Annotated in this window: 60 protein-coding genes and 1 pseudogene (2 of these 61 only partly in view); 36 read left to right on the top strand and 25 right to left on the bottom strand. The window is 58.7% G+C overall.

Annotated elements, in window-relative coordinates:
- Positions 1-898 carry the 5' portion of a CaiB/BaiF CoA transferase family protein gene (locus tag ABTV22_RS00565; protein ID WP_433738066.1) on the bottom strand. The gene continues 323 nt to the left of window position 1, outside the view, so only the first 898 of its 1,221 coding nucleotides appear in the window; the start codon lies at positions 896-898; the stop codon falls past the left edge of the window.
- 12 nt (positions 899-910) lie between these two features.
- Positions 911-2,092 (bottom strand): acyl-CoA dehydrogenase, encoded by a 1,182-nt coding sequence (locus tag ABTV22_RS00560; RefSeq protein ID WP_175375562.1) that lies wholly within the window; start codon positions 2,090-2,092, stop codon positions 911-913.
- Between the two features lie 158 nt (positions 2,093-2,250).
- Between ABTV22_RS00560 and ABTV22_RS00555 the strand changes: the two genes are divergently transcribed.
- The 12 genes from ABTV22_RS00555 (at position 2,251) to ABTV22_RS00500 (ending at position 14,580) form a co-directional block, all read left to right on the top strand.
- Complete coding sequence (locus ABTV22_RS00555; RefSeq protein WP_433738065.1) at positions 2,251-3,150, top strand: LysR family transcriptional regulator; 900 nt, start codon at positions 2,251-2,253, stop codon at positions 3,148-3,150.
- 435 nt (positions 3,151-3,585) lie between these two features.
- Positions 3,586-4,707, top strand: coding sequence for a Re/Si-specific NAD(P)(+) transhydrogenase subunit alpha (locus ABTV22_RS00550; protein ID WP_433738064.1), 1,122 nt, complete (start codon positions 3,586-3,588; stop codon positions 4,705-4,707).
- 11 nt (positions 4,708-4,718) lie between these two features.
- Complete coding sequence (locus ABTV22_RS00545; RefSeq protein WP_096514028.1) at positions 4,719-5,075, top strand: NAD(P) transhydrogenase subunit alpha; 357 nt, start codon at positions 4,719-4,721, stop codon at positions 5,073-5,075.
- Positions 5,072-6,508 (top strand): NAD(P)(+) transhydrogenase (Re/Si-specific) subunit beta, encoded by a 1,437-nt coding sequence (locus ABTV22_RS00540; protein WP_433738063.1) that lies wholly within the window; start codon positions 5,072-5,074, stop codon positions 6,506-6,508. The genes ABTV22_RS00545 and ABTV22_RS00540 overlap by 4 nt, the downstream gene beginning before the upstream one ends.
- A 215-nt stretch (positions 6,509-6,723) precedes the next feature.
- Positions 6,724-8,217, top strand: coding sequence for an acetyl-CoA hydrolase/transferase family protein (locus tag ABTV22_RS00535; protein ID WP_433738062.1), 1,494 nt, complete (start codon positions 6,724-6,726; stop codon positions 8,215-8,217).
- A 382-nt stretch (positions 8,218-8,599) separates the two neighbouring features.
- Positions 8,600-8,752, top strand: a complete 153-nt coding sequence (locus tag ABTV22_RS00530; protein ID WP_433741544.1) for a DUF1127 domain-containing protein — start codon at positions 8,600-8,602, stop codon at positions 8,750-8,752.
- 322 nt (positions 8,753-9,074) lie between these two features.
- Positions 9,075-9,395 carry a DUF2388 domain-containing protein gene (locus ABTV22_RS00525; protein ID WP_433738061.1) on the top strand — a complete coding sequence of 107 codons (321 nt, stop codon included), beginning with the start codon at positions 9,075-9,077 and terminating at the stop codon, positions 9,393-9,395.
- 106 nt (positions 9,396-9,501) lie between these two features.
- Entirely contained in the window at positions 9,502-9,819 is a 318-nt protein-coding gene (locus ABTV22_RS00520; protein WP_433738060.1) for a DUF2388 domain-containing protein, read from the top strand.
- A gap of 28 nt (positions 9,820-9,847) precedes the next feature.
- Positions 9,848-10,168, top strand: a complete 321-nt coding sequence (locus tag ABTV22_RS00515; RefSeq protein ID WP_433738059.1) for a DUF2388 domain-containing protein — start codon at positions 9,848-9,850, stop codon at positions 10,166-10,168.
- Positions 10,165-12,126: a DUF4105 domain-containing protein gene (locus tag ABTV22_RS00510; RefSeq protein WP_433738058.1), complete on the top strand. Its 1,962-nt coding sequence runs from the start codon at positions 10,165-10,167 to the stop codon at positions 12,124-12,126. The genes ABTV22_RS00515 and ABTV22_RS00510 overlap by 4 nt, the downstream gene beginning before the upstream one ends.
- A 373-nt stretch (positions 12,127-12,499) precedes the next feature.
- Positions 12,500-13,969 (top strand): PAAR domain-containing protein, encoded by a 1,470-nt coding sequence (locus ABTV22_RS00505; RefSeq protein WP_433738057.1) that lies wholly within the window; start codon positions 12,500-12,502, stop codon positions 13,967-13,969.
- Positions 13,966-14,580, top strand: a complete 615-nt coding sequence (locus tag ABTV22_RS00500; RefSeq protein ID WP_433738056.1) for a hypothetical protein — start codon at positions 13,966-13,968, stop codon at positions 14,578-14,580. The genes ABTV22_RS00505 and ABTV22_RS00500 overlap by 4 nt, the downstream gene beginning before the upstream one ends.
- A gap of 86 nt (positions 14,581-14,666) precedes the next feature.
- Here ABTV22_RS00500 and ABTV22_RS00495 read toward each other — a convergent pair whose 3' ends face one another.
- From ABTV22_RS00495 to trpB, 3 genes are all read right to left on the bottom strand, one after another.
- Positions 14,667-15,101, bottom strand: coding sequence for an anti-virulence regulator CigR family protein (locus ABTV22_RS00495; RefSeq protein ID WP_433738055.1), 435 nt, complete (start codon positions 15,099-15,101; stop codon positions 14,667-14,669).
- A gap of 121 nt (positions 15,102-15,222) precedes the next feature.
- Positions 15,223-16,035 (bottom strand): tryptophan synthase subunit alpha, encoded by an 813-nt coding sequence (gene trpA, locus ABTV22_RS00490; protein WP_433738054.1) that lies wholly within the window; start codon positions 16,033-16,035, stop codon positions 15,223-15,225.
- Positions 16,035-17,270: a tryptophan synthase subunit beta gene (gene trpB / locus ABTV22_RS00485; protein WP_433738053.1), complete on the bottom strand. Its 1,236-nt coding sequence runs from the start codon at positions 17,268-17,270 to the stop codon at positions 16,035-16,037. Before trpB ends, trpA begins: the two co-directional genes overlap by 1 nt.
- A gap of 112 nt (positions 17,271-17,382) precedes the next feature.
- Between trpB and ABTV22_RS00480 the strand changes: the two genes are divergently transcribed.
- The gene (locus tag ABTV22_RS00480; RefSeq protein WP_433738051.1) at positions 17,383-18,276 is read left to right on the top strand and encodes a LysR family transcriptional regulator; all 894 of its coding nucleotides are present in this window, start codon (positions 17,383-17,385) and stop codon (positions 18,274-18,276) included.
- Here ABTV22_RS00480 and ABTV22_RS00475 read toward each other — a convergent pair.
- Positions 18,273-18,599: a DUF883 family protein gene (locus tag ABTV22_RS00475; RefSeq protein WP_433738050.1), complete on the bottom strand. Its 327-nt coding sequence runs from the start codon at positions 18,597-18,599 to the stop codon at positions 18,273-18,275. The two genes, ABTV22_RS00480 and ABTV22_RS00475, sit on opposite strands and share 4 nt — an antisense overlap.
- Before the next feature lie 157 nt (positions 18,600-18,756).
- On the opposite strand from ABTV22_RS00475, the gene ABTV22_RS00470 reads away from it, so the two are divergent.
- Complete coding sequence (locus ABTV22_RS00470) at positions 18,757-18,972, top strand: dodecin (protein ID WP_090327193.1); 216 nt, start codon at positions 18,757-18,759, stop codon at positions 18,970-18,972.
- Positions 18,973-19,095: 123 nt separating this feature from the next.
- Positions 19,096-19,317: a DUF1161 domain-containing protein gene (locus ABTV22_RS00465; RefSeq protein WP_433738048.1), complete on the top strand. Its 222-nt coding sequence runs from the start codon at positions 19,096-19,098 to the stop codon at positions 19,315-19,317.
- Positions 19,318-19,406: 89 nt separating this feature from the next.
- Here the strand turns inward: ABTV22_RS00465 and ABTV22_RS00460 are convergent, their stop codons facing one another.
- Complete coding sequence (locus ABTV22_RS00460; RefSeq protein WP_433738046.1) at positions 19,407-20,408, bottom strand: LLM class flavin-dependent oxidoreductase; 1,002 nt, start codon at positions 20,406-20,408, stop codon at positions 19,407-19,409.
- A gap of 229 nt (positions 20,409-20,637) precedes the next feature.
- Between ABTV22_RS00460 and ABTV22_RS00455 the strand changes: the two genes are divergently transcribed.
- Both ABTV22_RS00455 and ABTV22_RS00450 read left to right on the top strand, forming a co-directional pair.
- Positions 20,638-21,069: an OsmC family protein gene (locus ABTV22_RS00455; RefSeq protein ID WP_433738045.1), complete on the top strand. Its 432-nt coding sequence runs from the start codon at positions 20,638-20,640 to the stop codon at positions 21,067-21,069.
- A gap of 183 nt (positions 21,070-21,252) precedes the next feature.
- The gene (locus ABTV22_RS00450; protein ID WP_433738043.1) at positions 21,253-21,486 is read left to right on the top strand and encodes a DUF1161 domain-containing protein; all 234 of its coding nucleotides are present in this window, start codon (positions 21,253-21,255) and stop codon (positions 21,484-21,486) included.
- Between the two features lie 6 nt (positions 21,487-21,492).
- Here the strand turns inward: ABTV22_RS00450 and ABTV22_RS00445 are convergent, their stop codons facing one another.
- Together ABTV22_RS00445 and ABTV22_RS00440 are read right to left on the bottom strand one after the other, a co-directional pair.
- Positions 21,493-21,915, bottom strand: coding sequence for a hypothetical protein (locus tag ABTV22_RS00445; RefSeq protein ID WP_433738042.1), 423 nt, complete (start codon positions 21,913-21,915; stop codon positions 21,493-21,495).
- Between the two features lie 40 nt (positions 21,916-21,955).
- A complete protein-coding gene (locus ABTV22_RS00440; protein WP_433738041.1) occupies positions 21,956-22,378 on the bottom strand; it encodes a hypothetical protein in 423 nt (140 codons plus the stop codon).
- A 59-nt stretch (positions 22,379-22,437) separates the two neighbouring features.
- On the opposite strand from ABTV22_RS00440, the gene ABTV22_RS00435 reads away from it, so the two are divergent.
- Both ABTV22_RS00435 and ABTV22_RS00430 read left to right on the top strand, forming a co-directional pair.
- Positions 22,438-23,529, top strand: a complete 1,092-nt coding sequence (locus ABTV22_RS00435) for an aminopeptidase (protein WP_433738040.1) — start codon at positions 22,438-22,440, stop codon at positions 23,527-23,529.
- Positions 23,530-23,704: 175 nt separating this feature from the next.
- Complete coding sequence (locus tag ABTV22_RS00430) at positions 23,705-24,163, top strand: REP-associated tyrosine transposase (protein ID WP_433738038.1); 459 nt, start codon at positions 23,705-23,707, stop codon at positions 24,161-24,163.
- Positions 24,164-24,292: 129 nt separating this feature from the next.
- Here the strand turns inward: ABTV22_RS00430 and ABTV22_RS00425 are convergent, their stop codons facing one another.
- Together ABTV22_RS00425 and ABTV22_RS00420 are read right to left on the bottom strand one after the other, a co-directional pair.
- Positions 24,293-24,943: an HAD family hydrolase gene (locus ABTV22_RS00425; protein ID WP_433738037.1), complete on the bottom strand. Its 651-nt coding sequence runs from the start codon at positions 24,941-24,943 to the stop codon at positions 24,293-24,295.
- 28 nt (positions 24,944-24,971) lie between these two features.
- Entirely contained in the window at positions 24,972-25,517 is a 546-nt protein-coding gene (locus ABTV22_RS00420) for a gamma carbonic anhydrase family protein (protein WP_433738035.1), read from the bottom strand.
- An 89-nt stretch (positions 25,518-25,606) separates the two neighbouring features.
- Here ABTV22_RS00420 and prlC point away from each other — a divergent pair, with 89 nt between their 5' ends.
- Complete coding sequence (gene prlC / locus ABTV22_RS00415; RefSeq protein WP_433738034.1) at positions 25,607-27,658, top strand: oligopeptidase A; 2,052 nt, start codon at positions 25,607-25,609, stop codon at positions 27,656-27,658.
- Entirely contained in the window at positions 27,655-27,942 is a 288-nt protein-coding gene (locus ABTV22_RS00410; protein WP_433738032.1) for a YheV family putative zinc ribbon protein, read from the top strand. The genes prlC and ABTV22_RS00410 overlap by 4 nt, the downstream gene beginning before the upstream one ends.
- 45 nt (positions 27,943-27,987) lie before the next feature.
- On the opposite strand, the gene ABTV22_RS00405 is transcribed toward ABTV22_RS00410, so the two are convergent.
- Together ABTV22_RS00405 and ABTV22_RS00400 are read right to left on the bottom strand one after the other, a co-directional pair.
- Entirely contained in the window at positions 27,988-28,629 is a 642-nt protein-coding gene (locus ABTV22_RS00405) for a phosphatase domain-containing protein (RefSeq protein ID WP_433738031.1), read from the bottom strand.
- Between the two features lie 226 nt (positions 28,630-28,855).
- Entirely contained in the window at positions 28,856-29,158 is a 303-nt protein-coding gene (locus ABTV22_RS00400; RefSeq protein WP_433738030.1) for a hypothetical protein, read from the bottom strand.
- A gap of 208 nt (positions 29,159-29,366) precedes the next feature.
- On the opposite strand from ABTV22_RS00400, the gene ABTV22_RS00395 reads away from it, so the two are divergent.
- The 3 genes from ABTV22_RS00395 to ABTV22_RS00385 all read left to right on the top strand — a co-directional run bounded on the left by ABTV22_RS00395 (position 29,367) and on the right by ABTV22_RS00385 (position 33,017).
- A complete protein-coding gene (locus ABTV22_RS00395; protein ID WP_433738029.1) occupies positions 29,367-30,425 on the top strand; it encodes a PA0069 family radical SAM protein in 1,059 nt (352 codons plus the stop codon).
- A 243-nt stretch (positions 30,426-30,668) separates the two neighbouring features.
- Positions 30,669-31,400, top strand: coding sequence for a carbonic anhydrase (locus tag ABTV22_RS00390; protein WP_433738028.1), 732 nt, complete (start codon positions 30,669-30,671; stop codon positions 31,398-31,400).
- Positions 31,401-31,490: 90 nt separating this feature from the next.
- The gene (locus tag ABTV22_RS00385) at positions 31,491-33,017 is read left to right on the top strand and encodes a SulP family inorganic anion transporter (protein ID WP_433738027.1); all 1,527 of its coding nucleotides are present in this window, start codon (positions 31,491-31,493) and stop codon (positions 33,015-33,017) included.
- A gap of 116 nt (positions 33,018-33,133) precedes the next feature.
- Here ABTV22_RS00385 and ABTV22_RS00380 read toward each other — a convergent pair whose 3' ends face one another.
- On the bottom strand, positions 33,134-33,775 hold the full coding sequence (locus ABTV22_RS00380) for a hypothetical protein (RefSeq protein WP_433738025.1): 642 nt from the start codon (positions 33,773-33,775) through the stop codon (positions 33,134-33,136).
- 370 nt (positions 33,776-34,145) lie between these two features.
- On the opposite strand from ABTV22_RS00380, the gene coxB reads away from it, so the two are divergent.
- The 4 genes from coxB to ABTV22_RS00360 all read left to right on the top strand — a co-directional run bounded on the left by coxB (position 34,146) and on the right by ABTV22_RS00360 (position 38,578).
- Positions 34,146-35,273, top strand: a complete 1,128-nt coding sequence (gene coxB / locus ABTV22_RS00375) for a cytochrome c oxidase subunit II (RefSeq protein WP_433738024.1) — start codon at positions 34,146-34,148, stop codon at positions 35,271-35,273.
- An 82-nt stretch (positions 35,274-35,355) separates the two neighbouring features.
- Complete coding sequence (ctaD, locus tag ABTV22_RS00370; RefSeq protein WP_433738023.1) at positions 35,356-36,948, top strand: cytochrome c oxidase subunit I; 1,593 nt, start codon at positions 35,356-35,358, stop codon at positions 36,946-36,948.
- A gap of 165 nt (positions 36,949-37,113) precedes the next feature.
- A complete protein-coding gene (locus ABTV22_RS00365) occupies positions 37,114-37,665 on the top strand; it encodes a cytochrome c oxidase assembly protein (protein ID WP_433738022.1) in 552 nt (183 codons plus the stop codon).
- A gap of 25 nt (positions 37,666-37,690) precedes the next feature.
- The gene (locus ABTV22_RS00360) at positions 37,691-38,578 is read left to right on the top strand and encodes a cytochrome c oxidase subunit 3 (protein WP_433738021.1); all 888 of its coding nucleotides are present in this window, start codon (positions 37,691-37,693) and stop codon (positions 38,576-38,578) included.
- A gap of 96 nt (positions 38,579-38,674) precedes the next feature.
- On the opposite strand, the gene ABTV22_RS00355 is transcribed toward ABTV22_RS00360, so the two are convergent.
- Positions 38,675-38,878, bottom strand: coding sequence for a twin transmembrane helix small protein (locus ABTV22_RS00355; protein WP_110965572.1), 204 nt, complete (start codon positions 38,876-38,878; stop codon positions 38,675-38,677).
- 71 nt (positions 38,879-38,949) lie between these two features.
- Between ABTV22_RS00355 and ABTV22_RS00350 the strand changes: the two genes are divergently transcribed.
- From ABTV22_RS00350 to ABTV22_RS00330, 5 genes are read left to right on the top strand one after another with little or no spacing between them, the layout of a single operon-like run.
- Entirely contained in the window at positions 38,950-39,690 is a 741-nt protein-coding gene (locus ABTV22_RS00350) for an SURF1 family protein (RefSeq protein ID WP_433738019.1), read from the top strand.
- Positions 39,656-40,264 (top strand): hypothetical protein, encoded by a 609-nt coding sequence (locus ABTV22_RS00345; RefSeq protein ID WP_433738018.1) that lies wholly within the window; start codon positions 39,656-39,658, stop codon positions 40,262-40,264. The genes ABTV22_RS00350 and ABTV22_RS00345 overlap by 35 nt, the downstream gene beginning before the upstream one ends.
- Before the next feature lie 10 nt (positions 40,265-40,274).
- Positions 40,275-41,348 carry a COX15/CtaA family protein gene (locus ABTV22_RS00340; protein WP_433738017.1) on the top strand — a complete coding sequence of 358 codons (1,074 nt, stop codon included), beginning with the start codon at positions 40,275-40,277 and terminating at the stop codon, positions 41,346-41,348.
- Entirely contained in the window at positions 41,336-42,235 is a 900-nt protein-coding gene (cyoE, locus tag ABTV22_RS00335) for a heme o synthase (protein ID WP_433738016.1), read from the top strand. The genes ABTV22_RS00340 and cyoE overlap by 13 nt, the downstream gene beginning before the upstream one ends.
- Positions 42,232-42,867, top strand: a complete 636-nt coding sequence (locus ABTV22_RS00330; protein ID WP_433738014.1) for an SCO family protein — start codon at positions 42,232-42,234, stop codon at positions 42,865-42,867. Before cyoE ends, ABTV22_RS00330 begins: the two co-directional genes overlap by 4 nt.
- 147 nt (positions 42,868-43,014) lie before the next feature.
- Here ABTV22_RS00330 and ABTV22_RS00325 read toward each other — a convergent pair whose 3' ends face one another.
- The 3 genes from ABTV22_RS00325 to ABTV22_RS00315 form a co-directional block, all read right to left on the bottom strand.
- On the bottom strand, positions 43,015-43,785 hold the full coding sequence (locus ABTV22_RS00325; RefSeq protein ID WP_433738013.1) for a MetQ/NlpA family ABC transporter substrate-binding protein: 771 nt from the start codon (positions 43,783-43,785) through the stop codon (positions 43,015-43,017).
- Positions 43,786-43,846: 61 nt separating this feature from the next.
- Positions 43,847-44,521: a methionine ABC transporter permease gene (locus ABTV22_RS00320; protein WP_433738012.1), complete on the bottom strand. Its 675-nt coding sequence runs from the start codon at positions 44,519-44,521 to the stop codon at positions 43,847-43,849.
- A complete protein-coding gene (locus ABTV22_RS00315) occupies positions 44,521-45,528 on the bottom strand; it encodes a methionine ABC transporter ATP-binding protein (protein ID WP_433738011.1) in 1,008 nt (335 codons plus the stop codon). The genes ABTV22_RS00320 and ABTV22_RS00315 overlap by 1 nt, the downstream gene beginning before the upstream one ends.
- Before the next feature lie 242 nt (positions 45,529-45,770).
- Here ABTV22_RS00315 and ABTV22_RS00310 point away from each other — a divergent pair.
- A pseudogene (locus ABTV22_RS00310) lies at positions 45,771-45,991 on the top strand (catalase); the annotation flags it as partial.
- A gap of 235 nt (positions 45,992-46,226) precedes the next feature.
- On the opposite strand, the gene ABTV22_RS00305 reads toward ABTV22_RS00310, so the two are convergent.
- The 4 genes from ABTV22_RS00305 to zur are packed head-to-tail and all read right to left on the bottom strand — an operon-like array spanning position 46,227 to position 49,032.
- Positions 46,227-46,946, bottom strand: a complete 720-nt coding sequence (locus ABTV22_RS00305; RefSeq protein WP_433738009.1) for a PA5502 family lipoprotein — start codon at positions 46,944-46,946, stop codon at positions 46,227-46,229.
- Between the two features lie 37 nt (positions 46,947-46,983).
- Positions 46,984-47,772, bottom strand: a complete 789-nt coding sequence (znuB, locus tag ABTV22_RS00300) for a zinc ABC transporter permease subunit ZnuB (protein ID WP_095194472.1) — start codon at positions 47,770-47,772, stop codon at positions 46,984-46,986.
- Positions 47,765-48,550 (bottom strand): zinc ABC transporter ATP-binding protein ZnuC, encoded by a 786-nt coding sequence (gene znuC / locus ABTV22_RS00295; protein WP_433738008.1) that lies wholly within the window; start codon positions 48,548-48,550, stop codon positions 47,765-47,767. The genes znuB and znuC overlap by 8 nt, the downstream gene beginning before the upstream one ends.
- Positions 48,550-49,032: a zinc uptake transcriptional repressor Zur gene (zur, locus tag ABTV22_RS00290; protein ID WP_433738006.1), complete on the bottom strand. Its 483-nt coding sequence runs from the start codon at positions 49,030-49,032 to the stop codon at positions 48,550-48,552. The genes znuC and zur overlap by 1 nt, the downstream gene beginning before the upstream one ends.
- A 66-nt stretch (positions 49,033-49,098) precedes the next feature.
- Here zur and ABTV22_RS00285 point away from each other — a divergent pair, with 66 nt between their 5' ends.
- Positions 49,099-50,019: a zinc ABC transporter substrate-binding protein gene (locus ABTV22_RS00285; protein ID WP_433738004.1), complete on the top strand. Its 921-nt coding sequence runs from the start codon at positions 49,099-49,101 to the stop codon at positions 50,017-50,019.
- An 88-nt stretch (positions 50,020-50,107) separates the two neighbouring features.
- Here ABTV22_RS00285 and ABTV22_RS00280 read toward each other — a convergent pair whose 3' ends face one another.
- Positions 50,108-51,061 carry a homoserine kinase gene (locus tag ABTV22_RS00280; protein ID WP_433738002.1) on the bottom strand — a complete coding sequence of 318 codons (954 nt, stop codon included), beginning with the start codon at positions 51,059-51,061 and terminating at the stop codon, positions 50,108-50,110.
- A 57-nt stretch (positions 51,062-51,118) separates the two neighbouring features.
- Complete coding sequence (locus tag ABTV22_RS00275) at positions 51,119-51,409, bottom strand: DUF2782 domain-containing protein (RefSeq protein WP_433738001.1); 291 nt, start codon at positions 51,407-51,409, stop codon at positions 51,119-51,121.
- A 74-nt stretch (positions 51,410-51,483) separates the two neighbouring features.
- Between ABTV22_RS00275 and polA the strand changes: the two genes are divergently transcribed.
- Complete coding sequence (gene polA / locus ABTV22_RS00270; protein ID WP_433738000.1) at positions 51,484-54,288, top strand: DNA polymerase I; 2,805 nt, start codon at positions 51,484-51,486, stop codon at positions 54,286-54,288.
- Positions 54,289-54,586: 298 nt separating this feature from the next.
- On the opposite strand, the gene yihA is transcribed toward polA, so the two are convergent.
- Positions 54,587-54,829, bottom strand: partial view of a ribosome biogenesis GTP-binding protein YihA/YsxC gene (gene yihA / locus ABTV22_RS00265; protein WP_433737999.1) — the 3' end only. It continues 399 nt past the right edge of the window; only the last 243 of its 642 coding nucleotides appear in the window; its start codon lies beyond the right edge, outside the window — the gene reads right to left on this strand; its stop codon occupies positions 54,587-54,589.

The raw sequence follows: 54,829 nt of genomic DNA, 5'->3' as shown, positions 1-54,829 counted from the left end.
TCAGCGGAATAAGCACCGCCCGATTCGTCACTCGCAGTTTGTTGGTAGCAAACCGCGGATCGTCCGCCCACTGAGGCTGCCCGGCGACTTCCGCGAACTTGCGGAACTGCCCGTCATTACCCACGGTAAGGATGAAGTCGCCATCCGCTGTAGGAAAATCCTGATAAGGCACGATGTTCGGATGAGCATTACCCAGACGCTTGGGAGCATTGCCTGTCGTCAGGTAGTTCATCGCCTGGTTCGCCAGGCACGCCACCTGAACATCCAGCAACGCCATATCAATATGCTGACCACCACCGTCATGGTCCCGATGAGCAAGCGCCGCCAGGATTGCCACCGTCGAGTAGAGACCCGTCAAGATATCGGTCAGCGCCACCCCAACCTTCACCGGGCCCGCACCCTCATCGCCTTCAGGTCGCCCAGTCAGACTCATGAGGCCACCCAGCCCCTGGATCATGAAGTCATAACCCGCGCGCTTGGCATAAGGACCGGTCTGACCAAACCCGGTAATCGAGCAATAAATCAGCTCCGGATTGATCGCCTTCAACGACTCGTAGTCCAGTCCATAAGCTGCCAGACCGCCAACCTTGAAGTTTTCGATCAGAATGTCCGACTTCGCCGCCAGGTCACGCACCAACTTCTGCCCCTCAGGACGGGTGAAGTCGATGGTCACCGATTGCTTGTTGCGATTGGCCGACAAGTAATAGGCGGCCTCGCTGGTGTTCTCACCATAGGCGTCTTTAAGGAAAGGCGGACCCCAGGCGCGCGTATCATCACCATTGCCCGGACGCTCGACCTTGATCACTTCGGCGCCAAGGTCCGCAAGAATCTGCCCAGCCCACGGCCCGGCCAATACCCGCGATAAATCCAGTACCCGCAGATGCGAAAGCGCGCCCATGCCGTTCTCCTATTAATAGAACGCTTGAAGGCCGGTCTGCGCACGACCCAGGATCAGTGCGTGGACGTCGTGCGTACCCTCATAGGTATTCACCACTTCCAGGTTGACCAGGTGGCGAGCGACCCCGAACTCGTCGGAGATACCATTGCCACCCAACATATCGCGAGCCATGCGCGCGATATCCAGGGACTTGCCGCAGGAGTTACGCTTCATCATCGAGGTGATTTCCACCGCAGCGGTCCCTTCATCCTTCATACGACCCAGACGCAGGCAGCCTTGCAGCGCCATAGTGATTTCGGTCTGCATGTCGGCCAGCTTCTTCTGGATCAGTTGAGTGGCAGCCAATGGACGACCGAACTGCTGGCGATCCAGCGTGTACTGGCGAGCGGTGTGCCAGCAGAACTCGGCAGCACCCAGCGCGCCCCAGGAAATGCCGTAACGCGCGGAGTTGAGGCAGGTGAAAGGACCTTTCAAGCCGCGGACATCCGGGAAGATGTTCTCTTCCGGCACGAAGACGTTATCCATGACGATCTCGCCGGTGATCGATGCACGCAGGCCAACCTTGCCGTGAATCGCCGGAGCGCTCAGGCCTTTCCAGCCCTTCTCCAGTACGAAGCCGCGAATGTCACCTGCATCATCCTTACCCCAGACCACGAATACATCGGCGATCGGGCTGTTGGTGATCCACATCTTGCTGCCAGTGAGGCTGTAGCCGCCTTCCACTTTGCGCGCACGAGTAATCATCGCGCCCGGGTCGGAACCATGGTTAGGTTCAGTCAGACCGAAGCAGCCGATCCACTCGCCCGAGGCCAGTTTCGGCAAGTATTTCTGTTTCTGCGCCTCGGTACCGAACTCATTGATCGGCACCATCACCAGCGAGGACTGCACACTCATCATCGAGCGGTAGCCGGAGTCGATACGCTCGACCTCACGAGCAATCAGACCGTAGCTGACATAGTTCAAGCCGCTGCCGCCGTACTGCTCTGGAATGGTCGCACCCAACAGGCCCACTTCGCCCATTTCGCGGAAGATCGCCGGGTCGGTCTTTTCATGACGGAACGCTTCGAGAATGCGCGGCGCGAGGCTCTGCTGGGCGAACTGCGCGGCGGTGTCGCGGATCATGCGCTCTTCTTCGGTGAGCTGTTGATCCAGCAGCAGGGGATCGATCCAGTTGAAACTAGCTTTACCGGCCATGAGTGTGTCCTCTCGAAACGGGTCAAATAACGTGGGACTGATCCTAGGCCGGGTTCGGCCGCTCGGCAAACGAGGATTTCGCATACTGTTGTGCTAATTTCTCACTCCGAAACGTCGCTAAACTCAATTATCGCGATGTATTAGTGAGGTTGAAGTACATGCGCAGGAAGATACCCAGCACAACCGCCCTGATCAGCTTTGAGGCGGCCGCACGCCATGAGAGCTTTACCAAGGCCGCGCAGGAGCTTTCGCTGACCCAGGGCGCCATTTGCCGACAGATTGCCAGCCTTGAGGAGTTCCTCAGCGTTGAATTGTTTAGGCGTTCGCGCAGAGGAGTAAAGCTGACAGAAGCCGGTCTTTCCTACAGCCGACGGGTTGCGACTCAGCTTGACGCGGTCGAGCGGGACACCCTGTCCGTGATGGGCCAACAAGGCACCAACGTGATCGAACTGGCCGTGGTCCCGACTTTCGGCACCCAGTGGCTGCTCCCTCGACTCAAAGACTTCCAGCAAAAACACCCGGAAGTGACAGTCAACCTGACAAACCGGACGCGCCCGTTCCTGTTTGCCGACACTGAATTTGACGCCGCTATTTACTTCGGTGACGCGGATTGGTCAGGCACAGAGTCCCACCGATTAATGGGTGAACACCCGCTTCCCGTGTGCAGCCCCAATTTACTGGGGAAAAAAACTCAACTGACCGCCGGTGAAATCGCCGAACTGCCCCTGCTGCAGCAAACAACTCGGCCCTATGCCTGGCGACAATGGTTCGACTCTCAGCACTTGAATGTCCCACGCGACATGACAGGACCACGCTACGAGCTATTCTCCATGCTGGCCCAAGCAGCCATGCACGACATGGGCATCGCCCTGATTCCACCGTTTCTGATTCAGCGCGAATTGGCCGAAAAAAGACTGGTCATCGCCAACCCTCAGGCACTCTCAAGCATTAAGGCTTATTACCTGATGATTCCCGAGCGAAAGGTTGAATCCGCGTCCTTGAGGGCTTTTCGAGATTGGCTGGTCACACAGGCTCACAGCTACAACCTAGAAGGATAAAGGCTCACAGCTAATTACTGACTCCGTAGTCAGCAAAATAAAAACCCTACAGATGTAAGTATTTGTCGCATATTCGAAGACTGTATCCGTAAGCAGTACAAACGTCCCACAAGCGCCTGAACACATGGCTTTGCGCCTCTATTTCGAAGCAATAAAGCATCATTCATATGGCCGATGTGAAAAATCTTAAATTTCGGCAAAATCCCTTGGAAGGCATGCTGCACAAGGGATTAGATCGATTTGATGCGACATTCGGTCACGGGGTGACTTGTAGTTAATTTTCCGTCACACGTCATAATCCCTTGAAGGGCATAAAGTTCGCCTGCAAAATGCCGCGCCCCGCCCTGATTTGGCGGGGTCGTGCTGATCGGCCGCCCCAGCCGCACCATCCGTAGTGCATGGGTTTACTTAATAAGATCACGCAGGAGATTTGACGTGCACATTGGTGTTCCTCTCGAAACCCAGACGGGTGAAACACGGGTTGCTGCTACCCCGGAAACCATCAAGAAGCTGATCGGCCAGGGTCATAAGGTCACTGTTCAAAGCGGCGCCGGCATTAATGCCAGTGTCGTCGACAGTGCCTATGAAGCGGCAGGCGCAACCATTGGCAGCGCCAATGATGCGTTTGGCGCCGAGCTGATCCTCAAAGTGGTCGCACCCAGCGACAGCGAGCTGGCGCTGATCAAGCGCGGAACCGTTGTGGTGGGCATGCTCAACCCGTTCAGCAACGAAACCATCGCCAAAATGGCCGAATGCGGCATTACCGCGTTTGCCCTTGAGGCCGCGCCGCGTACTTCGCGCGCCCAGAGCCTGGATGTGTTGTCCTCACAGGCCAACATCGCCGGCTACAAAGCCGTGCTACTGGCCGCTCATCACTATCCGCGCTTCATGCCGATGCTGATGACCGCCGCAGGTACCGTGAAAGCGGCGCGGGTACTGATTCTCGGTGCCGGTGTTGCTGGATTGCAGGCGATCGCCACGGCGAAACGCCTGGGTGCGGTGATCGAGGCGTCCGACGTGCGTCCAGCGGTTAAAGAGCAGATCGAGTCCCTCGGCGCCAAGTTCGTCGACGTGCCCTACGAGACCGATGAAGAACGCGAATGCGCCGTCGGTGTCGGCGGTTACGCCCGCCCAATGCCCGCCAGCTGGATGCAGCGTCAGGCCGTGGCCGTGCACGAACGCGCCAAGCAGGCCGACATCGTCATTACCACCGCCCTGATTCCGGGCCGCAAGGCGCCGACGCTATTGAGTGCGGAAACCGTGGCGCAGATGAAGCCGGGCTCGGTGGTCATCGATCTGGCTGCAGCCCAAGGCGGCAACTGCCCGTTGACCGTGGCTGACCAGGTGGTTGTCGCGCATGGCGTGACCATCGTCGGTCCGACTAATCTGGCGGCGGCGGTCGCAGCCGATGCCTCGGCACTGTATGCCCGCAACCTGCTGGACTTCATGAAACTGTTGTTCGATAAAGAAGGACAACTGGTGATCAACCTTGAAGACGATATCGTCGCCGCGTGCCTGATGTGCCGCGACGGCCAGATCGTGCGCAAGAACGGCTGAGGATAAAAACAATGGAAGACATGCTGATCTCTCACGGTATCTACAACCTGATCATCTTCGTACTGGCCATCTATGTCGGTTACCACGTGGTCTGGAACGTGACACCTGCGCTGCACACCCCCCTGATGGCGGTGACCAACGCCATCTCGGCCATTGTGATCGTCGGCGCCATGCTGGCCGCCGCCCTCACCGTGACCCCGCTGGGCAAGACCATGGGCACCCTGGCCGTGGCCCTGGCCGCGGTCAACGTGTTCGGTGGCTTCCTGGTCACCCGGCGCATGCTGGAAATGTTCAAAAAGAAAGCGGCTCCAGCAAAGGCTCCTGTAGCCAAGGCCGAAGCAGTCAAGGCTGAGGTGCAGCAAGCATGAGCATGAACCTGGTTACGTCCCTGTATTTGATCGCCTCGGTCTGCTTCATCCAGGCGCTCAAGGGCCTCTCGCACCCCACCACCTCGCGTCGCGGCAACCTGTTCGGCATGCTCGGCATGGGCCTGGCGATCCTCACCACCGTGGGCCTGATCTACAAGCTCGGTGCCGAGTTGGCCCATGACGGTATCGTCTATGTGGTCATCGGCCTGCTGATCGGCGGTACTGCCGGCTCGATCATGGCCAAGCGCGTTGAAATGACCAAGATGCCCGAGCTGGTTGCCTTCATGCACAGCATGATCGGCCTGGCAGCGGTGTTCATCGCCGTGGCTGCCGTGGTCGAGCCGCAGTCGCTGGGCATCGTCCAGCAGCTCGGTGACGCGATCCCGGCCGGTAACCGCCTGGAGCTGTTCCTCGGCGCTGCCATCGGTGCAATCACCTTCTCCGGCTCGGTCATCGCCTTCGGCAAACTGGCGGGCAAGTACAAGTTCCGCCTGTTCCAGGGTGCACCGGTACAATTCGGCGGCCAACACAAGCTGAACCTGCTGCTGGGCCTGGCCACACTGGCATTGGGCGTGACCTTCATGCTCACCGGCGACTACGTTGCTTTCGGCCTGATGCTGGCGCTGGCCTTCGTGCTCGGCGTGCTGATCATCATCCCGATTGGCGGTGCCGACATGCCGGTCGTCGTGTCCATGCTCAACAGCTACTCCGGCTGGGCAGCGGCGGGTATCGGCTTCTCGCTGAACAACTCGATGCTGATCATCGCCGGCTCGCTGGTGGGTTCGTCTGGTGCAATCCTCTCGTACATCATGTGCAAGGCGATGAACCGCTCTTTCTTTAACGTATTGCTCGGCGGTTTCGGCAACACAGCCGATGCAGGTGGCCCTGCAGGCGCGAAAGAAGCCCGCCCGGTGAAATCCGGCTCGGCTGACGACGCGACCTTCCTGCTGACCAACGCCGACACCGTGATCATCGTTCCGGGCTACGGCCTGGCGGTAGCACGGGCGCAACATGCGCTGAAGGAGTTGACCGAGAAGCTGACCCATCGCGGCGTGACCGTGAAGTACGCGATCCACCCGGTCGCCGGTCGTATGCCCGGACACATGAACGTCTTGCTGGCCGAGGCCGAAGTGCCTTACGACCAGGTGTTCGAGATGGACGATATCAACTCCGAGTTCGGCCAAGCCGACGTGGTGCTGGTATTGGGCGCCAACGACGTGGTCAACCCGGCCGCGAAGAACGATCCGAAATCGCCAATTGCCGGCATGCCGATTCTCGAAGCGTTCAAAGCCAAGACCATCATCGTCAACAAGCGCTCGATGGCTAGCGGCTACGCCGGTCTGGACAACGAACTGTTTTACCTGGACAAGACTATGATGGTGTTTGGTGACGCGAAAAAGGTCATCGAAGACATGGTCAAGGCTGTCGAGTAACCCTCGCCTGCAACACAAAACGCCCCGACCTGTCGGGGCGTTTTTGTTTGCGCAAATCGTCGGACAAAACCACCGCTTTATTACCGATACGGTAACGGTGTTTTGCTTTAAAGCCCCGGAATAGACGGCTCTTTTGCGACCTTGGTAGCGGGACAGGGGCCAGGGAAATTCAATAGACTGCGCATCCAGCTACCCGCTTTCCGAGATAACAATCCATGTACCGTGACCGTATTCGCCTGCCTTCGTTGTTGGACAAAGTGATGAGCGCTACCGACGCTGCCGCTCTGATTGAGGACGGCATGACCGTCGGCATGAGTGGCTTTACCCGCGCCGGCGAAGCCAAGGCCGTCCCTCAGGCGCTGGCTGAGCGCGCCAAGGTCACGCCACTGAAGATCAGCCTGATGACTGGCGCCAGCCTGGGCAATGACCTCGACAAACAATTGACCGAAGCCGGCGTACTGTCGCGACGCATGCCGTTCCAGGTCGACAGCACCCTGCGCAAGGCAATCAATGCCGGTGAAGTCATGTTCATCGACCAGCACTTGTCGGAAACCGTGGAGCAATTGCGCAATCAGCAACTGAAGCTGCCGGACATCGCGGTCATCGAAGCCGTGGCCATCACCGAGCAAGGGCATATCGTGCCAACCACTTCCGTGGGCAACTCGGCCAGCTTCGCGATCTTCGCCAAGCATGTCATTGTCGAAATCAACATGGCGCACAACCCGAACCTCGAAGGTTTGCACGACATTTATATTCCGACCTATCGCCCGACTCGCACGCCGATTCCGCTGGTCAAGGTCGACGACCGCATTGGCAGCACCGCCATCCCGATTCCAGCTGAAAAAATCGTGGCCATCGTGGTCACCAATCAGACTGACTCACCGTCCACCGTGCTGGCGCCGGACGCCGAGACCCAAGCCATTGCCGACCACCTGATCGACTTTTTCAAACAAGAAGTGGCCGCTGGGCGCATGACCAACAAACTTGGCCCGCTGCAGGCCGGCATCGGTACCATCGCCAACTCGGTGATGTGTGGCCTGATCGACTCGCCATTCGAAGACCTGACGATGTATTCCGAGGTGCTGCAGGACTCGACATTCGACCTGATCGACGCCGGAAAGCTGAGTTTTGCTTCGGGCAGCTCCATCACCCTGTCGAGCCGGCGCAATGCCGACGTATTCGGCAACCTGGAACGCTACAAGGACAAACTTGTTCTGCGCCCTCAGGAGATCTCCAACCACCCGGAAGTCGTGCGACGCCTCGGCATCATTGGCATCAACACGGCGCTGGAGTTTGATATCTACGGCAACGTCAACTCTACCCACGTCTGCGGCACGCGAATGATGAACGGCATTGGCGGTTCGGGAGACTTCGCGCGCAATGCTCACCTGTCAGTGTTTGTGACCAAGTCGATTGCCAAAGGCGGCGCGATCTCCAGCGTGGTGCCGATGGTCAGCCATGTTGACCATACCGAACATGATGTCGACATCCTCGTGACTGAAGTGGGCCTGGCCGACCTGCGAGGCCTCGCGCCCCGCGAGCGTGCCCGGGTCATTATCGACAAATGCGTGCACCCTGATTACCGCCAGGCGCTGAACGATTACTTCACCGCCGCCTGCGCCGTCGGCGGACACACCCCGCACATCCTGCGTGATGCACTGAGCTGGCACATAAACCTGGAAGAAACCGGGAAAATGCTGAAGAAGTAATCACCTCAAATAACAGTTGGTGCAAACACAGTTTCGCCAGCTGTTTCACTCCCCTTCAAAATCTGGAAAAAACTGTACTGCTGTACTGGTCATTTCCTACAGAAAACGCTTACACAGACCCACCAAATCTTCAATATCGCACCTTAATAGTGCAGACAAGTACAGTTGCCTCAATTTCGACCAGTACACCCCCTATAAACAGTTAACTGAGCTCTCACAATACAGATGAACTGTATCTACAGAGACTAGGCAAACAAGAGGAAGATGGGCACCAGTTAAACCACTACCTAATCCCGCCACAAGCGGAAGGATGAAAACCATGGAACGTACACTCAGTTCCGAACTGTTCTTCGAAGACACCGCTGCAAAAACCCAGGCTTCCATGCCTCTGCGCGTTATCGCCAACCTGATGCTGTGGCAGCGCCGCATCTCCAGCCGCCACCAACTGGCTCGCCTGGATTCGCGTCTGCTGGCTGACGCCGGGATTAGCGAAGCACAACGCTTCGAAGAGCTGAGCAAGCCGTTCTGGCGCTAAATCAGCGTCGCTGGCCCTGACTTCAAGGTCCACCGCCAGCAACCCGAATTGAACAAGCAAAGCCCGTCGTGGGAAATCACGGCGGGCTTTGTCGTTTCAGGAGCGAAAAAAGTGAAAGAAGTACAGTTTTAAAAAAACTACAATACACCTGTACAGTTTAATAAATATCGCTAGCTTGCCTAGGTACTTACAGGAACACATTGGCGCAGCGTCACGCGCAGGCCTACTATCCACCCAGAACTTGGCGAACACAGAGTGTCTAACGCTTGACTCTCCAGACACCGCGCCAAATTTCAACTGATCGACCCAAAGGAGTTACCCCATGTCCAGCCTTCGTCTGCTCAGCGCTGCAGTCCTGTTTGCCGTGGCAGCCAATGCCAGCGCAACCAGCTTCATCGTGACCACCGACGCTGTCGTCAACGCGCTCAAAGCCACATCCGATGCGACCACCGACGTCGTCTCGTCGTCGTTCAAGGACGACAAAATCGTGCTCGCGGCCCGTGACGACGCTGCCAGCTTCGTCGCCAGCGAAGGTTCGATCCGCGGCGTGAAGCTCGAAAGCGCCCTGGACCACATTCGCCACCAGGCGCCTCAGTTGAACGCAACAGATGCACAACTGGCGCAAGCGATCCTGACGATCTAAGCGGCTAACTGGCACGGGGCACGCCAAACGTGTCCCGGTGTTTCGGCACTGGCTGCAGATCAGCCCCTGCGCTAGCCTTGGGACTCACTTTGAACTGTCGGGTCTCATGCGTTTTCTTTCGATTTTCTTGATCACCCCGGTATTTTTTGCAGCCATCCGCCCAGGTTCGGCCCACGCTTTTGATGCCTTCAACCTGTCCACCCAAGGCACCGTAGTCAGTGGTTACGCCACAAGCATGGTGACCTCTGCGCCCTTCGACCATAAACTGCTGCTCGCCGCCCGGGATGATGCCGCAGCGTTCATCGCCAGCGACGGTCAACTGAGAGGCGCACAATTGGAGTCGGTCCTGCGTTTTCTGCGCCGGACCCAACTAAAACTTCACGCCAGCGACCTTGAACTGGCACAAGCAATTCTCGTCCAATAGTTATCCTTTGTTTCTCCGGAGTTGTTCCATGCGTAGCCCGCTGATTGCCGCCACCCTAGGCCTGTTGTTGTTGGCCGATGTGGCCCAGGCCCATACCCTGGTTGCCACCAGTAACATGCTCATTCGTGCCACCCAGCGCACACTCGATTTCACGTCCGACACCACCACGTCCATCCGGGACTCGAAAATCGTCCGTGAAGCCCAAGACGATGCCGCCAGCTTTGTCGCAACCAACGGCGATATTCGTGGTGCGCACCTTGAAGCCGCCATCGATATGTTGCGCACCCGCGTACCGGAAGCCCGCGACGCCAGTGACCAGGCTCTCGCCGAAGCCATCCTCGCACTGTGAGGCTTCCCACCGCCTGGCTGTTGGCCGGCGCGCTGTTGCTGCTCGGCAACAGCGCCCACGCCGGCCTTGAACTGCACCTTAAAACCGAAGGCCTGAGCCCAGAACAACAGCAGGCCAGCCAGGCCTTGCTCGATGAAGCCATGCAGGCGCTACCGCCGCGCTTTATCGAGCAACTGGATCGACGCATCGATGTTGGCTGGACCGATGACATGCCTAGCAACGCCTATGGCCAGGCCTCGCTGGTGTCCGAACTCGACCTGAATCGCAAACTGCTACCCAGCCTCACGGACGGCACCGCCGCGACCCAGAAAACCTATCGCCCCCACGGCACCGTGCGCCGGGAAATGCTGGCGACGGTGTTGCACGAACTGACCCATATTTATGATCGTTCGCGCCTGTGGCCACAGCCAGAGCGCCAACTGATTCAACGCTGCACCCAGCGCCATGCCAGCTCGGGCCTGGTGGGCCTCCCCGATCAGTGTCGCGGCCAGTCCGGCCGTCGCTTTACGCTCAGCGACGATCCGCGCCTGCTCGACCTCGCCGGCTGGCAGCAATACGTCGGCCGTCGTGGCGAACGCGAGCAACACAACCGCCAGATCGCCCGCAGCCCCGACATTTACGAGACCAGCAGCCCCAAAGAGTTCGTCGCGGTGAACATGGAGTACTTCCTCCTCGACCCGAACTACGCCTGTCGCCGCCCTACCCTGTACCGCTATTACCAGGAGCGGTTCGGCTGGGCGCCCGCAGCCAAGGATGATTGCGGCAAAACCTTCGCCTTCCTCAATGCCGGCAATGACTTTGCCAAAACGCCCCTGGGTCAGGTCGACCCGGAGCGCGTCTACGCCATCGACTACCTGCTTGCCGAAGCCAACCAGAACTGGGTCAGCCGTTGGGGTCACAGCATGCTGCGTCTGGTGATCTGCGCCCCGGGTCGGCCGCGTGGACCGGATTGCCGGCTGGATCTGGATCAACACCTGGTGCTGTCCTACCGCGCCTTCGTTGGCGATGTACAACTGTCGAGCTGGGATGGGCTGGTGGGTAAATACCCGTCACGCCTGTTTGTCCTGCCGCTGGCCCAAGTGATCGACGAATACACCAAGACCGAACTGCGCAGCCTGGCCTCCGTTCCACTGAAGCTGTCACGCCGCGAGATCGAAGGCGTGGTCGAACGTGCCGCCGAGATGCATTGGAGTTACGACGGCAATTACTTTTTCCTGTCCAACAACTGCGCGGTGGAAGAGCTGAAACTGCTACGCAGCGGCACGAACAATGCGCAATTGGTGACGCTCGACAACATCATGCCCAATGGCCTGCTAGAGGTACTGAAGGGCCGTGGGCTGGCTGACACCAGCGTGCTGGACAACCCCAAAGAGGCCCTGCGTCTGGGCTATCGCTTCGATTCTTTCCGGGATCGCTATCAGGCCATGTTCGAGGTGTTGAAAAACCATTTGCCGGTCAAACAGGACACCGTCGAAGAGTGGCTGGATCTGAAGGCTCAGGACCGAAGGAAATGGTTCGAGCAAGCTGACTTGCGCACCAGTGCGGCGCTGCTCCTGCTGGAGCAGGCCAGCTTCCGCCAGCAATTGCTGCTGGCTCAAGACGAAGTGAAACAACGTTACCTGGGGGCTCGCGAACTGAAGAACGGCGGCATGGACAAGGCCAACGAGACCCTGCGGCGAATTCTCGACAACAGCGGCTTCCTCAGTCGTCCGGCGGAACTGCTCGGTAGCGGTGGCTATGGATTGCCGCAACCCAATGAATGGCAACGCCTGGAATCGGAAAGCAGCCTGCGTCAGAAGCAGCTACAGGCGCTGAGTGGGGATCTGGATAAGGAAGTCAGAGCGTTGCTCGAGCCGGAACGCGCAGCGGAAATGGCGGCCAACGAGGCCAATGTGAAGCAGATTGGTGAACATCTGCGCAAATTGCACAAAGCTGCGGGCGGTTTGGAGTTGCCTTAAAGAGCGCTCGATCGCATCTGATCGAGCGCCCACCGTAATGCGATGAAAAAACTGTAGGAGCGAGCCTGCTCGCGATGGACTCAAGAGCGCCGCGTGCACCTGGTTAACACGAGACATCGTTCACGACCATCGCGAGCAAGCTCGCTCCTACCTCTGCTCATGTTCGCTTACGACGTCCGTCAGAAGCCAAAACTCTTACAACCCTTCTTTCCCGTTTCCGAAGCCCTCGTAGGAAACGTCTGGATCGACTTCGGCCACCTCGTAATGCGTCTTTGCTCAAGCCATCGCTTGAGGCCAACTGAACCCCGGAGCCGGTGCAATGCACCGTTAATGGCAGTGCGCCTCATGGCGCGAAGAGACAGGGAGTTCAACGATGGTTAAAGGGCACTTCATCGTTTTGGGTGACAAGACCACCTGCGGAGGCAGGGTTAAGGACGCCGATGCACGCAGTCGCATGAATGACCGCGCCCATGCGTGCGAAGGCGACCCAGTCAGCTGTGGCGTCGACGGTAAAACCTACAAGATTGTGGGTGGTATTCCTTACATGAGAAGCAATGGACGATTGCGTGCCGGCACGCTGGACAGCTCCAGCGGTTGCCCTTGCAGGGCGAGGTTGATCGCTTCGGAATTCTCAGCCTCGTATGGCTCAGTACTGAGTACTTCACCGCATGCTGCTCGGGTTGCCACTCAGCAGCCCGCGCCCGCTGCCACCGGTAGTCCAATCGCGCCACGATCTTCCGGTTTCGCGCCAGCGACGGAGGCTGCCACACCTGCTTTCAGTGAACTGCCGGGCCTGGTCTGCGAAAACCTCTGGCGCAGCTACCAGCAGAGAGCGGAAGCCATCGTGGCGCCACGCGGCAGGTTGATCGCAGACCCCAAGGCGCGAAACAGCGCGATCAACGCCGCCTATGCCAACTTATGGCTCGGCGATCAGCGCTTCCAATGGGCGGGCCTCGCAGCTTTCGCCTCCAAACAGGTCGGGTGTGGCCTGCTGCACGCCGCGGACTCGATGGAAAAAATCCAACAAGAATACGCAGCGAAACGACGCCGGGAGAACGCGTTCAGGAAAAAACTCTCTAGCTTATTCAACTGGCGAAATGATCATGAGCAGCAAGCGAGAGCGCGGGACCTTGAGCAAGCGCAGCGGGAATACGAGCAAGCCCGCCGGAACAACCCGACACCAAGCTTTATCGATTACTGGAACGACGAAGAGCATTTGTCGTTCGTGCAAAAGCAGCTCCGGCACGTGTACGAAATGCTGGCGATGGGTAATACCACGCTGTTTCTGGATGTATTTCCACTGCATGTTTTCTACAAGGAGCGGGGGTTGAAGGCGCTGGAGGCCTGCTTACCTTCGCGCAAGAATATTTATGGGCATGCTCAATTCCCAGTCTTGTGGACGGTTAAGCAAGAGACGCTGAAATTCGGTGTTGACCACGAGCAAATCCTGCAAGCTTTCGAAGCCATCGAGGTTGATAGCATCGCTGAAAGCGTCCGCTTACTGGCCGAACACGAACAAGTCAATATTTTGCAACCTGCGATGTACAACGACATGCGACTGGTGATGCTGCTGCGAGGTAACCATATTTCATACGTTACCGACTTCCCATCCGGTGCCGCTCAAGCAATCGAACTGACCCTGGCCAGCCAGTGCCGCCGTACCGACGACGGACGCACCATTGGCTTTGGTAATAACCCGCTTGCCGATCTGTCCGATATTCAGCAGCGCATGCCTTTCGTTCTGAATGCGGCCGCACGATTTGATCAACACTTGCACAACAGTAATCGCTACCTGATTGAGCAGGCCATTCGCGATATCGCTGCAGGACGAGGTGTGCGATGAGTCCGGCGCGATGTAAAAGTTGGCGCCATGGGCTCTTGGGAGTGACAGTCGCCACTTTCATGTTAGTAGCCACGATTCAAGCGCTATCAGGTATGCCGGAAATCGCACTGGTCATTGGCGAGCCGTACGAGGCGATGCGCCAACGATCCAGTGCAAAGATTGACCCTGCCATTCCCGCGATTTCTTGGTACAACATTCCAAAATCCGATGCGCGCTTGCGCTTCATGGATCCCCAATATGGATTCGTAACTCCACCGGCACGTTTTTTTACGGTGAGTTTCACTGATGAATTAGTTCGAAGTGTTCGCATGTCCCCTCAAATCGAACCACTACTGCTCGACGATACGCTCAAGGTCGTACTGAACTTACAGGATCAATGGCGCCAAGGGGGTTGGGCGCCAATACGAACCAAAGACTTTCCATCGTTCGCCGACACGCCGCAATGGCGTGCTCAATTGCGCGACGTAAACAAAGGTGGTTCGGCCTACTGGCGTGCCGGTGACAAATACCAAGCGATGTTGGTGGTGAGCCGATTCAAAGACTACCGCCACCCCACCGAAGAGCGATTTCTCATCACTCTGGGACTTGGCAAGGCACGGGGCAGCCCTTAACCGTGAGCATAAATAAAGGGCGCATGCTTGGGATCATGCACCCTGTAACCCAAGCCTCCGCTTTTCAAAAAGGGTCAACTTCCCACTTAGTAAAGAACCCCCTGCAAAACCTCGTAAACAATCCCCGTGCCTGCCGCAATCAACACAATATCTGCACCGGCGCGGCGCCATTCGTAACCGGGGTAATACGGCAACCGACTCAATGCACGATTGTCCAGCCGTTCACCGTAATAGCCATGGGGCAACGGCCGGCCGCGCACCACATAAATACCCGGCGGTGGCGGTGCACCGCGCACGAAGTAACCGTGATTGTCATGAATCACCTGGCGCACCGGGCCGAAGTCCCGCGGTGGAGGCCCGCCGCGATGGTTGTCATGGTCGTGATAATCATCGCCATGGTACTCACCGTGGTTATCGTAACGTCCATGATCATCGCGTTGATCAGCGCTGGCATGCAGCAACGGGGTCGCGCTGAGCATCAGCACTCCCAGGCTGGCAATCAGACGTTTGGGCATTTTCATCAAGGTATTCCTCACAACACACACAACAAAAAGGGCTTCAGAACGCAGTCCTGAAGCCCTCGGTCTTGCTGTTTAGTCTGTGCCGCGAGGCGCTAATTCCTCTGTATCAGGAACTTTACCTTCAGCTGACGCGCGCCTTACGCACGCCGTCGGCGAGTGCCGAGCAAAGGCTCAAAACGCCATCGATTGCTTGTTCCGGCGTCGAGGCTTCAGCGATGTGATCGATCAGTGCCGAACCCACCACCACACCATCGGCCAGACGCGCGATGTTCGCCGCTTGCTCCGGTGTACGAATGCCGAAACCGATGCTGATCGGCAGATCGGTATGGCGACGCAGGCGCGCGACCGCTTCTTCGACATGCTCCAGCGTCGCCGCGCCAGCACCGGTCACACCGGCAACGGACACGTAATACACAAAACCGGAGCTGCCATTGAGTACGGTTGGCAGGCGCACATCGTCGGTGGTCGGCGTGGTCAAGCGGATGAAGTCCAGACCGGCGGCCTGGGCCGGGTCGCACAGTTCGCCGTTATGTTCAGGCGGCATGTCGACCACAATCAGGCCATCGACACCGGACTCTTTCGCTTCAGCGATAAAGCGTGGCACGCCGTATTTGTGAATCGGGTTGAAGTACCCCATCAGCACCAGCGGCGTTTCGTTGTTGTCCTTACGGAACTCACGAACCATTTCCAGGGTTTTCGCCAGGTTCTGTTTGGCGGCCAGCGCGCGGATGTTGGCGAGCTGGATCGCCGGGCCATCGGCCATCGGATCGGTGAAGGGCATGCCCAACTCGATGACGTCGGCGCCAGCGGCCGGCAGCCCTTTGAGGATCGCCAGGGACGTGTCGTAACCCGGGTCACCGGCAGTCACGAAAGTCACCAGGGCGGCGCGGTTCTGTTCCTTGAGTTCGGCAAAACGCGTTTGCAGGCGGCTCATCAGTGTTTCTCCTGCTTTGACTGCACTTGTTGAGAGTGTTCCATATGGTGCATCACGGTTTGCATGTCTTTGTCCCCACGACCGGACAGGTTAACCACCATCAGGTGATCCTTCGGCAGGTTCGGTGCACGCTTGAACACTTCGGCCAGGGCATGGGCGCTTTCCAGTGCAGGAATAATCCCTTCCAGGCGGCAGCATTGGTGGAACGCGGCCAGGGCCTCATCGTCGGTCACCGAGGTGTACTGAACGCGACCGATGTCGTGCAACCAAGCGTGTTCCGGGCCGATGCCCGGGTAGTCCAGACCTGCGGAAATCGAGTGGGCGTCGATGATCTGACCATCGTCATCCTGCAGCAGGAAGGTGCGGTTGCCGTGCAGCACACCCGGTACACCGCCGTTCAGGCTGGCCGCGTGCTTGCCGGTTTCGATACCGTAACCGGCCGCCTCAACGCCAATGATTTCGACGCTCTTGTCGTCGAGGAACGGATGGAACAGGCCCATGGCGTTGGAGCCGCCACCGATGCACGCCACCAGGCTGTCTGGCAGGCGGCCTTCCTGGGCTTGCAACTGGTCGCGGGTTTCCTTGCCGATGACGGCCTGGAAGTCGCGAACCATCGCAGGATAAGGGTGCGGGCCGGCCACGGTGCCGATCAGGTAGAAGGTGCTGTCGACGTTGGTTACCCAGTCACGCAGGGCTTCGTTCATCGCGTCCTTCAGGGTGCCGGTGCCGGCCACGACTGGAATCACTTCAGCGCCCAGCAGCTTCATGCGGAACACGTTGGCCTGCTGGCGTTCGATGTCCGTGGTGCCCATGTAGATCACGCAGTCCAGGCCAAAACGCGCGGCCACGGTGGCGGTGGCCACGCCGTGCATGCCGGCGCCGGTCTCGGCGATGATGCGTTTCTTGCCCATGCGCCGCGCCAGCAGGATCTGGCCGATGCAGTTGTTGATCTTGTGCGCGCCGGTGTGGTTCAGCTCTTCGCGCTTGAGGTAAATCTTCGCGCCGCCACAGAACTCGGTCAGGCGTTCGGCGAAATAGAGTGGACTTGGGCGACCGACGTAGTCGCGCTGGAAGTAGGCCAATTCTTCCTTGAAGGCAGGATCTTCCTTGGCCGCTTCGTATTCGCGGGCCAGATCGAGGATCAGCGGCATCAGGGTTTCAGCGACGTAACGGCCGCCGAACGCGCCAAACAGGCCGTTGGCGTCAGGGCCGTTGCGCAGATTAGTCTGGGTCATTTGGCGCTCCAGTTGAATGTGTGAAGAGAGAATGGGCTTCACTCTACCCCTGACGCCCGGACCTGAAAACCGATAAGATCGCCACAACCTGTCAAGAAAACTCACAGATACCATGAGCCACGACCTGCCCCCCTTGAATGCCTTGCGCGCCTTCGAAGCCACCGCCCGTCTGAACAGTGTCAGTCAGGCTGCCGAACAGCTGCATGTCACTCACGGCGCAGTCAGCCGGCAGTTGAAGGTGCTTGAAGAGCACCTTGGCGTCAGCCTGTTCACCAAGGAAGGTCGCGGCCTGAAACTCACAGATGCCGGCATGCGATTGCGCGACGCCAGCGCCGAAGCCTTCGAACGACTGCGCACGGTGTGCGGCGAGCTCACCCAGAGCACCGTCGATGCGCCTTTTGTGCTGGGATGTTCGGGAAGTTTGCTGGCGCGCTGGTTTATTCCACGTCTGGGGCGACTGAATGCCGACCTGCCAGACCTTCGCCTGCACCTCTCAGCCGGGGAAGGCGACCTCGACCCCCGTCGCCCAGGCCTGGACGCTTTGCTGGTGTTTGCCGAGCCACCCTGGCCGGCGGACATGCAGGTATTCGAGCTCGCCAGCGAACGGATCGGCCCGGTGATGAGTCCTCGCTTCGCCCGCTACGACACCCTCAAAACCGCGCCGGCCACAGCCCTGCTCAACGAGCCAGTGCTGCACACGACTTCGCGACCGCAAGCCTGGCCCAGTTGGGCGCAACAAAGCGGTCTCGACGCCAAGGCGTTGAAGTACGGTCAGGGTTTTGAGCATTTGTATTACTTACTGGAAGCGGCCGTGGCCGGGCTGGGTGTAGCGATTGCCCCCGAGCCGTTGGTGGCCGAGGACTTGAAGGCCGGCCGCCTGGTGGCGCCATGGGGGTTCAGCGAGACGCCCGCGCGACTGGCGCTGTGGTTGCCCAAGCGCGCCGCAGACGGGCGCGCCCGGCAACTGGCGCAATGGCTAAAAAACGAGCTGCGCCAGACGAATTAGTCACCGCGTTTGAACAACAGGTAGGCCGCTAACAGGCCCAATGCACCGACGGCAACACCGGCTGTCGTCCAAGGGTGCTCCTGGGCATAGTCCCGGGTGGCGACCCCAGTCTCGCGAGTTTTCACCTTCACCTCCTCATAAGCATCGGAGAGCAGATGGCGCGAGTGCCTCAGCGCGTTCTCAGCGTTACCTTTGAGCACCTTAAGGGTTTTGCGCGACTCGTCCGAGGTGTCGTCCTTCAGGCTCTCCAAGGATTTGAGCAGACTCTCGATCTCCGCTTCCATGCTTTGCAATGCGGCTTTGCGTAACGAGCTATTGGCCATGGTGGCTCTCCTGCATTGTTGATGAGTGGCGTGTGTTGGTTGGGACTTCAGGGGCCAGAGAAAGTGCAGTAAATGTGAACTTCCTTGTCGGATCGACCGACAGAAGTAAGACAGAAAATCACTGCTAGGCTGTATTTCACACCCTGAGGAGAACGCCATGTCTGACCATCACACCTACAAAAAAGTCGAACTCGTTGGCTCGTCCACCAGCAGTATTGAAGACGCGATCAACAACGCACTGGCCGAGGCCAGTAAAAGCCTCAAGTACATGGAATGGTTTGAGGTGACCGAAACCCGCGGGCACATCAAGGATGGCAAGGCTGCGCACTTTCAAGTGACGCTCAAGGTGGGGTTCCGGATTGCCAGCAGCTGACATTGGTCTAGCCTTCTGAGAAGGCACGCTGGCCGAGTGCCATTGGGCATACCAAGGCGCTACAGTAATAAATCCGGCCAACGGCTGGGTGCTCCCCTTTGATCCGACCCGAGAATGCGACTGATGAAGAAGTTTATTTTGGCGGTAGGTTTGTTGAGTCTGGCGGGTATGGCCTTTGCTGACGGCAAATCCTGCGAAGAGCTGAAAGCCGAGATCGCAGCAAAGCTCGATGCCAAGGGCGTCTCCGGATATTCGCTGGAAATTGTCGATAAAGGCAGCGCATCTGGCGGAAAAGTCGTCGGTACTTGCGAGATGGGCACCAAGGAAATCGTCTACAAACGCTGAGCGAATTAGCTACACCCTGTAGGAGCGAGCATGCTCGCGATGGTTAAGGATTCATCGCGAGCTTGCTCGCTCCTACAAGGTCATCAATGTCAGCCTTTCATGATCTGCGCCAGCAGCTCGTAGGAATGCAGACGATCAGCATGTTCGTAAACATCGCAGGTGAAAATCAGCTCATCGGCCTGAGTTTGCTCGATCAGCACGTCCAATTTGGCACGAATTTTCTGCGGGCTACCGATCATCGCCAGTCCCAGGAAATCCATCACCGCCTCTCTTTCGTGGGGTAACCACAAGCCATCCATGGTTTTCACCGGCGGGCGTTGCACCAAACTCTGGCCGCGCATCAACGCGAGTATGCGCTGGAACACCGAGGTTGCCAGATAGTCGGCCTGCTCATCGGTGTCGGCAGCAACCAATGGCACTCCGAGCATCACATAGGGTTTGTCCAGCACCGCTGAAGGCTTGAAGTGGTTGCGGTAGACGCGAATCGCCTCGTGCATGTAACGCGGTGCGAAATGGGAGGCGAACGCGTAGGGCAAACCGCGCTCACCTGCCAGTTGTGCGCTGAACAGGCTTGAACCCAACAGCCAGATCGGCACATTCGTACCGGTGCCAGGCATCGCGATGACGCGTTGGTCCGGTGTCCGTGGACCGAGGTAACGCACCAACTCCGCCACATCCTCCGGGAAGTCGTCTGCGCTGCCGGAGCGCTCACGACGCAAGGCACGTGCCGTCATCTGATCGGAACCGGGGGCACGACCGAGCCCCAGATCGATGCGCCCCGGATACAGGCTTTCAAGGGTGCCGAACTGCTCGGCAATCACCAGTGGCGCATGGTTAGGCAGCATCACGCCACCCGATCCCACGCGAATGGTCGACGTGCCACCCGCCAGATAGCCCAACAATACCGAGGTGGCGGAACTGGCAATGCCATCCATGTTGTGGTGTTCGGCGACCCAGAACCGGTTGTAGCCGAATTTCTCGACGTGCTGCGCCAGGTCCAGGGAATTGCGCAGCGACTGGGCCGCGCTGCCGTTAGCCCGCACGGGCACCAGATCGAGGGTCGAGAACTTGATATCGGACAGTCGTTTCATAAACCTGCTTCTCCAATTGAGGGCGCAGGTTTTTTTCTTGCGAACGAAAACCTGCCGAATCCCAAGGCGTGTTTCATGCAATGAGGGCATATACCCGAGTTTCAATAGCAGGCGGCTAATTTCCTACCAAATAAGTAGGTCAATCGGATCAAGTGAACTTTGCGCCACGGTCTATCCTCAGAAACCTGTAACCCACAATCACATTGCGCAGGACTCCGAGGAGACAGGCATGGCTATCACAAAGAAAGCATCAGCCCATTGGGAAGGTGACCTGAAGACCGGTATCGGCTCGATTTCCACGGAAACCGGCGTACTCAGGGAAGCGCCCTACGGTTTCAAAGCGCGCTTCGAGGGTGGTAAAGGCACCAATCCGGAAGAGCTGATCGGCGCGGCTCATGCGGGCTGTTTCTCCATGGCCTTCTCCATGATTCTCGGCGAGGCCGGTCTCAAGGCCGACAGCATCGATACCGTTGCCGAGGTCACCCTGGACCAGGTGGAGGGTGGGTTTTCGATTACAGCGGTGAAGCTGATCCTCAAGGCGAAAATCCCCGGCGCCAGCCAGTCTCAATTTGAGGAGCTGAGCAATAAAGCCAAGGAAGGTTGCCCGGTTTCCAAAGTGCTGAATGCGAAAATCAGTCTGGATGCGACCTTGGTCAGTTAAACGTTGAAATGAAAACATCGCAGCCTGCGGCAGCTCCTACATGGGATCGCGTTTGAATGTAGGAGCTGCCGAAGGCTGCGATCTTTTTGCGTTACAACAGATTTGCCCGGTAAAACTGTGGTCGAATAAATGACAGCAGCCAAAACGCAGAATCCTGCGAGCTGCCTCAAAGGAGCTTCAACCATGAAACGTTTTGCCTTGACGGTTATCTGCTGCGCGCTAGCCACTTCGGCCCTGGCGGCGCCTAAACCCTGTGAAGAACTCAAGGCCGAAATCGAAGCCAAGATCCAGGCCCGTGGGGTGACGTCCTACACCCTGGAGATTGTGACCAATGATGAAGTGCACGACCAGAACATGGTCGTGGGCTCGTGCGAAGGCGGCACCAAAAAAATCATCTACCAGAAGAACGACCGCTGACTGCCTTTAATTCAGGCAAGTGGCCTCGCGATCTTTGGCGACGATTTCACGCTTGGCGTTATACAGGCGAGCTTCGGGGGTGAATGCCAAGGAACGGGCTTGCAGCAGATAACGCTGCCCCGCTTCGAAATGATCGTATTTGATGACCAGGTAGCACAGCCGTTCCCGGGCACCGCCGAACATGTCCGAACCGCCGCTGGGGACTTCAAAGTCGAAGCGAACCTGCAACTCATGGCTACCGGGTGTCACCTGGAAGAAACGCCCATCGTCCAGTCGCTGATTGTCCAGTCGGTCGGCCATCAGCAATTTATCGTTGGGAAATGGCGTGGAGAAATCCACCCACGCCATTTGTGGATTGACCGCTGGCAGCGGCGGCGTAGAACAGCCGACAACGGTGCTTGCAACGAGCAATAACATCAACCTGCGCATGATGAATGTCCTGAGTATCCGATATTCAGAATAGCGCTGATCACGAGTGTTGGCAGCCCGCCGGCTTGCCTTGGCCGATCACTTTTCGCTGCTGATCGTAGAGTTTGGCCCATGGCCGAAACCCTATGTTCCCCGCTTGCAGTTCATAACGCTCCCCAGCGTTAAAGCCGCTGTATTTCACATTCATCTGGCAATCGCGCCAAAGCGGTTCGGCGCCCGGACCGATATTGGTGGACTGGACCGGAAACTGGTAGCGAACCGTCAACTCATGACTGCCGGGCTGCACCTGGAAATAGCGTTTGTCGTCGGTCGCCTGGTTATCCACCTTCAGTGCTTGCAGGGCGGTGTCTTCCTGATGCGACTCCAGTTCGATCCATGCTTGCGTCGGATCATGGTGAGGTAAACCGAAACCAGCACAGCCAGCCAGCGTCAGCAGGCATCCCGAAAGCATCAATTTGCGCATAGCCGAGCTCCAGTCAAGCGGGATAGTCTTGCGAGCAGACTCTCCAGGAATTTTTTATTTTGATCAGGCCGCGTCCAAGCCTTGGGTTACTTGATCGCGTTTTGCGCATTTTGTTTCCGGGTGTTTTGTTTTTGTTGCTCAACGGTTGTTCCAGCATCAGCTACTACAGCCAACTGGCCAGTGGCCAATGGCAACTGCTGCGCGCACGGGAACCCGTCTCCAATGTGATCGCCGATCCCCAGCGCGACCAAAAACTGCGCGCGCACCTGGCCCAATCGCAGAAGGCCCGGACCTTTGCCAGCGAACGGCTGCATCTGCCGGACAACCAGAGTTACCGGTTGTACGCAGACATCGGCCGCCCCTATGTGGTCTGGAACGTGTTTGCCACACCAGAGTTTTCCCTGAAGCCACAAAACCACTGCTTCCCGATTGCCGGCTGTGTGGCCTATCGCGGCTACTACAGCCAGAGTGCGGCACGGGGTAACGCGGCACTGCAACGCCTGCAGGGCCTGGACGTGACAATCGGTGGCGTCGAGGCCTATTCGACCCTGGGTTGGTTCAACGATCCGATCATGAGTTCGATGATGCACTGGGGTGACGAGCGCCTGGCCACGCTGATTTTTCATGAACTGGCGCATCAACGTGTCTATGTAAAAGACGACACCGAGTTCAACGAGTCATTCGCCACTTACGTCGAGCAGGAAGGCACCCGCCAATGGCGTGCCTTTCGCGGCTTGCCGCCGGACAACGGCGACCAGGCGAAACGGCGGGATCAGTTCACCCAACTGATACTGGACACCCGCTCCCGACTTGAACAGCTGTACACACAACCTCTGCCACCCGAACAGATGCGCCAGCGCAAGGCGGCGGAGTTCGAGCACCTGCGCGGCGAGTACCGGCAACTGCGTGACAGCCAGTGGGCCGGCGACAAACTTTATGACGCGTGGATCAATGCGCCAATGAACAATGCGCGGTTACTCCCATTTGGCCTGTACGACCAGTGGGTGCCAGCGTTTGCGGCTTTGTTTAAACAGGTGGGCGGGGATTGGGAAAGGTTTTACACGGAGGTCGAGCGGGTGGGGAAGATGCCGGTTGAACAGCGAAAAGCGTCATTGAAGACCTTGGCACAGTCCAAAAGCTCCAGCGCCTGAACTGGCCTCATCGCGGGCAAGCCATACTCCAAGTTACAGAACGACAAAGACCTGTAGGAGCAAGGCTTGCCCGCGATGGCGCCGCCTCAGACACATCCGGATCAACTGGCGCGACTCAAACCCTCCTCTGACAATCTAGCCTCATGGTTCAGACCGCGATCAAGGAGGATCCTCAATGCCAAGCCAACATCATGCCCATCATCTGCGTTTGGGACGTTACTCGGAAGAAGGGCAAATCTATCTGCTGACTGCTGTCGCTCTCAATCGCCAACCTGTTTTTTCCAGCTTCAAGGCAGGCCGACTGGTTGTCGAGGCATTTCGCAAAGCGCAGCATGAGCAATTAGCCAATTCGTTAGCCTACGTTGTCATGCCAGATCATTTTCATTGGCTGATCGAGCTAAAAAACATGCCCCTACGTTCGTTAATGGGACGCACGAAATCTCGTACAACCGTGGCGCTCAACTGCTTGTTACAAAGAGAAGGTCCATTGTGGCAACCGGGATTTCATGATCGTGCCATTCGAAAAGAAGAGGACCTAGAGGCAGTTGCTCGATACATCGTCGCCAATCCGTTGCGTGCAGGATTGGTGGATAAGGTCGGGGATTATCCGTTGTGGGATGCAATTTGGTTGTAAGTCTGACTTAGCGAACACTGACGGACGCTATCGCGGGCAAGCCTTGCTCCTACAGTTTTGTGTCGCTCGAAATTGCAAGACTCCACCTGGAGTCTTGCAAGCGCAACACTTGCCCGCGAGGCGAAATTACTAACCCCGCAAAAACGCTTGATGCATCTCATCCAACGTTTCGAAATGAAAGGCCGGTGCTTCAGCACTGAGCTCTTCCCGACTACCGAACCCATAACCCACCGCAGCCGCATCCAGCCCGTTGCTGCGTGCGCCAATCAGATCGTGCTTGCGGTCGCCGATCATCAGAGTGTCAGTCGGATTCAGGCCTTCTTCAGCCATCAAGTGGGCAATCAGCTCGACTTTATTGGTGCGTGTGCCGTCCAGTTCGCTGCCGTAGATCACTTTAAAGTGCTTGGCAAAGTCGAAATACCGGGCAATTTCCCGGGCGAAGACCCACGGTTTCGAGGTCGCGATATACAGCTGCCGCCCTTGTCCACCCAAGGTTTCCAACAGCGGCGTGACACCATCGAACACGCGGTTTTCGTAAAGCCCGGTGACTTTGAAGCGCTCGCGGTAGAAATTCACCGCTTCCCAGGCCTTGGCCTCGTCGAAGTCATAGAACTGCATGAACGCCTGCAACAACGGCGGGCCGATGAAATGTTCGAGTTTGCTCAGGTCGGGCTCATCGATGCCCAGTTTGCTCAAGGCAAACTGGATCGAACGAGTGATGCCTTCGCGCGGGTCGGTCAGGGTGCCATCAAGGTCAAATAGAATGGTTTGGTAATGCATGAAAATTCCTGGGCAATGGTGAGACGCTTCAGATCTGGTCGTAGCCTTCGGCCAGATGCAGATCCTTGAGCTTCACGTAGTTCGCCGCACTGTAGGTGAAGAAGGCTTGTTCTTTTTCAGTCAGCGGCCGGATCTGTTTCACGGGGCTGCCCACATACAGGAAACCGCTTTCCAGGCGTTTGCCCGGTGGTACCAGGCTACCGGCACCGATGATCACATCGTCGGCGACTACCGCGCCGTCCATGACGATACTGCCCATGCCAATCAACACCCGACTACCGACAGTGCACCCATGCAGCATGACTTTGTGGGCGATGGTCACATCATCGCCAATCAGCAACGGAAACCCGTCGGGGTTGAACGGGCCGGCGTGGGTGATGTGCAGCACGCAGCCGTCCTGGACGCTGGTACGCGCACCAATGCGTATGCGGTGCATGTCGCCGCGGATCACCGTCAATGGCCAGACCGAGCTGTCTTCACCGATTTCGACGTCGCCAATCACCACCGCCGAGCGGTCGACAAAAGCGCCTTTGCCGAGCAGCGGCGTATGGTTGTGGTACTTGCGAAGGGACACGATAGGTTCTCTCTCTGTCGCTGATAGCTGCGGTGAACGTCGATTGTAATTAAGATGGCTGCATGTTTCTTCCAGCCAAGGTGTCAACCGTGAGCGTGAACAACCCTCTTTTGCAGTCCTACGACCTGCCGCCGTTCTCCGCGATCCGTGCCGAACACGTGCAACCGGCCATTGAACAGATCCTGGCTGACAACCGCGCCGCCATTATCGAGATCCTCAAGACCCAGGGCAAACAACCCACCTGGGCCGGCCTGGTGCTGGCAATGGACGAACTTAACGATCGCCTGGGCGCAGCCTGGAGCCCGGTCAGCCATTTGAATGCCGTGTGCAACAGCGCCGAACTGCGCGAAGCCTACGAGTCCTGCCTACCAGCGCTGAGCGCCTACTCCACCGAAATGGGCCAGAACCGCGAACTGTTCCAGGCCTATGAAGCCTTGGCCAGCAGCCCGGAAGCCGCCGGCTTCGACGTGGCGCAAAAAACTATCCTGGAACACGCCCTGCGCGATTTCCGCCTGTCGGGTATCGACCTGCCGGAAGCCGAGCAGAAACGTTACGCCGAAGTGCAGAGCAAACTGTCGGAGCTGGGCAGCCGCTTCTCCAACCAGTTGCTCGATGCCACTCAGGCCTGGACCAAGCACATCACCGATGAAGCCGCCCTCGCCGGCCTGACCGACTCGGCCAAGGCGCAAATGGCTGCCGCGGCCCAGGCCAAGGACCTCGACGGCTGGCTGATCACCCTGGAATTCCCGAGCTACTACGCGGTTATGACCTATGCCCAGGATCGTGCCCTGCGCGAGGAAGTCTACGCCGCCTACTGCACCCGAGCGTCCGATCAGGGGCCAAATGCTGGCCAGAACGACAACGGCCCGGTCATGGAAGAAGTCCTCGACCTGCGTCAGGAGTTGGCCAAATTGCTGGGCTTCGCCAGTTTCTCGGAGCTGAGCCTGGCGACCAAAATGGCAGAGTCCAGCGATCAGGTCCTGAGCTTCCTGCGCGATCTGGCCAAACGCAGCAAACCGTTCGCCGCCCAGGATCTGCAGCAGCTCAAGGCTTACGCCGCAGAACAAGGCTGCCCGGACCTGCAAAGCTGGGACAGTGGTTTCTACGGTGAAAAACTCCGCGAGCAGCGTTACAGCGTTGCCCAGGAAGCGCTGCGAGCCTACTTCCCGATCGATAAAGTGCTGAGCGGCCTGTTCGCCATTGTGCAACGTCTGTACGGCATCGAGATTGCCGAGCAGAAAGGCTTCGACACTTGGCACCCGGATGTTCGCCTGTTCGAAATCAAAGAAAACGGCCAGCACGTCGGCCGCTTCTTCTTCGACCTCTACGCTCGCGCCAACAAGCGCGGTGGCGCCTGGATGGACGGCGCCCGTGACCGTCGCCGCACTGCCAAAGGCGTGCTGCAAAGCCCGGTGGCCAACCTGGTGTGCAACTTCACCCCAGCCGACAGCGGCAAGCCTGCGCTGTTGACCCACGATGAAGTGACCACCCTGTTCCACGAGTTCGGTCATGGCCTGCACCACCTGCTGACCCGAGTCGATCATGCCGGCGTTTCTGGCATCAACGGCGTGGCCTGGGATGCGGTCGAGCTGCCGAGCCAATTCATGGAGAACTGGTGCTGGGAGCCGGAAGGCCTGGCGCTGATTTCGGGTCATTACGAAACCGGCGAGCCCCTGCCTCAGGACTTGCTGCAAAAAATGCTCGCGGCGAAAAACTTCCAATCCGGACTGATGATGGTGCGCCAGCTGGAGTTCTCGCTATTCGACTTCGAACTGCACGCCACCCACGGCGACGGCCGCAGCGTACTGCAAGTACTCGAAGGTGTGCGTGACGAGGTTTCGGTGATGCGTCCGCCGGCCTACAACCGCTTCCCGAATAGCTTCGCCCACATCTTCGCTGGCGGTTATGCCGCGGGTTACTACAGCTACAAATGGGCAGAAGTACTGTCGGCAGATGCCTTCTCGAAGTTCGAAGAAGAAGGTGTGCTCAACGCCGAAACCGGTCGCGCGTTCCGCGAAGCGATCCTGGCGCGTGGTGGCTCTCAGGAGCCAATGGTGTTGTTCGTCGACTTCCGTGGCCGTGAGCCATCGATTGACGCACTGTTGCGCCACAGCGGCCTGAGTGAGGACGCAGCAGCATGAGTGAGGGTCCCGTGATTACCAAACGACGCTTTATCGCCGGTGCGGTTTGTCCGGCCTGCAGCGAGCCGGACAAGCTGATGATGTGGAACGAAGACAGCGTGCCACATCGCGAATGCGTGGCCTGCGGTTATTCCGACACCTTGAATGAACAGGGATTATCTGTGCCCAAGGAGTTGGGCACGCGGGTCAATACACCTGTCGTGAAACCCGCTGATACCAAAGTTCAAGCCGTGCAGTTTTTTCCCAATCCAAAGCTGAAGAAAAAGACTGACGAGCAACTCTGAGTCGCGAAAACAGCCTTCCACTGCGCAACGCAGTGGAAGGTGCTGTTACTGAAGGTGGGCCGACTGGAACCAACTCTTCATCGAACACGCGGCGAACGGTGTCGTGCTGCAGTCGCCATTGGCCAATGCCGTACGAAGCTTGTCGACGTCCGCTTTCATCATATAGCGCACGCCATCCTTGAAGTGGGTGCTGTCACCAAAGCCACCCTGGGTCATTTCGTTCAACGCATCTTCCTTGCTCCAACCCTGCACCACCACGCGGTACATGGCCGCCATCAGACCGGTGCGGTCAGAGCCGTGCTTGCAGTGCATCAGCACCGGGCCCTTGGCTTCGCCCTCTTTAATGGCGCGCAAGGCCTTGATTACATCGGCGTCATCGACATGATTGGTGCGATAAGGCAGTTGCACCTGGGTGATATCGGGGTTGGACAACCAGCGCGAATCCGATTCGGGTAGAAAGTTGATGACGGTGGCGACCTTGAGCTTTTTCAGCAGTGGCACCGCGCCACCGTCGGGCAGCGCGCTGCGGTAGAGCGTGGGTGACATCTGAAAGAGGTTGTACTGCACTTCGACCGGTTGCGCCCATTCCGCCGGGCGGGACAACGTGGCGTCATCGGCGTGGACGAGATTGAAAAATACGGACAGTGATAACAGCAATGTCGCAATTGAAAGACGTGGTAAGGACATTCCTGAACGACCCTTCGGAAAGTTTGAATGGGCATAGTGTCACGGCTTGCTGGTTAAGAGCCTGTGAGGTCCCCGTCAAAGAATTGTGAATTGGAAGGCTTGAATCTGGCTCTTGTTTGAACAACTTCGGGTTCATAAATTAAAAAACGGCACTGCATTAAAGTGCCGTTTTATGTTTCGGGCGATACAGAGCCCTCCGCTTGAAGCGCTCGATACCTGGTCCGTATCAGGGGTTGATGATCTTCGAATAAGCTTTCGCCAGCCCTACCAGCACGGCCTTGTCCTGCATGTCGATATCGCCATCACCATCAACGTCCACGGGGGATTTCATCGTGAAGGTGGCACCACCATCATTGGACACCGCCTCGCGAACGGTCGAGTCGAGCAAGGAACAGGTGACATCGCCGATTGACGGGTCATAGCCTTCTTCCTTAAGCGCAAATTGCATGGAAACCCGGACTTCCTTGGGGCTGACAATAGAGGGGCGTAACAACTGAAGAAAGACACCGCGCTGGTTGTAATTCGACATGATTTAAATCCTTTTAATAATGAATACACGGTCATTCGTGTGAAAAAGAGGGTACCGCTGAAACAGCAGAGCACGACGAGCGATGTGTTTCCCGTCATGACACAAGCACTTGCGGCTGGTGCTCGAAAAAGCCTTGGGTGCCGAACGGCACTGGCCTGTCAATTGAAGTCCAGATACTGTATGCACATACAGCTAAAGGATCACACTGATGGCTACTCCACTGCCTCCTCGCGGCCGCGGCACCGCGACCAACCCGCACAACCGCTTCGCACCGAACCGCTCGGTAGCCGAGGACGACGGTTGGTACCAGGAAGCGCCGATGACCCAGGGCACAGAGGTTCGCATCGAAACAGCGAAGACCATCATCACCCGCAATAACTCACCGGATCTGCCCTTCGACCGCTCGATCAACCCCTACCGTGGTTGCGAACACGGTTGCATCTATTGTTATGCACGCCCCAGTCACGCCTATTGGGACATGTCGCCCGGGTTGGATTTCGAAACCAAACTGATCGCCAAGACCAACGCCGTGGACGTGCTGGAAGCGCAGCTGTCCAGGCGTGGTTATCAATGCGCGCCGATCAACCTCGGCTCCAACACCGATCCTTATCAGCCGATCGAACGCGAATACAAAATCACCCGGCAAACCCTCGAAGTACTGTTGCGCTACCGCCATCCAGTGACCATCGTCACCAAGGGCTCGTTGATTCTTCGCGATCTGGACCTGCTGACCGAACTTGCCCGTCAACGGCTGGTGGCGGTGATGATCAGCCTGACCAGCCTGGACGACGAACTCAAGCGCATCCTTGAACCCCGGGCGGCGGCCCCCAAAGCCCGGCTGCGGGCGATCAGGGTCATGCGCGATGCGGGAATACCGGTGGGGGTGCTGTGCTCACCGATGATTCCGATGATCAACGACAGCGAGCTCGAAAATCTGCTCACCGAAGCCCATTCGGCCGGGGCACAAAGCGCTGCCTACATGATGTTGCGCCTGCCGCTGGAAGTGGCCCCGCTGTTCGAAGAATGGCTCAATGCCCACTACCCGCAACGGGCCGCCCATGTGCTGAGCCTGATTCGCCAGAGCCGCGGTGGAGAGCTGTACGACAGTCGTTTCGGTGCGCGAATGCGCGGTGAAGGTCCCTTTGCCGACCTGTTGGCGCAACGCTTTGCCAAAACCATCAAGCGTCTGGGTCTAAATCAACGCGAAGGCTTTAATCTGGATTGCGAAGCCTTTTGTCCGCCGGGTCGCCAAATGTCGTTGATTTAAGGACAATTGGCCTATGGTTGAGTACTGGGAAGTGCGTGCAGGTTTTACGCTGGTCACCATTTTTGTGACCGGGGACACACGTTCTAGAGCCCTTGATTCAGTTTGAGTTAAGATTCGGCCGCTACCTTGTTCATCGAGTGACTGACGGGTCTGGCACCATGACCTGGATGTTTTTTAACCAGCCACTGGCTTCACACCGGACAACACGGGCCAACGCCCTGAGCCCGCCAAAGAGGATGAATCATGAGTGACAAGGATAAACAGCCATTGGCTGCGTCGGCTTCCGACCAACCCGGGACGGAGAGCGCCGATGCAGCGCTGAAGCATATCGTTGACGGCTTTTTGCATTTTCATCATGAGGTCTTTCCACAACAGGAAGAGCTCTTCAAGAAACTCGCCACGGCCCAACAGCCAAGGGCAATGTTCATTACCTGCGCCGACTCGCGCATCGTGCCCGAGCTCATCACTCACAGTTCGCCTGGCGACCTGTTCGTTACCCGTAACGTCGGCAACGTCGTCCCCCCTTACGGCCAGATGAACGGTGGTGTCTCCACTGCCATCGAGTACGCCGTCCTGGCGTTGGGCGTACAGCACATCATCATTTGCGGCCACTCCGATTGCGGTGCGATGCGTGCGGTGCTCAATCCCGACAGCCTGGAAAAAATGCCCACGGTCAAAGCCTGGCTACGCCATGCGGAAGTCGCCAAGACCATGGTGCATGACAACTGCAACTGCGCTGACGAAAACGAGACCATGCATGTCCTCACCGAGGAAAATGTCATCGCTCAGTTGCAGCACTTGCGTACCCACCCCTCGGTAGCCTCGCGCATGGCGAACGGTCATCTGTTCATCCACGGCTGGGTCTACGACATCGAAACCAGTCAAATCAAAGCTTACGACGCGGACCAGGGTTGTTTCCGGCCGCTCGACGGCAGCCAGCCGATTCCAATGGCGACGCCCAAAGCGCGCTTCTAAATCTTCCTAAAAATCTGTGTGGTTTGACGCCGGCCGCTGTTTCAGCGGTCCGGCCTTGCCATGCCTGAAGAAAAACTCGGGAGAGTCACCATGCGTGCTGCTCAATTGAAAGCTGTACTGCCACGGGAGCTGTTGGCTTCAGTGGTTGTGTTTCTGGTCGCTCTACCGTTGTGCATGGGCATTGCGATCGCCTCGGGACTGCCCCCCGCCAAAGGTTTGATCACCGGCATCGTCGGTGGTTTGATCGTGGGCTGGTTGGCAGGTTCTCCCCTGCAAGTCAGCGGCCCAGCCGCAGGCTTGGCGGTGCTGGTGTTCGAACTGGTTCGCCAGCACGGCCTGAGCATGCTCGGGCCTATCCTGCTATTGGCGGGTTTTCTGCAACTACTGGCCGGACGCTTCAAGCTCGGCTGCTGGTTCCGGGTGACCGCGCCCGCCGTGGTGTACGGCATGCTTGCCGGGATTGGCGTGCTGATCGTGCTATCGCAAGTGCACGTGATGCTCGACGCGGCACCGAAACCCTCCGGTCTGGATAACCTCACGGCGTTCCCCGGCGCGGTCGCTCAGGCACTGCCGTCGTTCGGCTGGCAAGCCGGTTTGCTCGGGCTCTCGACCATCGCCGTGATGTGGTTGTGGGAAAAACTGCGTCCGCACTCGCTGCGCTTCATTCCCGGGGCATTGCTCGGGGTCGGTCTGGCAACGATCGCTAGTCTGGTACTGGCATTGCCCGTCAAACGGGTGGAAGTTCCAGCCAACCTGGCCGAAGCCATCGACTGGCTCAAACCTACGGACTTGCTCAACCTGGCCGACCCTACGCTGCTGATCGCAGCCTTCGCCGTGGCGTTCATCGCCAGTGCCGAAACCCTGCTGTCCGCCGCCGCGGTGGATCGCATGCACAGCGGCCAACGCTCGGATTTCGACCGAGAACTGTCCGCACAAGGTATTGGCAATATGCTCTGCGGAGTACTCGGCGCGTTGCCGATGACCGGGGTGATCGTGCGCAGTTCAGCCAACGTCCAGGCCGGCGCCACCACCCGTTACTCGACGATTTTCCACGGCCTGTGGCTGCTGGCGTTCGTGCTGTTGCTGTCGAGCGTGCTGCAGAGTATTCCAGTGGCGAGCCTGGCCGGTGTACTGGTTTACACAGGCTTCAAATTGGTGGACCTCAAGGCCTTTCGTGGGCTGGGCCGCTACGGTCGGATGCCGATGTTCACCTATGCCGCGACGGCATTGGCCATCATCTTTACTGACCTGCTGACAGGTGTGTTGATCGGTTTCGGCCTGACCCTGGTGAAACTGGCGCTGAAGGCTTCTCGCTTGAAGATCAGCCTGATCGGCCTGCCTCAGGAGGGCGAAATGGAGTTGCGCCTGGTGGGTGCGGCGACGTTCCTCAAAGTGCCGGCACTAACTCAGGTATTGGGCACCATAACGCCAGGCACCACAGTGCACGTGCCGCTCAATAACCTGAGCTACATCGATCACTCGTGCCTGGAGTTGCTGGAGGAATGGGGCCGGGCGAATGCAGCCAAGGGTTCGAAGTTGTTGATCGAATCGCGAGGGTTGAAGCGCAGGCTTGAGGGGCGGGTGCGGACCAATATCGGGATTGGTTCAGCGGCATAAGTAACCTGTAGGAGCGAGCATGCTCGCGATGGACGACGGAACACCGCGGGGTGTCAGACAGCCAACGTTATCGTTAGCGACCATCGCGAGCATGCTCGCTCCTACAGGGGATGCGGTCAGGCTTCCAGTTCGAGGCCCACGCCCAAACGGCGGGACATGCACGGCCAGCGCTTCCACGCAGCGCCGGTGTCCGGGCTGCTGAGTTTCTCGCGGTAGGCCTCGACCGATTCCAGCGCAAAGCTGTCGTCGTTGAGCATCTCGTCCACGGCGTGATGGACCGCCTCGTCCAGTTGGTTGGCAAATTCCTCACCGATCAACTGGTGAGCAATCAGATTGGCGACCGTCATGTCCAAGGGGATCAGTGGCTGGCCGAAATGCTTGATGTACAGGTCGTTGACCTCTTCGACGAACCGATGCGCCAGGTAGGCTTCATCCAGCAGGCTGTCGAGCCCGACATGCCCGGCCATGATTGCCGGCGGCTGGAGGAAGTACTGTTCGGCGATTTTCAACACCGGTTTGATCTGTGACTCTATGCCCGCTTCCCTGGCGACTTCATTGGCTGCTTCCAGCAGTTCAGGAACTTCTTCGATGTAAGCGGCGACAAATCGTGTCAGCACGCCCTTGGCGTCCGCTTCCGGCAATTGGATTGCCGGGTGTAGATGAGGCAGTTTGCTTTCCAGCTGACGCGTCAGCAGGCTGGTTTGGGCTTCGTGTTGTTGGGCTTTTTGGATCTGCTCGCGCAATGCGGCGGTGTTCATGAAAACTCCAGGAAACAAGGCAATGAAATAGGGAAGACATAACTTAGCTGGCTTACGAAAAATGCTAAGACGCATTTGTCATAATTGTTTCATCCTTGAGACGCCTGCGTTATATCGATTTGCCACCACTCGTCTGCATCCTTCTCCATTCGTGACCTGCAACGCAAGTTAATGCTGTTTCAGATGATTTACGCCTGCACATTGCGAGGTGAGAGTCGCTGTCTATACTCGCTCATGAATGGAGTTAGCTGATGACGCCCGACTGCAACTGCAGCAAGGCCCGGCGATTCAAGTTCGTAGTCTGATGCAGCCGCTCCCTTGCCGCAGGTGAAAGCCGGCGGGATAACAAGAACGATAAGGGGAACCCGCAATGATGCGACATCCACATGTCTGGATGGGCCTCCTGTTGTGGTCGATTTTCAGTCAGGCGCATGCGGCCTGGACTGTGAATATGGCGCCTGGAGCGACTGAAATCAGTCACGCTGTATTTGACCTGCACATGACCATCTTCTGGATCTGTGTAGTGATCGGCATCATCGTCTTCGGCGCCATGTTCTGGTCGATGATTCTGCATCGCCGCTCGACCGGGCAGGTCGCCGCAAAATTTCATGAAAGCACCACCGTCGAAATCCTCTGGACCATCGTGCCCTTCATCATTCTGGTGGCGATGGCAGTTCCCGCGACGGCCACCCTGATCAAGATGTACGACGCCAGTGAGCCGGATATCGATATCCAGATCACCGGCTACCAGTGGAAGTGGCACTACAAATACTTGGGCCAGGACGTCGAGTTCTTCAGCAACCTGGCCACCCCCGCCGATCAAATCCATAACAAGCAAGCCAAAGGCGAGCATTACCTGCTCGAAGTCGACAAGCCGCTGGTGCTGCCGATCGGCGCCAAGGTGCGTTTCCTCGTGACCTCCGCCGACGTAATCCACTCCTGGTGGGTGCCCGCCTTCGCGGTCAAGCGCGATGCAATTCCGGGGTTCGTCAACGAGGCCTGGACCCGTATCGATAAACCCGGCATCTACCGTGGCCAGTGCGCCGAGTTGTGCGGCAAGGATCACGGCTTTATGCCCATCGTGGTCGAGGTCAAGGAAAAGCCCGACTACGAAAAATGGTTGGCCGATCGCAAAGCTGAGGCCGCGCAACTCAAAGAGCTGACCAGCAAGGAATGGACCCTCGACGAGCTCAAGGAGCGCGGCGACAAGGTCTATCACACCACTTGCGTGGCCTGTCACCAGGCCGAGGGCCAGGGCTTGCCGCCAATGTTCCCGGCGCTCAAGGGCTCGAAAATCGCCACCGGACCGAAAGAAGCTCACTTGAGCCTTGTCTTCCACGGCAAGCCAGGTACTGCAATGGCTGCGTTCGGCAAGCAGCTCTCGGAAGTCGATATCGCGGCGGTTGTGACCTACGAACGTAACGCGTGGGGCAACAACAAGGGCGACATGGTCACCCCTAAAGAAGTGTTGGAGCTGAAACAGGCGGAAAGCAAATGACCCGGTCCAATGCGTACACCAGGAACTGGTCGGGGCAATGCGCCCCGGCCCGCCCAGCCCCTCTGTTTGCAGGAGACATGAAATGACTGTTGTCATCGATGACCCTGTCCATACGCACACCGAGCATGCCCACGGCCCCGCCAAAGGCCTGATGCGCTGGGTGCTGACCACCAACCACAAGGATATCGGCACGCTGTACCTGTGGTTTGCGTTTTCCATGTTCCTGCTCGGCGGCTCATTCGCGATGGTGATTCGCGCCGAGTTGTTCCAGCCGGGGCTGCAAATCGTCCAGCCGGAATTCTTCAACCAGATGACCACCATGCATGGACTGGTGATGGTCTTCGGTGCGGTGATGCCGGCCTTCGTCGGCCTCGCCAACTGGATGGTCCCGCTGATGATCGGCGCGCCGGACATGGCGTTGCCGCGCATGAACAACTTCAGCTTCTGGCTGCTGCCAGCGGCGTTCCTGCTGTTGGTGTCGACGCTGTTCATGCCCGGCGGCGGGCCGAACTTTGGCTGGACGTTCTATGCGCCTCTGTCGACGACCTACGCTCCGGAAAGCGTGACCTTCTTCATCTTCGCCATCCACTTGATGGGGATCAGCTCGATCATGGGCGCAATCAACGTGATCGCGACCATCCTCAACCTGCGCGCCCCCGGCATGACGCTGATGAAAATGCCGCTGTTCGTCTGGACCTGGTTGATCACCGCGTTCCTGCTGATCGCGGTGATGCCGGTACTGGCCGGTTGCGTGACGATGATGCTGATGGACATCCACTTCGGCACCAGCTTCTTCAGTGCCGCCGGTGGCGGTGATCCGGTGTTGTTCCAGCATGTGTTCTGGTTCTTCGGTCACCCGGAGGTGTACATCATGATCCTGCCGGCCTTTGGTGCCGTCAGTTCGATCATTCCGGCGTTTTCGCGCAAACCGCTGTTTGGCTACACCTCGATGGTCTATGCCACGGCGAGTATCGCGTTCCTGTCGTTCATCGTCTGGGCGCACCATATGTTCGTGGTGGGGATTCCGCTGGTGGGCGAGCTGTTCTTCATGTACGCCACGCTGCTGATCGCGGTGCCCACCGGGGTCAAGGTGTTCAACTGGGCCAGCACCATGTGGCAGGGCTCGTTGACCTTTGAAACACCGATGCTGTTTGCAGTGGCGTTCGTCATCCTGTTCTCCATCGGCGGGTTCTCCGGGCTGATGCTGGCCATTGCCCCGGCGGACTTCCAATACCAGGACACCTACTTCGTCGTCGCGCATTTCCATTACGTGTTGGTACCGGGGGCGATCTTCGGGATCTTTGCCTCGGCCTATTTCTGGCTGCCGAAGTGGACCGGCCACATGTACGACGAAACCCTCGGCAAGCTGCACTTCTGGCTGTCGTTCATTGGGATGAACATGGCCTTCTTCCCCATGCATTTCGTGGGGCTGGCGGGCATGCCACGGCGGATTCCGGACTACAACCTGCAGTTCGCCGACTTCAACATGGTGTCGTCGATCGGCGCCTTCATGTTTGGCGCAACGCAGCTCTTCTTCCTGTTCATCGTGATCAAGACCATCCGCGGCGGCCCGCCAGCACCGGCCAAACCGTGGGATGGGGCCGAGGGCCTGGAGTGGAGCATTCCATCACCGGCGCCGTACCACACCTTCACCACGCCGCCGGAAGTGAAATGAACACCCAGCCTTTTGTGGGAGCACGCTCTTGTGGCGAGGGAGCTTGCTCCCGCTCGGCTGCGAAGCAGACGCAAAGCTTTTGGGGTCGCTTCGCGACCCAGCGGGAGCAAGCTCCCTCGCCACAAAAACTCGCTCCTACAGGGTTTGGCGTAGAGACTAAAAATCATGGCTGACTCAATTTCGATGAAGAAATTGGTCACCCGTCTGTTACTGGTGGTGGTGGCGATGTTTGTTTTCGGGTTTGCCCTTGTGCCGATCTACGACGTGATGTGCAAGGCGTTCGGTATCAACGGCAAGACCGCTGGACAGTACGAAGGCGAGCAAACGGTCGACACTTCGCGGCAGGTTCGCGTGCAGTTTCTGACGACCAATTCCGTCGACATGCCCTGGGATTTCTATCCCAAGAGCGATGAATTGACGGCCAACCCGGGGGCGGTGAGCGAGATGATATTCATTGCGCACAACCCCACCGACCGCCCGATGAGCGCCCAGGCCGTACCGAGCATTGCGCCCAGCACCGCGGCGGCCTATTTCCACAAGACCGAGTGTTTTTGCTTTACCCAGCAAGTGCTGCAGCCCGGTGAACGAATAGAAATGCCGGTGCGTTTCATCGTTGACCGTGACATGCCCAAGGATGTGAAGCACCTGACGCTGTCCTACACGCTGTTCGATATCACCGCCCGACATCCACCGGTAGCTGTAAACACTGGCGGTTGAGCGTGCCCGATAAGGAGAACAATAAATGGCAACTCATGAGCACTATTACGTACCGGCCCAGAGCAAATGGCCGATCATCGCCACGGTCGGGATGTTCGTCACCGTGTTTGGCCTGGGCACCTGGTTCAACGACCTGAAGGCCGCCCGGCCGGAATCCCACGGCCCGCTGATATTTTTTGTCGGCGGCCTGCTGCTGGCCTACATGCTGTTCGGTTGGTTCGGTGCGGTGATCAAGGAAAGCCGCAGCGGGTTGTATAGCCCGCAGATGGATCGCTCGTTCCGCTGGGGCATGAGCTGGTTCATTTTCTCAGAGGTCATGTTCTTCATCGCCTTCTTCGGCGCGCTGTTTTATGTGCGCCACATTTCAGGCCCGGCGCTGGGTGGTGAAGGCACCAAAGGCATCGCACACATGCTATGGCCTGGCTTCCAGTGGACCTGGCCGCTGCTGAACAACCCGGACTCCAAGCTCTTTGTGCCTCCGAAGGAAGTCATCAGTCCCTGGGGCTTGCCGCTACTCAATACCGTGTTGCTGGTGAGTTCCAGCGTCACGATCACCATCGCCCACCACGCCTTGAAAAAGGGTCATCGCGGCGCACTGAAAATCTGGCTGGCGATCACCGTATTGCTGGGCTGCGCGTTCCTCAGTTTTCAGGCCGAAGAATACATCCACGCCTACCACGAACTGGGTCTGACCCTCGGCTCCGGGATCTACGGCGCGACGTTCTTCATGCTCACTGGGTTCCACGGCGCTCACGTGACCATCGGCACCATCATTTTGTTTGTGATGCTGATGCGCATCCTGCGTGGCCACTTTGACAACGAGCATCAGTTCGGCTTCGAAGCCGCTAGCTGGTACTGGCACTTCGTGGACGTGGTGTGGATCGGGCTGTTCGTTTTCGTTTATGTGCTGTAGGAGCGAGCATGCTCGCGATGGTCGTTAACGATAACGCGGATTATCTGAATTAACGCGTTGTCATGAAGTTTTTCGCGAGCATGCTCGCTCCTACAGTTACCAAGGGGCGTGAGACACAAGCTGGCCGCTGAAGAAACCCCAGGCAATCAAGCCCACGGTTACGGCGGCCAGGGCAACACGGACACTCAAGGCAATGACGAGGCGGTTTGAACGGCTGTCGTCCTTGACCAAAAAAAACAGGCCGCTGAACAGGCTGACAACCGTGGCAATCAGCATCAGGACGATAGCTGCTTTGAGCATGGTGGAACTCCGGGGGGACAAGCGATGCACTTGAGTATAGCTATCGCACTGACCGACTTTCTGGCGACGCCATGAAGCGCTTCCGGCCGGGCATTGTGCCGACACTGGCAGTAGCACTCCTGCTGCCGCTACTGGTGTCGCTCGGGTTCTGGCAATTGAGCCGGGGCGCGGAGAAAAGCGCGCTGCTGCAAACCTACACCGAACGCCGGGCTGCCGAACCAATGGCCAGCACTGCGCTGCAACACACCACCGATCCGGCCTTTCGCCGGGTTCGCCTGCATGGCCAGTTCGATGCCGCCCACAGCCTGCTACTGGACAATCGTCAGCGTGGTGGCAGGGTCGGCGTCGAGTTACTGCAACCGTTTCAGGACCAGGCCACCGGGCTGTGGCTGCTGGTCAACCGTGGCTGGCTGCCGTGGCCAGACCGGCGCACACCACCGCAATTCACTACGCCCGCTGACGTGTTGAGCGTCGACGCCTGGGTCTACGTGTCTCCCGGTGCGACCTTCCAACTCCACGCAGACCCCAGCACCAGCACCTGGCCAAAACTGCTGACAGCCATTGACCCGAACGCACTCTGGAACATCCTGGGGCGCGAAGGCTTTGCCTACGAGTTACGCGCAGAAACCGGACCGGCGACCTACCAGGCCGATTGGCCAATCGTGGCCATGGGCCCGGAAAAACACATCGCTTATGCCGTGCAGTGGTTCGCCATGGCGATCGCTCTGCTCGGCCTTTATCTCTACCTCGGCTGGCACAACACAAAGGAGAAACACCATGGGAGCGGCCATGAATCCACCCAGCATGTCTGAGACAAAAACGCCGCCAAGCCGCCGCAAGGGACGCTTGCAACTGCTCCTGATCCTGCTCGGAGTGGTCGGGCCGATGATCCTCGCCACCGGCATGTACAAATTGCAGTTCTGGGTGCCGGAAGGCCGCAGTTATCACGGTGAACTCATCGGCAACGGCCAGACCCGCGCCGACATCGGCGTACAGGCCGATGAACAGCGCTGGCAGTTATTGGTGACCGCGCCCAAGGCCTGTGCCGTGGACTGTCAGCAACTGGTGTACCTGGCGCGGCAGATTCAGATCGGCCTGGGCCGTGATGCCGGGCGCGCCAGACATGCCATCGCCGCGGCACAGCCGCTGAGCAGTGATTACGACGCCAAACTGACCCGGGAGTATCCTCAACTACAGCGCTACCCACTGGACCTGGCCACCTTCAACAAAGCGACCGTCAACAAGGCCGCCGGCGACAAGGCTGTGCCGCAACTGTGGATCATCGACCCCCACGGCAATCTGGTGCTGCGCTACGACCCTTCGGTCAAAGGCAAGGACCTGCTCAACGACCTGCGTCATCTGCTGAAACTGTCGAACATCGGATAAGGGCATCGTCATGGCCAAACCTGGATTTCGCCTCGCGCTGTTTGCCACCCTGCTGGCGTTGATTGTGGTGTTGCTCGGCGCCTACACCCGCCTGACCCACGCCGGCCTGGGCTGTCCGGACTGGCCCGGTTGCTACGGCTTTATCAGCGTGCCGAAAAGCGAAGCCCAACTGGCCCATGCCGAATTGCATTTCCCGGACGCCCCGGTCGAAGCCCACAAAAGCTGGAACGAGATGATCCATCGCTACTTCGCCGGCACCCTCGGCTTGCTGATATCGGTGCTGGCAGGTCGTGCCTGGGTTCATCGCCGGCATCCGGGGCAACCGGTGAAGCTGCCGTTGTTCCTGCTGGGGGTGGTGTTCGCCCAGGCCGCTTTCGGCATGTGGACGGTGACGCTCAAACTCTGGCCGCAAGTGGTGACCGGGCATTTGCTCGGTGGATTCGCCACCTTGAGCCTGTTGTTTTTACTGACCTTGCGCCTGTCCGGCGTTCTGCCGGCACTGACGGTGCCACGTCGCTTGCAGCGCTGGGCAACGGCCGGGCTGTTGGTTGTGATCTTGCAGATCGCCCTCGGCGGATGGGTCAGCTCTAACTATGCCGCCGTGGCCTGCATCGACTTCCCCACCTGCCACGGTCAATGGTTGCCAGCCACTGATTTCGCCAACGGCTTTCACCTGACCCAGCACATCGGCCCTAACTATCTGGGCGGGCAACTGGACAGCGATGCTCGCACGGCCATTCACCTGACTCACCGCATCGGCGCGTTGCTGGTGACGCTGGTGCTGCTCGGGCTCGCCTGGCAATTGAAAGTCGTCGGCATGACGCGGCTCGCCGGGTTGGTACTGGTTGCCCTCGCCGCGCAAATCACCCTGGGTATCAGCAACGTGCTGTTTCATCTGCCGTTGCCGATTGCCGTGGCACACAACGCCGGAGGCGCGGCACTGCTGCTGACGATGGTGCTGGTCAATTATCACGCGCGAACCAGTCTGGTTCGGGTCAAGCAGCCGACACGCTGGCGCTTCACTCCGCGTAAACACTCAGCCGGGCCCATAACAACAAAAGGAGAGACGCCATGGCGATTCTGATTGGCGAGCGTGCAGGCCCGGGGATCTGGCGTGACTACCTGGAGCTGACCAAACCCAAGGTGGTGGTGCTGATGCTCATCACCTCGCTGGTTGGGATGTTCCTCGCGACCCGCGCCGGCGTGCCATGGACCGTGCTGGTGTTCGGCAACCTGGGAATCGCGTTGTGCGCGGGCGGTGCCGCCGCGGTGAACCATGTGGTGGACCGGCGCATCGATGCAGTGATGGCCCGCACTCACAAACGACCATTGGCCGAGGGACGCGTCTCGCCAACGGCGGCACTGACATTCGCGCTGGTGCTGGCGTTGCTCGGACAAGCCTTGTTGCTGGCCTTCACCAATCCACTGACCGCATGGCTGACCCTCGCTTCGCTGCTCGGATATGCGGTGGTCTACACCGGCTTTCTCAAACGTGCGACGCCGCAAAACATTGTGATCGGCGGCCTCGCCGGTGCTGCCCCACCCTTGCTTGGCTGGACGGCCGCCACCGGCCACGTCAGCGCCGAACCCCTGTTGCTGGTGCTGATCATCTTCGCCTGGACCCCGCCGCATTTCTGGGCGCTGGCCATCCACCGCAAAGAGGAATACGCCAAGGCCGACATCCCGATGCTGCCAGTTACCCACGGCGAGCATTACACCAAGGTGCACATCCTGCTGTATACCGGCGCATTGTTGGCCGTCAGCCTGATGCCGTATGTGATCCACATGAGCGGCCTGCTCTACCTGGTTTGCGCCATCGTCCTGGGCGCGAGGTTTCTGCAATGGGCCGTGGTGTTGTACCGTGGCACTCGGCCGCACGCGGCGATCAGCACCTTCAAGTACTCTATTTATTACTTGTTCCTGCTGTTTATCGCCCTGCTCGTAGACCACTACTTGATGTTGAACCTATGACTCGAACCCAGAAAACCGTCTTCATCCTTGTGGCCCTGATTGCACTGGTCCTGGGCCTGACCATCAACAAAGTGCTCTCCGGCAAAGGCCAGGGCGACCCGACAGCGCTGATCGATGCCGGCATCATCCTGCTGCCGCAAAGCCGCAATCTTCCGGATGTGAAGATGACCGATCAGGACGGCAAACCGGTGGCGGTTAACGAGCTCAAGGGCAAATGGTCACTGTTGTTCTTTGGCTACACCTTCTGCCCGGACGTCTGCCCGACCACCCTCGCCCAACTGCGCCAGATTAAAGGCGAGCTGCCGCCGGAGGCTGTGGACAAGTTGCAGATCATCCTGGTCAGCGTCGACCCGAACCGCGATACGCCCAAGCAACTCAAGCAATACCTGGGCTACTTCGATCCGCAGTTCATCGGCCTGACGCCGACATCAACCGAAGAGCTGCAAAAAGTCGCCAACGCTGTGAGTATTCCGTTCATTCCAGCGGACACCAGCAAGCCGAACTACACCGTCGACCACAGCGGTAACCTCGCAGTGATCGGCCCGGACGGGACCCAGCGCGGGTTTATTCGGGCACCGTTGAATAACGCGAAGCTGGTGGCGCAGTTGCCGGTGATGCTTAACCGTAAGTAACCCGCGTCGCTCTCCCGTAGGAGCCGGCTTGCTGGCGATGGCGACTTCTTGGACGCCATCGCCAGCAAGCCGGCTCCTACAGGGGCGGTGTTTCAGGCATAAAAAAGGGGACGCTCATGGCGTCCCCTTTTTCGTTACATCAGCCAATCAGAACGCCGGCACCACCGCGCCTTTGTACTTCTCGATGATGAAGGCCTTCACTTCCGGGCTGTGCAGGGCCGCCACCAGTTTCTTCATCGCTTCGCTGTCCTTGTCGTCAGGACGAGCAACGAGGATGTTCACGTAAGGCGAGTCGCTGCCTTCGATGACCAATGCGTCCTTGGCCGGATCGAGCTTGGCTTCCAGGGCGTAGTTGGTGTTGATCAGCGCCAGGTCGACCTGGGTCAGCACGCGCGGGATGGTCGCGGCTTCCAGTTCACGGAATTTCAGGTCCTTGCTGTTCTCGGTGATGTCTTTCACGGTCGACAGGATGTTGTTCGAATCCTTCAACTTGATCAGGCCAGCCTTGGCCAGCAGCAACAGCGCACGGCCGCCGTTGGTGGCGTCGTTCGGGATCACTACATTGGCGCCGCCAGGCAGTTCGGTCAGCGCTTTGTACTTGCTGGAGTAGGCGCCCAGAGGCTCCAGGTGCACGCCGGCCACCGACACCAGGTTGGTGCCCTTGGCCTTGTTGAACTCATCCAGGTACGGCTGGTGCTGGAAGAAGTTGGCGTCCAGACGTTTTTCCGCAACCTGCACGTTTGGCTGGATGTAGTCCGTGAAGACCTTGACCTTCAGGTCCACGCCTTCCTTGGCCAACGCCGGTTTAACGAACTCGAGGATTTCCGCGTGCGGTACCGGGGTGGCCGCTACTGTCAGGGTGTCGGCATGGGCGGAAAAGGCTGCAACGGCAGCGAACGCAACGAGTAGTTTTTTCATTCAGCTAACTCCATTAGAGGCACCCGTTTTGGCGCCTGCCAGCGAATGGCCGGCTCATGTCTTACTTACGGGAAAAATGCACAACCAATTTGTCGCCCACGGTTTGCAGAACCTGCACCAGCACCAGCAGCAACACCACGGTGACCACCATGACATCGGTCTGGAAACGCTGGTAACCGAAACGGATCGCCAGGTCGCCCAGACCACCGGCGCCTACCACACCAGCCATCGCCGTGTAGGACACCAGTGTAATAGCTGTCACCGTAATCGCCGCGAAGATGCCCGGACGAGCCTCTGGCAACAACGCATTGGTGATGATCTGCCGCGTGGTCGCGCCCATGGCCTGGGTCGCCTCGATGATGCCGCGATCCACTTCACGCAGCGCGGTTTCCACCAGGCGCGCGAAGAATGGCGTGGCGCCCACCACCAGTGGCGGGATCGCACCGGCGACGCCCAGCGAGGTGCCGGTGATCAACACGGTGAACGGAATCATCACGATCAGCAAAATGATGAAGGGCAGCGAACGCAGAATGTTCACCACCAAAGACAACATTGCGTAGACGCCTTTGGCTTCCAGCAACTGGCGCGGGCTGCACAGGAACAGCAACACACCCAGCGGCAGGCCGAGCAACACGGTGAACAGCAGCGAGCCACCGAGCATCAGCATCGTGTCGCCGGTGGCCAGCCAGATTTCGTACCAGTCGATGTTGGAGAAGAAACTCATCAGGGCTTCCATTAGCGCAGCACCTCCATGTGGACGTCCGCTGCGGTGAAGCGGGCGAAGGCCGCTTCCATGTCACCGCCAGTCACGGCCAGGGTCAGTTGCCCGTAAGGGATGTCTTTGATGCGGTCGATACGGCCGGCGAGGATGCTGTAGTCCACCCCGGTTTCACGGGCGACGGTACCCAGCAGCGGCGCGTAGGTCGCTTCGCCCTGGAAGGTCAGACGCACGATACGGCCCGGCACATGGGCGAAGTCGTCACGCTGTTCACTTTCGTCGATCTGCTCGTCTTCCTGTACGAAGCGTTTGGTGGTCGGATGCTTCGGATGCAGGAACACCTCGGCCACCGAACCTTGTTCGACGATCACACCAGCGTCCATGACGCCGACCTGGTCGCAGACCCGGCGGATCACGTCCATTTCATGGGTGATCAGGACGATGGTCAGCTTCAGCTCGCGATTGATCTCGGCCAGCAATTGCAGGACCGACGCCGTGGTCTGCGGGTCCAGGGCACTGGTGGCTTCGTCGCACAACAGGATTTTCGGCTTGGTGGCCAGGGCGCGGGCAATGCCCACACGCTGTTTCTGGCCGCCGGACAACTGCGCCGGGTACTTGTTGGCGTGATCGGACAATCCCACTCGCGCCAGCAACTCGGCAACGCGCTGATCGATCTCCCCACGGGACAGTTCACCGGCCAGCGTCAGCGGCAGCGCGACGTTATCGGCGACGGTCTTGGACGCCAGCAAGTTGAAGTGTTGGAAAATCATTCCGACCTGTTGGCGGAAACGGCGCAAGCCGTTGGCGTCGAGTGCGGTGACTTCCTCGCCGTCGACGATGATCTTGCCGCCACTGGCATTTTCCAGGCGATTGATCAGGCGCAGCAGGGTACTTTTTCCCGCACCGGAATGACCGATCAGGCCAAAGACCTGACCATTCTCAATCGTCAGACTGGTCGGGTGCAGGGCGGGGACTTCCCTACCGTTGACGCGGTAGGTTTTATGGACGTTTTGAAACTCGATCACGTAGCGAACCTTGTGGGGCGCGTTGGAAAAGGATCAGCGGTTAGCCGGGCGCGCATTTTAGCCTGTCCGTATAGAGGTTCTTAGCATTTATTTCGTATTCAACCAGCGATTTGGCAATAACGCGATCAAAGGTCAGATAAAAGGAACGGCTCAAAACGGCGTCATTCACTAATCAGGCCACTCGAAAACAGCCGAGGAGTCATGCCTGATGAGCACCAAGAAGCCTGCCGCGACCCACAGAGCGCTCCGACGCCACAGGCGAAGCTTTACGTACCAATCAGTGAAGGTGGCGGACAACCAGAACGCTTTGATGGCTGGCGCTCGCGGGCCATCGCTGCTGGAAGATTTCATCGTGCGTGAAAAGATCACGCACTTTGACCATGAACGCGTTACCGAGCGCATCGTCCATGCCCGTAGTGTCGGTGCCCACGGTTACTTCCAAAGCTACGAAGATCATAGCCTATAGACCAAGGCCGGGTTCCTGCAGGACCCGAGTATTAAAACCCCCAGTTTTGAGGTGTTTTTGCGGCAATTAGGCAGTATCGGGTTTGAGGCAGGGAGGCGAAGGCCAAAGGAGTTCCGGCCTGAGGTTTTTTTCGATTGTAAGCACGCGTTCACGGGCAAGCCTCGCTCCTACAGCAATGAACATCCGTAGGAGCAATGAACGTCCGTAGGAGCGAGGCTTGCCCGCGAAGCTTTTAAGGTTGCTTGCGAGGACTGATGACCACCTGCGCCGGAACGCCGCGATCAATCTTGCGCTCCAGCTTCAGATCGAACTGCGGATCAAGCTTGTTCACCCGCTTGGTCAACAGATTAGCCAACCAAGGATAATCATCGGTACGCGGCACCTGAAGGCTCACATCACATTGGAAGTTCACCACGTCGGCGGCGATGGCATCCAGTTGACGGCGCATTTTGCCCATATCGGTGATATTCAGCTTCAGCGTGGTGCTTTCAGCCTCCGGGTCAATGACCTTGGCTTTGCGCTTGGCTTCGGCGGACTTGAGGTCTGCCTCGGCTTTGTCCAGCTCGGCTTTGCGGGCTTGCGCGATGGCGCCGTTGACGCCACCGGTCAACGCCGGCGCCTTGGGCATCAAGGCACGGGCTCGCGCCAATGCGGTAGCAGCCGCGTTTACATCCCCTTTTTGCAACACGATCTGGCTGCGCATCAGATAGGCTTCGGCCAACTGTCGCTGGTATTGCTCCAGGGATTGATCGTTGGGCGATTGGGCCTGCAACGCCGCCAATTGATCTTCGGCGGTGGCCAGCTCGCTGCTGGCCAGGCTTTGCTCCAGCTGTGCAATGGCCGTGGCTCGCGCATCCGGGGCCTCGGTGGCTGCCGGTGGCGTGCTTTGGCAAGCGCCCAGCAGCAAAGAAAATGCGGCCAGGAGCAGATAACGGGAGGCGGACAACTTCATTCCTGCGACTCTCTATTCGCGCAAAAAACGAGCAAGTCTACACCCCTCGACGGGGCAGAACAAAACTCAGCAGAAACAGTGCAGCGGCCGTCACGACAATCGACGGACCGGCCGGGGTGTCCTTGAACCAGGACAGCGCCAGCCCACCACACACGGCGAGTATGCCCAGCAGGCTCGCGCCCAGTGCCATCTGTTCCGGCGAGCGGGCATGGCGTTGTGCCGCAGCCGCCGGGATGATCAGCAACGAAGTAATCAGCAACACGCCGACGATTTTCATCGCCACGGCAATCACGACGGCAATCAGCAGCATCAGTGCCATACGCAATCCCGCCACCGGAAGACCTTCGACCCTGGCCAGCTCCTCATGCACGGTGATCGCCAGCAAGGGTCGCCACAGCGTCACCAGCAGTGCCAGCACGGCCGCGCTGCCACCGAGAATCCAGGCCAGATCGGTCGGACTGATCGCCAACAGGTCGCCGAACAGATAAGCCATCAGGTCGATCCGCACTTCGTGCATGAAGCTTAGTACCACCAGGCCCAGAGAGAGGGTGCTCGGTGCGAGAATTCCCAAAAGTGTGTCAGACGCGAGCGGTTGACGCTGTTGCAACGTCACCAGCATCACTGCCAACAACAGACAACCCACGGTGACCGCAACAGTCGGGCTGACATCCAGCAGGAAACCCAACGCCACGCCCAGCAAGGCCGCGTGGGACAGGGTGTCGCCAAAGTAAGCCATGCGCCGCCAGACCACGAAAGAACCCAGCGGACCTGCGACAACCGCCAGAGCCAGACCTGCAAGCAGGGCGTAGAGCAGAAAATCAGCCATGCTTGCAGTTGTCTCCGTGCACATGGTTATGGCCCGACACGGGCGCCTTGACCACCGAACCATGCAAATCGTGGGCGTGGTCGTGGTGGTGGTGATAAATCGCCAGGCTGGGTGCGTTCTTTCCGAACAACTCGACGAAGGCCGGATCGCCGCTGACCTGTTCGGGATGCCCAGAGCAGCAGACGTGACGATTGAGGCACACCACCTGGTCGGTGGTGCTCATCACCAGATGCAGGTCGTGGGAAACCATCAGCACACCGCAGCCGTGCCGGTCACGCAGGCGAGTGATCAGACTGTAGAGTTCGGCCTGGCCGGCCACATCGACGCCTTGAACCGGCTCATCAAGTACCAGCAGCTCTGGTTCGCGCAGCAGCGCCCGGGCCAGCAAGACACGCTGCATTTCGCCGCCGGAGACGCTTTGCACCGGGCTATCGATGACGTGCTCTGCGCCCACTTCTTTGAGTGCGGACAGCGCCATCGCACGGTCCACGCCCGGCACCAGGCGCAAAAAACGCAGCACCGACAGTGGCAGGGTTGGATCGACATGCAGCTTTTGCGGCATGTAGCCGACCCGCAGTTTCGGCTTGCGCCAGACACTGCCGCTGTCGGGCTTCAATAGTCCGAGCACGGCACGCACCAGGGTGGTCTTGCCGGCACCGTTGGGGCCGATCAGGGTGACAATCTGCCCCGGCTCGACACTCAGCTCGATGTTGTCCAGCACAGATTGCCCGGCAAAGGTGACGGCAACCTGTTCGAGACGGATCAGCGCGTTGCTCATCAAGCCCCCTGGCAACCCGAGCAGAGACCGATCACTTCGACCGTCTGGCCTTCGACGACGAATCCGACGTCCTTGGCGCTGGCGATGATCGCGTCACTGATGGATTTCTGTTCCAACTCAATGGCGGCATGGCACTCGCGGCAGATCAGGAACTGCCCCTGGTGCGCGTGCTCCGGATGATTGCAACCGATGAAGGCGTTGAGCGAAGAGATGCGATGCACCAGGCCGTTTTCCAGCAGGAAATCCAGCGCGCGATACACGGTCGGCGGCGCAGCACGACGCCCGTCCTGTTCGCTGAGCACCGCGAGGATGTCGTAGGCACCCAACGGCTTGTGGCTTTGCCACACCAGTTCCAGCACGCGCCGACGCAACGCGGTCAGGCGCAGGCCCTGGCGTTCGCAAAGAGCATCGGCCTCGGACAAAGCGCTGTGCACGCAATGAGAGTGGTCGTGGGGACGGCTGGCAATCGGTGTTATAGACATGAGCGGCGACGAGTTTTGTGAGAGACGTTATTATGTTACCCGTTCTCGCCTCTTCGAGTGGTCATCGTGTCCCGACTTTTTTCAATCTTTGTCGCATTTATCGCAAGTTTTCTGCTGATCGGTCCGGCGCACGCCGAGGTCAAGGTCCTCACCAGCATCAAGCCACTGCAACTGATCGCCGCTGCGGTGCAGGATGGCGTGGCGATTCCCGAAGTCTTGCTGCCGCCAGGCGCTTCCCCGCACAACTACGCCATGCGCCCTTCCGACGTACGCAAGGTGCAATCGGTGGACCTGCTGTACTGGATCGGGCCGGACATGGAGGGTTTCATGCCACGGGTGCTCAATGGTCGTACGCTACCCAGCGTCGCCGTGCAGGACTTGCCCGGTATGAAACTGCGCCGTTTCGCCGAAGACAGTCACTCCCACGCCGAAGAAGCCGACGAACACGACCACGATCACCGTCCGGGCAGCCTGGATGCGCATTTGTGGCTCTCGCCAATCAACGCCCGGGTCATCGCCACGAAAATGGCCGAGGACCTAAGCGCAGCCGACCCGGCCAATGCTGCGCGTTATCAGAGCAACCTCAAGGCATTCGATGAACGCCTGGACGCACTGGATCTGCGCCTGAAGAAGCGCCTGGCCGGTATTGAAGGCAAACCTTATTTCGTATTCCACGAGGCCTTCGACTACTTCGAAGATGCCTATGGCCTCAAGCACACCGGCGTGTTCAGCGTTGCCGCAGAAGTGCAGCCAGGTGCCCAACACGTCGCGGCGATGCGTGCGCGGTTGCAGGAGGTCGGCAAGACTTGCGTGTTCAGCGAGCCTCCACTGCGTCCGCGCCTGGCGGAAACCCTGGTGGCCGGCCTGCCGGTGAAACTGGCGGAACTGGATGCGCTGGGCGGGTACACACCCGCGACCGCTCAGGGGTATGAGCAGGTGCTGGAGAAGTTGGGGAATGATTTGGCGGGGTGCCTGGAGTCGTTGTAACCCCGGAATTTGTGTCGCCTCATTCGCGGGCAAGCCTCGCTCCTACTGGATGAACGACTGTAGGAGCGAGGCTTGCCCGCGAAGCTCTTTAGAGGGCGAAAGGCAACTGCGTATTGACCGTCTGCCGCTGCGCCAACCGCAGCTGAAACTCCATCGGATCGTGAATCAACACATCCTGCCCGGCGAACGATTCCGCCGCGATCAAGCGTGACAACCAGAACCGCACACACGCCACCCGCAGCATGGTCGGCCACAGCTCGGCTTCCGCGGCCGTGAATGGGCGTAGCGCGGCATAAGCCCCCAGCAATGCCCGCGCCCGCGGTCCGTCGATCAAGCCTTCGTCATCGGAACACCAGTCGTTCAAGGCAATCGCCACGTCGTAGAGCATCGGCCCTGAGCAGGCGTTGTAGAAATCGATCAAGCCGGTCAGGTGCGTGCCTTCGAACATCGCGTTATCGCGGAACAGGTCGGCGTGGATGTTGGCTCGCGGCAGCGCCAGAATTTTCTCTTTCTGCTGCGTGATTTCGTCCAGCGCCCGCTCAAGCAGATCTTTCTGCTCAGCGTTCAGGTGCGACAGAAACTGCGTGCCCTCCTCCAGCATCCAGTCCAGGCCACGATCGGTCTTGCGCTTGATCATGTTGTCGGCCTGGGTCGCCAGGTGCAGATGCGCCTGCAACTCACCCACCTGCGCGCAGTGCTGCGCATTGGCTTGCTTGATGTGCTTGCCCGCCAGGCGTGGCTGCAGGAGTGCCGGCTTGCCAGCCAGTTCGCGCAACGCGACGCCGTCGGTGGTGCGCAGAGCGTACGGCACCGGCAGGTCGGCTTCATGCAGGACGTCGAGCAATTCAATGAAGAACGGCATCTCCTGGACCGGGCCACGCTCGACCAGCGTCAGGACAAACTCGCCCTGCTCCAGGCTGATAAAGAAATTGGTGTTTTCACTACCGGCGGCAATCCCCTGGAAATCAAGCAGGCGGCCAAGGCCATAAGGGGCGAGAAAGGTTTCCAGCTCGGGCCGAGCCAGGGGGGTGAACACAGACATGTTTAAGCTGCCAGTACGGGCGCCGCTGTTGAGCCAGCGCCAATTGAAATTAGGAAACTATTTCCACTCAAAGATTTTCCACGCCGGAATCAGCATATCCGGCTGATCCGAGCGGATGAAGTTACCGTCCGAACCATCTGCACGCACCAGGAAGTATGGTTTCCCCACTGAGGGCGTGACCTTGATGGCATAGAGAAAACCGTTTTGACGGTACTCCTGAATCGTTTTGTCGCCTTCCGTGCGAATGGTGACTTCCGGCTCCGGCGATGGCGCATCGTCTGCCGCCATCACGGCCAACGGTGTAATTGCAAACAACCCAGCCAGCAACAGGCGATTTAGTGTGCGCATGATAACCTTGTCCCTTTGTCGTCAACGGTCCCGCTATTCTAGCGCCGGACCCGCCGAAAAGGTTGATCCTGCTCATGAGCCAAGCCCCCCTCGTCCTGGTGGACGGTTCTTCTTACCTGTACCGCGCCTTTTTTGCGCTGCCACCGCTGACCACCTCCAAAGGCCTGCCGACCGGAGCGGTCAAAGGCGTGTTGAACATGCTCAAGAGCCTGCGCAAGCAGTATCCGGACAGCCCGTTCGCCGTGGTGTTCGACGCCAAGGGCGGGACATTTCGCGATGAGATGTACGCCGAATACAAAGCCAACCGTCCAAGCATGCCCGACGACATGCGCGTGCAGATCGAGCCGCTGCACCAGAGCGTGATCGCCCTGGGCTTCCCGCTGCTCTGCGTCGAAGGCGTCGAAGCCGACGACGTGATCGGCACCCTGGCCCGCAGCAGCGCCGCCGCCAACCGTCCGGTGATCATCTCCACTGGCGATAAGGACATGGCGCAACTGGTCGACGGGCACATTACCTTGGTCAATACCATGACCGGTAGCTCGATGGATGTGGAAGGCGTAAAGGAGAAATACGGCGTCGCTCCCGAGCAGATCATCGATTATCTGGCACTCATGGGCGACTCTTCCGACAATATTCCAGGTGTTCCAGGCATCGGCCCTAAAACCGCTTCCGGCCTGCTGGTCGGTGTGAATGGAGGCCTGACCGAGCTTTACGCCCAGCTCGACATCGTCCCAACCCTACCAATCCGTGGCGCCAAGACCCTGCCGGCCAAGCTCGAAGAGCACAAGGACATGGCATTCCTCTCTTATCAACTGGCGACGATCAAGGTTGATGTGCCGCTGGACATTGGCCTCGATGACCTGAAAATGGGCCCGGAAGATCCAGCCAAACTCGCCGAGCTCTACAGCCTGCTTGAATTCAAGAGCTGGTTGAACGATTTGCAACGGGACGCCAAGCGCATCGAGCTGAGCACGGCCGCCGAGCCTGAGCCGGCTGTCGATCTGTTCAGCACTGCCGAAACCGAAGCGCCGGTGGCCACGTCTGAAACCCGTTACGAGACCATCCTCGATCAGGCGCGTTTCGACGTCTGGCTGGAAAAATTGAACAACGCCAAACTGTTCGCCTTCGACACTGAAACCACTGGTATCGACGCGCAACAGGCGCAACTGGTGGGCCTGTCGTTTGCGGTGCAGGCCAACGAAGCGGCCTACATCCCGCTGACGCATTCCTATATAGGCGTTCCGGAGCAGCTGGATCGCGACACCGTCCTGCGCGCCCTCAAGCCGATTCTGGAAGACCCGAACAAACTCAAGGTCGGCCAGCACGCCAAGTTCGACATGAACATCCTGGCCAACTGCGCCATCGGTGGCGACCAGGCCAACGGCATCACCGTGCGCGGTGTCGCTTTCGACACCATGCTTGAGTCCTACGTGCTCAACTCCACGGCCACCCGGCATGACATGGACAGCCTGGCGTTGAAGTATCTGGACCACACCACCGTGAGCTTCCAGGACATCGCCGGCAAAGGCGCGAAGCAGCTGACCTTCGATCAAATCGCCCTTGAGCAGGCCGGCCCTTATGCCGCTGAAGACGCCGACGTGACCTTGCGCCTGCATCAAACGCTGTTCGAAAAGCTGAGCGCTATTCCGAGCCTGGCCAGTGTGCTGACCGACATCGAAATCCCGTTGGTGCCAGTGCTGGCGCGCATCGAGCGCCAGGGTGCATTCGTCGATGCCGCGCTGCTCGGCGTACAAAGCATCGAGCTGGGCGACAAGATGGTGGCGCTGGAGCGTGAAGCCTTCGAGATTGCCGGCGAGGAATTCAACCTCGGCTCGCCCAAGCAACTCGGCGTGATCCTCTACGAAAAACTCGGCCTGCCGGTACTGAAAAAAACCGCCAAGGGCCAGCCGTCCACCGCCGAAGAAGTATTGGCCAAATTGGCCGAGGAAGACTATCGCCTGCCTAAGGTGCTGATGGAATACCGCTCCATGAGCAAGCTTAAAAGCACCTACACCGATCGCCTGCCAGAGCAGATCAACCCGCGCACCGGACGCATCCACACCTCGTATCACCAGGCGGTGGCCTCCACCGGGCGCCTGTCCTCCAGCGACCCGAACCTGCAAAACATCCCGGTACGCACCGCTGAAGGTCGGCGCATCCGCCAAGCTTTCGTGGCTCCGGCCGGCTACAAGCTACTGGCGGCGGACTATTCGCAAATCGAACTGCGGATCATGGCGCACCTGTCCCGTGACGAAGGCCTGATGAATGCGTTCCGGCACAATCTGGACGTGCACAGCGCCACGGCCGCCGAGGTGTTCAAGGTCGAACTGGCCGACGTGACCTCCGATCAGCGTCGCAGCGCCAAGGCGATCAACTTCGGCCTGATCTACGGCATGGGCGCGCAGAAGCTCGGCAAAGACATCGGCGTCGATACCAAGACTGCCAAGGCGTACATCGACACCTATTTCGCCCGTTATCCCGGCGTGCGCGAATACATGGAGCGCACCCGTGCGCAGGCGGCGGATCAGGGTTATGTAGAGACCTTCTTTGGCCGCCGGTTGTATCTGCCAGAGATCAACTCCAACAAGCCGCAAGAGCGCGCCGCCGCCGAACGCACGGCGATCAACGCGCCGATGCAAGGCACCGCGGCCGATATCATCAAGAAGGCCATGGTCGCCGTGGATAACTGGCTGATGTCGTCCGGACTCGACGCCAAAGTCATCCTGCAGGTGCACGATGAATTGGTGCTTGAGGTGCGTGAAGACCTGGTCGATCAGGTCCGCGATGAAATTCGTGTGCACATGAGCGGCGCGGCGAGTCTGGATGTTCCGCTGCTGGTCGAAGTCGGTGTGGGCAACAACTGGGACGAGGCTCACTGAGCCCGGTTTTATGGGTTTCTGCTGCGGCATGGTGCCGCGGCAGAAAGGGGCGAAGAGCGCTTAGTCCGGAAAGTGCTTGGGGTTATTCCAAACGCGATTGAAAAAAATCTGAACTAATTCACGATTCCACTACTCAGAGATACTGAATGGCTGGTGAAGCCCTTCGATGCTCCTATGTTGTGTTAAGTGTTGGCAGATATCTGGACCCCGCCCTAGCGGTCTAGAACTTGAACCCCGGAACTTCCCCCTCCCCATAGAAGTCCGGGGTTTTTTTTGTCTGCTGCTTTTGACTCAAGAGCTACTCGGCAGCCTCGGCGCCCTTATCCGCCAGCTCCATCCAGCCCGCCAATACAGTGTAGGCCTCTTCCAGCCCCATGCGTTTGGGCGCTGAAAACAGCTGAATCGTCACGCTATCGCCCCAGCCCTTGCGGATTTCCGCCTGAACCTTGAGCAACGTGTTCTTGGCTGCGCCATAGGTCAGCTTGTCTGCCTTGGTCAGCAGAATGTGCATCGGCATGCCGCTGGCAATGGCCCAATCGAG

The sequence above is a fragment of the Pseudomonas putida genome, from assembly GCF_050990305.1.
Taxonomy (GTDB): domain Bacteria; phylum Pseudomonadota; class Gammaproteobacteria; order Pseudomonadales; family Pseudomonadaceae; genus Aquipseudomonas; species Aquipseudomonas putida_AH.
This window is presented reverse-complemented; position numbering and strand designations above follow the sequence as displayed.

What these genes read in the sequence shown, in the direction of transcription:
- ABTV22_RS00560 (WP_175375562.1), bottom strand. Translation starts at nt 2,092, where the DNA reads ATGGCCGGTAAAGCTAGTTTCAACTGGATCGATCCCCTGCTGCTGGAT.
- ABTV22_RS00555 (WP_433738065.1), top strand. Translation starts at nt 2,251, where the DNA reads ATGCGCAGGAAGATACCCAGCACAACCGCCCTGATCAGCTTTGAGGCG.
- ABTV22_RS00545 (WP_096514028.1), top strand. Translation starts at nt 4,719, where the DNA reads ATGGAAGACATGCTGATCTCTCACGGTATCTACAACCTGATCATCTTC.
- ABTV22_RS00540 (WP_433738063.1), top strand. Translation starts at nt 5,072, where the DNA reads ATGAGCATGAACCTGGTTACGTCCCTGTATTTGATCGCCTCGGTCTGC.
- ABTV22_RS00535 (WP_433738062.1), top strand. Translation starts at nt 6,724, where the DNA reads ATGTACCGTGACCGTATTCGCCTGCCTTCGTTGTTGGACAAAGTGATG.
- ABTV22_RS00530 (WP_433741544.1), top strand. Translation starts at nt 8,600, where the DNA reads ATGCCTCTGCGCGTTATCGCCAACCTGATGCTGTGGCAGCGCCGCATC.
- ABTV22_RS00525 (WP_433738061.1), top strand. Translation starts at nt 9,075, where the DNA reads ATGTCCAGCCTTCGTCTGCTCAGCGCTGCAGTCCTGTTTGCCGTGGCA.
- ABTV22_RS00520 (WP_433738060.1), top strand. Translation starts at nt 9,502, where the DNA reads ATGCGTTTTCTTTCGATTTTCTTGATCACCCCGGTATTTTTTGCAGCC.
- ABTV22_RS00515 (WP_433738059.1), top strand. Translation starts at nt 9,848, where the DNA reads ATGCGTAGCCCGCTGATTGCCGCCACCCTAGGCCTGTTGTTGTTGGCC.
- ABTV22_RS00505 (WP_433738057.1), top strand. Translation starts at nt 12,500, where the DNA reads ATGGTTAAAGGGCACTTCATCGTTTTGGGTGACAAGACCACCTGCGGA.
- ABTV22_RS00500 (WP_433738056.1), top strand. Translation starts at nt 13,966, where the DNA reads ATGAGTCCGGCGCGATGTAAAAGTTGGCGCCATGGGCTCTTGGGAGTG.
- ABTV22_RS00495 (WP_433738055.1), bottom strand. Translation starts at nt 15,101, where the DNA reads ATGAAAATGCCCAAACGTCTGATTGCCAGCCTGGGAGTGCTGATGCTC.
- trpA (WP_433738054.1), bottom strand. Translation starts at nt 16,035, where the DNA reads ATGAGCCGCCTGCAAACGCGTTTTGCCGAACTCAAGGAACAGAACCGC.
- trpB (WP_433738053.1), bottom strand. Translation starts at nt 17,270, where the DNA reads ATGACCCAGACTAATCTGCGCAACGGCCCTGACGCCAACGGCCTGTTT.
- ABTV22_RS00480 (WP_433738051.1), top strand. Translation starts at nt 17,383, where the DNA reads ATGAGCCACGACCTGCCCCCCTTGAATGCCTTGCGCGCCTTCGAAGCC.
- ABTV22_RS00475 (WP_433738050.1), bottom strand. Translation starts at nt 18,599, where the DNA reads ATGGCCAATAGCTCGTTACGCAAAGCCGCATTGCAAAGCATGGAAGCG.
- ABTV22_RS00470 (WP_090327193.1), top strand. Translation starts at nt 18,757, where the DNA reads ATGTCTGACCATCACACCTACAAAAAAGTCGAACTCGTTGGCTCGTCC.
- ABTV22_RS00465 (WP_433738048.1), top strand. Translation starts at nt 19,096, where the DNA reads ATGAAGAAGTTTATTTTGGCGGTAGGTTTGTTGAGTCTGGCGGGTATG.
- ABTV22_RS00460 (WP_433738046.1), bottom strand. Translation starts at nt 20,408, where the DNA reads ATGAAACGACTGTCCGATATCAAGTTCTCGACCCTCGATCTGGTGCCC.
- ABTV22_RS00455 (WP_433738045.1), top strand. Translation starts at nt 20,638, where the DNA reads ATGGCTATCACAAAGAAAGCATCAGCCCATTGGGAAGGTGACCTGAAG.
- ABTV22_RS00450 (WP_433738043.1), top strand. Translation starts at nt 21,253, where the DNA reads ATGAAACGTTTTGCCTTGACGGTTATCTGCTGCGCGCTAGCCACTTCG.
- ABTV22_RS00445 (WP_433738042.1), bottom strand. Translation starts at nt 21,915, where the DNA reads ATGCGCAGGTTGATGTTATTGCTCGTTGCAAGCACCGTTGTCGGCTGT.
- ABTV22_RS00440 (WP_433738041.1), bottom strand. Translation starts at nt 22,378, where the DNA reads ATGCGCAAATTGATGCTTTCGGGATGCCTGCTGACGCTGGCTGGCTGT.
- ABTV22_RS00430 (WP_433738038.1), top strand. Translation starts at nt 23,705, where the DNA reads ATGCCAAGCCAACATCATGCCCATCATCTGCGTTTGGGACGTTACTCG.
- ABTV22_RS00425 (WP_433738037.1), bottom strand. Translation starts at nt 24,943, where the DNA reads ATGCATTACCAAACCATTCTATTTGACCTTGATGGCACCCTGACCGAC.
- ABTV22_RS00410 (WP_433738032.1), top strand. Translation starts at nt 27,655, where the DNA reads ATGAGTGAGGGTCCCGTGATTACCAAACGACGCTTTATCGCCGGTGCG.
- ABTV22_RS00405 (WP_433738031.1), bottom strand. Translation starts at nt 28,629, where the DNA reads ATGTCCTTACCACGTCTTTCAATTGCGACATTGCTGTTATCACTGTCC.
- ABTV22_RS00400 (WP_433738030.1), bottom strand. Translation starts at nt 29,158, where the DNA reads ATGTCGAATTACAACCAGCGCGGTGTCTTTCTTCAGTTGTTACGCCCC.
- ABTV22_RS00395 (WP_433738029.1), top strand. Translation starts at nt 29,367, where the DNA reads ATGGCTACTCCACTGCCTCCTCGCGGCCGCGGCACCGCGACCAACCCG.
- ABTV22_RS00390 (WP_433738028.1), top strand. Translation starts at nt 30,669, where the DNA reads ATGAGTGACAAGGATAAACAGCCATTGGCTGCGTCGGCTTCCGACCAA.
- ABTV22_RS00385 (WP_433738027.1), top strand. Translation starts at nt 31,491, where the DNA reads ATGCGTGCTGCTCAATTGAAAGCTGTACTGCCACGGGAGCTGTTGGCT.
- ABTV22_RS00380 (WP_433738025.1), bottom strand. Translation starts at nt 33,775, where the DNA reads ATGAACACCGCCGCATTGCGCGAGCAGATCCAAAAAGCCCAACAACAC.
- coxB (WP_433738024.1), top strand. Translation starts at nt 34,146, where the DNA reads ATGATGCGACATCCACATGTCTGGATGGGCCTCCTGTTGTGGTCGATT.
- ctaD (WP_433738023.1), top strand. Translation starts at nt 35,356, where the DNA reads ATGACTGTTGTCATCGATGACCCTGTCCATACGCACACCGAGCATGCC.
- ABTV22_RS00365 (WP_433738022.1), top strand. Translation starts at nt 37,114, where the DNA reads ATGGCTGACTCAATTTCGATGAAGAAATTGGTCACCCGTCTGTTACTG.
- ABTV22_RS00360 (WP_433738021.1), top strand. Translation starts at nt 37,691, where the DNA reads ATGGCAACTCATGAGCACTATTACGTACCGGCCCAGAGCAAATGGCCG.
- ABTV22_RS00355 (WP_110965572.1), bottom strand. Translation starts at nt 38,878, where the DNA reads ATGCTCAAAGCAGCTATCGTCCTGATGCTGATTGCCACGGTTGTCAGC.
- ABTV22_RS00350 (WP_433738019.1), top strand. Translation starts at nt 38,950, where the DNA reads ATGAAGCGCTTCCGGCCGGGCATTGTGCCGACACTGGCAGTAGCACTC.
- ABTV22_RS00345 (WP_433738018.1), top strand. Translation starts at nt 39,656, where the DNA reads ATGGGAGCGGCCATGAATCCACCCAGCATGTCTGAGACAAAAACGCCG.
- ABTV22_RS00340 (WP_433738017.1), top strand. Translation starts at nt 40,275, where the DNA reads ATGGCCAAACCTGGATTTCGCCTCGCGCTGTTTGCCACCCTGCTGGCG.
- cyoE (WP_433738016.1), top strand. Translation starts at nt 41,336, where the DNA reads ATGGCGATTCTGATTGGCGAGCGTGCAGGCCCGGGGATCTGGCGTGAC.
- ABTV22_RS00330 (WP_433738014.1), top strand. Translation starts at nt 42,232, where the DNA reads ATGACTCGAACCCAGAAAACCGTCTTCATCCTTGTGGCCCTGATTGCA.
- ABTV22_RS00325 (WP_433738013.1), bottom strand. Translation starts at nt 43,785, where the DNA reads ATGAAAAAACTACTCGTTGCGTTCGCTGCCGTTGCAGCCTTTTCCGCC.
- ABTV22_RS00320 (WP_433738012.1), bottom strand. Translation starts at nt 44,521, where the DNA reads ATGGAAGCCCTGATGAGTTTCTTCTCCAACATCGACTGGTACGAAATC.
- ABTV22_RS00305 (WP_433738009.1), bottom strand. Translation starts at nt 46,946, where the DNA reads ATGAAGTTGTCCGCCTCCCGTTATCTGCTCCTGGCCGCATTTTCTTTG.
- znuB (WP_095194472.1), bottom strand. Translation starts at nt 47,772, where the DNA reads ATGGCTGATTTTCTGCTCTACGCCCTGCTTGCAGGTCTGGCTCTGGCG.
- znuC (WP_433738008.1), bottom strand. Translation starts at nt 48,550, where the DNA reads ATGAGCAACGCGCTGATCCGTCTCGAACAGGTTGCCGTCACCTTTGCC.
- zur (WP_433738006.1), bottom strand. Translation starts at nt 49,032, where the DNA reads ATGTCTATAACACCGATTGCCAGCCGTCCCCACGACCACTCTCATTGC.
- ABTV22_RS00280 (WP_433738002.1), bottom strand. Translation starts at nt 51,061, where the DNA reads ATGTCTGTGTTCACCCCCCTGGCTCGGCCCGAGCTGGAAACCTTTCTC.
- ABTV22_RS00275 (WP_433738001.1), bottom strand. Translation starts at nt 51,409, where the DNA reads ATGCGCACACTAAATCGCCTGTTGCTGGCTGGGTTGTTTGCAATTACA.
- polA (WP_433738000.1), top strand. Translation starts at nt 51,484, where the DNA reads ATGAGCCAAGCCCCCCTCGTCCTGGTGGACGGTTCTTCTTACCTGTAC.